Source organism: Agriterribacter humi (genome assembly GCF_009192765.1).
In the GTDB taxonomy this organism is placed as follows: domain Bacteria; phylum Bacteroidota; class Bacteroidia; order Chitinophagales; family Chitinophagaceae; genus Agriterribacter; species Agriterribacter humi.
This window is the reverse complement of the sequence record NZ_VOHQ01000021.1, coordinates 1-46,110: the sequence shown is the minus strand read 5'-3', so window position 1 is coordinate 46,110 and position 46,110 is coordinate 1. Positions and strand designations below refer to the sequence as shown.

42 protein-coding genes, 1 tRNA gene and 1 pseudogene are annotated in these 46,110 nt (G+C 39.6%); 9 read left to right on the top strand and 35 right to left on the bottom strand.

What is annotated here, in order from left to right:
- The first annotated feature begins 285 nt into the window (after positions 1-285).
- The 8 genes from FRX45_RS22545 to FRX45_RS22510 all read left to right on the top strand — a co-directional run bounded on the left by FRX45_RS22545 (position 286) and on the right by FRX45_RS22510 (position 6,368).
- Positions 286-362: transfer RNA gene (locus tag FRX45_RS22545), tRNA-Ala, on the top strand.
- 38 nt (positions 363-400) lie between these two features.
- Positions 401-652 carry a GIY-YIG nuclease family protein gene (locus FRX45_RS22540; protein ID WP_152270747.1) on the top strand — a complete coding sequence of 84 codons (252 nt, stop codon included), beginning with the start codon at positions 401-403 and terminating at the stop codon, positions 650-652.
- A gap of 541 nt (positions 653-1,193) precedes the next feature.
- Positions 1,194-1,964: a sulfite exporter TauE/SafE family protein gene (locus FRX45_RS22535; protein WP_226805529.1), complete on the top strand. Its 771-nt coding sequence runs from the start codon at positions 1,194-1,196 to the stop codon at positions 1,962-1,964.
- Between the two features lie 17 nt (positions 1,965-1,981).
- Positions 1,982-2,224: a MoaD/ThiS family protein gene (locus tag FRX45_RS22530; RefSeq protein WP_152270746.1), complete on the top strand. Its 243-nt coding sequence runs from the start codon at positions 1,982-1,984 to the stop codon at positions 2,222-2,224.
- A gap of 13 nt (positions 2,225-2,237) precedes the next feature.
- Positions 2,238-2,654, top strand: coding sequence for a molybdenum cofactor biosynthesis protein MoaE (locus FRX45_RS22525; RefSeq protein WP_152270745.1), 417 nt, complete (start codon positions 2,238-2,240; stop codon positions 2,652-2,654).
- 77 nt (positions 2,655-2,731) lie between these two features.
- A complete protein-coding gene (fdhD, locus tag FRX45_RS22520) occupies positions 2,732-3,601 on the top strand; it encodes a formate dehydrogenase accessory sulfurtransferase FdhD (RefSeq protein ID WP_152270744.1) in 870 nt (289 codons plus the stop codon).
- 26 nt (positions 3,602-3,627) lie between these two features.
- Positions 3,628-3,978 (top strand): DUF7009 family protein, encoded by a 351-nt coding sequence (locus FRX45_RS22515; protein WP_152270743.1) that lies wholly within the window; start codon positions 3,628-3,630, stop codon positions 3,976-3,978.
- A 17-nt stretch (positions 3,979-3,995) separates the two neighbouring features.
- Positions 3,996-6,368, top strand: coding sequence for an FdhF/YdeP family oxidoreductase (locus FRX45_RS22510; protein WP_152270742.1), 2,373 nt, complete (start codon positions 3,996-3,998; stop codon positions 6,366-6,368).
- 71 nt (positions 6,369-6,439) lie between these two features.
- On the opposite strand, the gene FRX45_RS22505 is transcribed toward FRX45_RS22510, so the two are convergent.
- The 28 genes and pseudogenes from FRX45_RS22505 to FRX45_RS22370 form a co-directional block, all read right to left on the bottom strand.
- Positions 6,440-7,480: a HesA/MoeB/ThiF family protein gene (locus tag FRX45_RS22505; RefSeq protein WP_152270741.1), complete on the bottom strand. Its 1,041-nt coding sequence runs from the start codon at positions 7,478-7,480 to the stop codon at positions 6,440-6,442.
- On the bottom strand, positions 7,473-8,099 hold the full coding sequence (locus FRX45_RS22500) for an NTP transferase domain-containing protein (protein WP_152270740.1): 627 nt from the start codon (positions 8,097-8,099) through the stop codon (positions 7,473-7,475). The genes FRX45_RS22505 and FRX45_RS22500 overlap by 8 nt, the downstream gene beginning before the upstream one ends.
- Positions 8,080-8,556 (bottom strand): cyclic pyranopterin monophosphate synthase MoaC, encoded by a 477-nt coding sequence (gene moaC, locus FRX45_RS22495; RefSeq protein WP_152270739.1) that lies wholly within the window; start codon positions 8,554-8,556, stop codon positions 8,080-8,082. The genes FRX45_RS22500 and moaC overlap by 20 nt, the downstream gene beginning before the upstream one ends.
- Before the next feature lie 15 nt (positions 8,557-8,571).
- Positions 8,572-9,780 (bottom strand): molybdopterin molybdotransferase MoeA, encoded by a 1,209-nt coding sequence (locus tag FRX45_RS22490; RefSeq protein WP_226805528.1) that lies wholly within the window; start codon positions 9,778-9,780, stop codon positions 8,572-8,574.
- 1 nt (position 9,781) lies between these two features.
- The gene (moaA, locus tag FRX45_RS22485; RefSeq protein WP_152270738.1) at positions 9,782-10,768 is read right to left on the bottom strand and encodes a GTP 3',8-cyclase MoaA; all 987 of its coding nucleotides are present in this window, start codon (positions 10,766-10,768) and stop codon (positions 9,782-9,784) included.
- A gap of 190 nt (positions 10,769-10,958) precedes the next feature.
- Positions 10,959-11,477 (bottom strand): sulfite exporter TauE/SafE family protein, encoded by a 519-nt coding sequence (locus FRX45_RS22480; protein WP_226805527.1) that lies wholly within the window; start codon positions 11,475-11,477, stop codon positions 10,959-10,961.
- 253 nt (positions 11,478-11,730) lie between these two features.
- Complete coding sequence (locus tag FRX45_RS22475) at positions 11,731-12,165, bottom strand: tetratricopeptide repeat protein (RefSeq protein ID WP_152270737.1); 435 nt, start codon at positions 12,163-12,165, stop codon at positions 11,731-11,733.
- 80 nt (positions 12,166-12,245) lie between these two features.
- A pseudogene (locus FRX45_RS23920) lies at positions 12,246-12,380 on the bottom strand (YdeI/OmpD-associated family protein); the annotation flags it as partial.
- 147 nt (positions 12,381-12,527) lie between these two features.
- The gene (locus FRX45_RS22465; RefSeq protein ID WP_152270736.1) at positions 12,528-12,956 is read right to left on the bottom strand and encodes an SRPBCC domain-containing protein; all 429 of its coding nucleotides are present in this window, start codon (positions 12,954-12,956) and stop codon (positions 12,528-12,530) included.
- Positions 12,957-12,963: 7 nt separating this feature from the next.
- On the bottom strand, positions 12,964-13,371 hold the full coding sequence (locus FRX45_RS22460) for an SRPBCC family protein (protein WP_152270735.1): 408 nt from the start codon (positions 13,369-13,371) through the stop codon (positions 12,964-12,966).
- Between the two features lie 25 nt (positions 13,372-13,396).
- Complete coding sequence (locus tag FRX45_RS22455; protein ID WP_152270734.1) at positions 13,397-13,972, bottom strand: dihydrofolate reductase family protein; 576 nt, start codon at positions 13,970-13,972, stop codon at positions 13,397-13,399.
- A 320-nt stretch (positions 13,973-14,292) separates the two neighbouring features.
- Complete coding sequence (locus tag FRX45_RS22450; protein WP_317163142.1) at positions 14,293-14,679, bottom strand: DUF6597 domain-containing transcriptional factor; 387 nt, start codon at positions 14,677-14,679, stop codon at positions 14,293-14,295.
- 143 nt (positions 14,680-14,822) lie between these two features.
- The gene (locus tag FRX45_RS22445; protein WP_317163143.1) at positions 14,823-15,242 is read right to left on the bottom strand and encodes a class I SAM-dependent methyltransferase; all 420 of its coding nucleotides are present in this window, start codon (positions 15,240-15,242) and stop codon (positions 14,823-14,825) included.
- Positions 15,243-15,366: 124 nt separating this feature from the next.
- Positions 15,367-15,906: a hypothetical protein gene (locus FRX45_RS22440; protein ID WP_152270732.1), complete on the bottom strand. Its 540-nt coding sequence runs from the start codon at positions 15,904-15,906 to the stop codon at positions 15,367-15,369.
- A gap of 259 nt (positions 15,907-16,165) precedes the next feature.
- Positions 16,166-17,002 (bottom strand): polysaccharide deacetylase family protein, encoded by an 837-nt coding sequence (locus tag FRX45_RS22435; protein ID WP_152270731.1) that lies wholly within the window; start codon positions 17,000-17,002, stop codon positions 16,166-16,168.
- A gap of 1,614 nt (positions 17,003-18,616) precedes the next feature.
- Positions 18,617-18,943 carry a helix-turn-helix domain-containing protein gene (locus FRX45_RS22430; RefSeq protein ID WP_152270730.1) on the bottom strand — a complete coding sequence of 109 codons (327 nt, stop codon included), beginning with the start codon at positions 18,941-18,943 and terminating at the stop codon, positions 18,617-18,619.
- Between the two features lie 4 nt (positions 18,944-18,947).
- Positions 18,948-19,289 (bottom strand): type II toxin-antitoxin system RelE/ParE family toxin, encoded by a 342-nt coding sequence (locus tag FRX45_RS22425; protein ID WP_152270729.1) that lies wholly within the window; start codon positions 19,287-19,289, stop codon positions 18,948-18,950.
- Positions 19,290-19,583: 294 nt separating this feature from the next.
- The gene (locus FRX45_RS22420) at positions 19,584-20,087 is read right to left on the bottom strand and encodes a hypothetical protein (RefSeq protein WP_152270728.1); all 504 of its coding nucleotides are present in this window, start codon (positions 20,085-20,087) and stop codon (positions 19,584-19,586) included.
- Between the two features lie 216 nt (positions 20,088-20,303).
- On the bottom strand, positions 20,304-20,801 hold the full coding sequence (locus tag FRX45_RS22415; protein WP_152270727.1) for a hypothetical protein: 498 nt from the start codon (positions 20,799-20,801) through the stop codon (positions 20,304-20,306).
- A gap of 282 nt (positions 20,802-21,083) precedes the next feature.
- Positions 21,084-21,677 carry a hypothetical protein gene (locus FRX45_RS22410; protein WP_152270726.1) on the bottom strand — a complete coding sequence of 198 codons (594 nt, stop codon included), beginning with the start codon at positions 21,675-21,677 and terminating at the stop codon, positions 21,084-21,086.
- Positions 21,678-21,915: 238 nt separating this feature from the next.
- The gene (locus FRX45_RS22405; protein ID WP_152270725.1) at positions 21,916-22,617 is read right to left on the bottom strand and encodes a hypothetical protein; all 702 of its coding nucleotides are present in this window, start codon (positions 22,615-22,617) and stop codon (positions 21,916-21,918) included.
- 235 nt (positions 22,618-22,852) lie between these two features.
- On the bottom strand, positions 22,853-23,320 hold the full coding sequence (locus FRX45_RS22400) for a hypothetical protein (RefSeq protein WP_152270724.1): 468 nt from the start codon (positions 23,318-23,320) through the stop codon (positions 22,853-22,855).
- A 1,038-nt stretch (positions 23,321-24,358) separates the two neighbouring features.
- On the bottom strand, positions 24,359-24,934 hold the full coding sequence (locus FRX45_RS22395; RefSeq protein WP_152270723.1) for a hypothetical protein: 576 nt from the start codon (positions 24,932-24,934) through the stop codon (positions 24,359-24,361).
- A 191-nt stretch (positions 24,935-25,125) separates the two neighbouring features.
- Positions 25,126-25,593, bottom strand: coding sequence for a GNAT family N-acetyltransferase (locus FRX45_RS22390; protein WP_152270722.1), 468 nt, complete (start codon positions 25,591-25,593; stop codon positions 25,126-25,128).
- Positions 25,594-26,621: 1,028 nt separating this feature from the next.
- A complete protein-coding gene (locus FRX45_RS22385; RefSeq protein WP_152270721.1) occupies positions 26,622-27,137 on the bottom strand; it encodes a hypothetical protein in 516 nt (171 codons plus the stop codon).
- Between the two features lie 2,302 nt (positions 27,138-29,439).
- A complete protein-coding gene (locus FRX45_RS22380) occupies positions 29,440-29,619 on the bottom strand; it encodes a hypothetical protein (RefSeq protein ID WP_152270720.1) in 180 nt (59 codons plus the stop codon).
- Positions 29,609-30,142, bottom strand: coding sequence for a hypothetical protein (locus tag FRX45_RS22375; protein WP_152270719.1), 534 nt, complete (start codon positions 30,140-30,142; stop codon positions 29,609-29,611). The genes FRX45_RS22380 and FRX45_RS22375 overlap by 11 nt, the downstream gene beginning before the upstream one ends.
- Positions 30,143-30,852: 710 nt before the next feature.
- Positions 30,853-31,353, bottom strand: coding sequence for a toxin-antitoxin system YwqK family antitoxin (locus tag FRX45_RS22370; RefSeq protein ID WP_152270718.1), 501 nt, complete (start codon positions 31,351-31,353; stop codon positions 30,853-30,855).
- 2,850 nt (positions 31,354-34,203) lie between these two features.
- Here FRX45_RS22370 and FRX45_RS22365 point away from each other — a divergent pair.
- Positions 34,204-34,440, top strand: a complete 237-nt coding sequence (locus FRX45_RS22365; protein ID WP_152270717.1) for a hypothetical protein — start codon at positions 34,204-34,206, stop codon at positions 34,438-34,440.
- Between the two features lie 1,042 nt (positions 34,441-35,482).
- Here FRX45_RS22365 and FRX45_RS22360 read toward each other — a convergent pair.
- The 7 genes from FRX45_RS22360 to FRX45_RS22330 form a co-directional block, all read right to left on the bottom strand.
- Positions 35,483-36,094 (bottom strand): FeoB-associated Cys-rich membrane protein, encoded by a 612-nt coding sequence (locus tag FRX45_RS22360; RefSeq protein ID WP_152270716.1) that lies wholly within the window; start codon positions 36,092-36,094, stop codon positions 35,483-35,485.
- Between the two features lie 246 nt (positions 36,095-36,340).
- A complete protein-coding gene (locus FRX45_RS22355) occupies positions 36,341-36,817 on the bottom strand; it encodes a hypothetical protein (protein WP_193311818.1) in 477 nt (158 codons plus the stop codon).
- A gap of 2,595 nt (positions 36,818-39,412) precedes the next feature.
- On the bottom strand, positions 39,413-39,910 hold the full coding sequence (locus FRX45_RS22350) for a hypothetical protein (RefSeq protein WP_152270714.1): 498 nt from the start codon (positions 39,908-39,910) through the stop codon (positions 39,413-39,415).
- A 968-nt stretch (positions 39,911-40,878) separates the two neighbouring features.
- The gene (locus tag FRX45_RS22345) at positions 40,879-41,544 is read right to left on the bottom strand and encodes a DUF4279 domain-containing protein (RefSeq protein WP_152270713.1); all 666 of its coding nucleotides are present in this window, start codon (positions 41,542-41,544) and stop codon (positions 40,879-40,881) included.
- 714 nt (positions 41,545-42,258) lie between these two features.
- Positions 42,259-43,449: a tyrosine-type recombinase/integrase gene (locus FRX45_RS22340; RefSeq protein WP_152270712.1), complete on the bottom strand. Its 1,191-nt coding sequence runs from the start codon at positions 43,447-43,449 to the stop codon at positions 42,259-42,261.
- 393 nt (positions 43,450-43,842) lie between these two features.
- Positions 43,843-44,415: an HD domain-containing protein gene (locus tag FRX45_RS22335; RefSeq protein WP_152270711.1), complete on the bottom strand. Its 573-nt coding sequence runs from the start codon at positions 44,413-44,415 to the stop codon at positions 43,843-43,845.
- A gap of 10 nt (positions 44,416-44,425) precedes the next feature.
- Positions 44,426-44,872 (bottom strand): hypothetical protein, encoded by a 447-nt coding sequence (locus FRX45_RS22330; protein WP_152270710.1) that lies wholly within the window; start codon positions 44,870-44,872, stop codon positions 44,426-44,428.
- Positions 44,873-46,110 lie beyond the last annotated feature (1,238 nt).

Sequence of the window (46,110 nt, the reverse complement as noted above, 5' to 3'; positions counted from 1 at the left end):
AAACATGGGGGTTTAGCTCAGCTGGCTAGAGCGTCCCCATGGAAATCGGGAAGGTCACTGGTTGTAGCAATCCGTCTAAAAGTTCTTATAAAAAAACATGGGGGTTTAGCTCAGCTGGCTAGAGCGTCCCAATGGAAATCGGGAAGGTCACTGGTTGTAGCAATCCGTCTAAAAGTTCTTATAAAAAAACATGGGGGTTTAGCTCAGCTGGCTAGAGCGTCCCCATGGAAATCGGGAAGGTCACTGGTTGTAGCAATCCGTCTAAAAGTTCTTATAAAAAAACATGGGGGTTTAGCTCAGCTGGCTAGAGCGTTTGCATGGCATGCAAAAGGTCACCGGTTCGACTCCGGTAACCTCCACCACCAAACAAGGCCCGTATCAAAGCGGGTCTTTTTCGTTTATGCCATTTGTAGTTTATATTCTATATTCTGCCACATTGGATCAATATTATACGGGTCAAACTGAAAACCTGGAAGACAGGTTGTTCCGGCATAACAATTCCGGAAGCAAATCAACCAAAAAAGTGGACGATTGGAGATTGGTTTATTCGGAGGTTTTTGAAACGCGCAGTGAGGCGGTTAAAAGAGAGAGTGAAATCAAGAAGAAAAAGAGCAGGAAATATATCGAATGGCTGATTAGCGCAGTTGGGTAGTGCGTCCCGCAGGCTTGCGGGAAGGTCACCGTCGACTCCGGTAACCTCCACCACCAATGCCAGTAAGGGTTTCATCAATTTCGGTGAAACCTTTTTTATTGGTTGGTTTAAACATGGTTTAAACATTCTACACAAAAGAAAGGAGCCTTTGAATAGCTCCTATATAAAATTTTTGGCTGTTGGCCGCAGGACAAAGTACGTTTTTTTTACAATAAAATTTATACTCGAACCACTCTTTACTCTAAGTCGTATATTGAGGAAGTACGAGTAATTGGGATTAGTAATAATTACTCGAAATAAGAATAATGGGAATACAGGTTTTATTGTTTCGGTAACTAAGTAGAATCTTTTTACTTATTCATAAATTTCTTCTACATAATATCCTTTTACCGAATACCCTCTTGGCGCAGGTGGGATATTTGAATTCCCTCTGCTGAAATACAATCAAAAATCAAAGATAAAGAGGTTGATATATCTTCAAAAAACTCCCCTTCAGGAAAATGTATCTTTGTTACGTTTCACGTTCGGTTTAATTTAGTTTATGATGGCCATGCAACATTCGGAATTACTGATTTTTTTCCTGGTCATCTCATTTGTGTATGCCTCTGTTGGATTTGGCGGTGGCTCCAGCTACCTGGCTGTTTTAGCCTTGTATGCGTTCCCTTTTAAAGAATTGCGTTTAATTGCTTTGATATGCAATATCATTGTGGTTACCGGTGGCGTTTATATTTATGTGAAGAGTGATCAGGTAAACTGGAAAAAGGTTATTCCTTTTGTATTATTAAGTATACCAATGGCTTATTTAGGAGCTGTTATGCGCATCAGCGAGGATACTTTTTTCATCATTCTTGGTTGCAGCCTGATCATAGCCGCTGTATTACTTTGGATTAAAACAAATGCTGCGCGCGCTTCCAATATACAGAAGGTGCAAAAAAATGTTTTCCTGAAAAACGGCATATTGGGTGGCTCCATAGGTTTCCTGTCGGGTATAGTGGGCATTGGCGGCGGTATTTTTCTTTCGCCTGTTTTGAATTTAATGAAATGGGATATTTCAAAAACAATAGCAGCTACCGCCAGTGTGTTTATATTGGTAAATTCGGTTTCCGGTATTGCCGGACAGCTTACTGCGCTTCCCGCTAACATTAATCATACAAGGATCATTTTATTGTGCCTGGCTGTTTTTATTGGCGGGCAGGCAGGTTCCAGGCTGGCGATAAAGTTCAATCCGGTTGTTATTCGCCGGGTAACAGCCGTGTTGGTATTTTGTGCAGGAGTGGAAGTGTTGTTTAAACATGTACCTTCATTTCTGTAAATGTATCTATTGAAAAAATGAAGACAACAATATTGACTTTTGGCATCGCAAAGGAAATTTTTAACGGCGCTTCCAAAGAAATGAATTTGAAGGATGGGATTACTGTTGCAGAACTAAAAAACAGTCTGGAAGCAGCATATCCTGAAATGAAAAAACTACATTCATACCTGATTGCCGTAAACAATGAATATGCCGAAGATGATCTGGTTCTTGATTCCGCAGATGAAATTGCCATTATCCCACCCGTAAGCGGCGGGTAAAAAATTATAGTATATGATTGACGTAAAAATATCTGCTGAACCATTAGATATTACTACCTGCATCATGAAAACGACAGACACTGAATGTGGTGGCATAGCCATTTTTATAGGTACGGTCAGAAACAAAACAAATGCGAAAAAAGTGATTCGGTTAGAGTATGAATGTTATCAGTCTATGGCATTAAAGGAAATGAAGAAAATAGCAGCGGATGCCGTTCGGTTGAGTGGTATTAAAAATATAACTATCCATCATCGTATGGGTATTTTACATATTGGAGACAGTGCGGTGGTGATTGCAGTGAGCGCTCCGCATCGCGAGGCAGCCTTCGATGCATGCCGTTATGCTATTGACACCTTAAAAAAAACGGTTCCGATTTGGAAGAAAGAAGTTTTTGAAGATGGTGAGGTATGGGTGTCTGCGCATGCGTGAGTTCTTCTGTTTCAGGTTCCTGTCGGATTATTTTTTATTAAATTTACAAAGCGGTTTTTTATTAAAATCATATGGAAATGAAGGAGGCGGAATTAGTATCCATTAAACAAAGGCTCATCAGGAAGGTGAACGGCTCGACAAGCTCACCTTTGTACGACATACTTTCCGTAGAAGAACCGCTTGAAATAAGAATAAGCTACAGCACAGGAGCAAACAGCATACAAAAGAATATTTCTGTTACCATGCGCACACCGGGTGATGATCCGGAACTTGCAGTTGGCTTTTTATTCACAGAAGGAATCATCACTTCCTGCGATGATGTAAAAAAGGTGCATCACACAGGTATGGATTGCGCATCACAAAAAGAGAATATTGTATTGGTGGAGCTTGCTGAAAATTTCATACCTCCTCTGCAGCAATCAGATCGGAATTTTTATACCACATCCAGTTGTGGAGTTTGCGGAAAAAGCTCTATCCAATCTATAAAAACAGTTAACGCTTTTTGCAACCTTGAGAAGCCTCAACTCAATCTTATTTTAGGTGTACTTTACGAATTACCGCAAAAATTAAGAGCTGCTCAAAACGACTTTTCAGCAACAGGTGGTATACACGCTTCCGCTCTTTTTACTATGGATGGCGAACTGCTTTTTTTAAGAGAAGATGTAGGAAGGCACAATGCGTTGGATAAATTAATTGGCGCTGCATTAAGTAATAGCATGCTGCCGTTAAATCAGCATATTTTGTTGCTGAGCGGAAGAGCCAGTTTTGAATTGATTCAAAAAGCTGCCATGGCGGGTATTGCCATTGTAGCTGCTATCGGCGCTCCATCCAGCCTTGCAGTTGATTTAGCCGAAGAATTTGACATGACACTTATTGGTTTTCTTAAAGAAGGCAGGTTCAATATTTATCATCAAAGTTGTAGCCACAGCTGCACGGATGGAAAATAAAATATTTAAGACAAAAATTTAGAAAGATGAAAATCAGGATCAAGGGAAACTCGCTGAGGTACAGGCTGACAAAACCTGAAGTGGCGAGATTATGGTCTGAAGGCTTTGTGGAGGAACGCACTGAATTTGCGGGGAAGCTACTGATATATGCGATAGAAACATCAAGCAATGATAAACTGTCGGCAGATTATATTGATGACAGAATAGTGCTGAACATGCCAAAGGCAATGATTGATGAGCTTTATAATACGGACAGGGTGGGTTTCGGTGACCGTACCGGTACTGTAAGCTTGTTGATTGAAAAGGACTTTGTTTGCATTGACAACACCGAAGAAGATCAAAACGACAATTACCCTAATCCACAACTTACCTGCTAATTATAAATACCGGAATCATGAAAGAAAACAACAGGAGAGAAGATAAAGCTGATGAGAACTATAAAGAGGAACCTTCTGCGCAGAACCCCTACAAGCTGCTGGACCTTAAATTAACTAAGGTGAAAAACTGGGCTGCCGGAGTACCTGCTGTTATGGCTTCCCTTAGCGACCTTATGGAGGAGAAAACACTGATCAGAGGGGGGAAGGCTTTGTTTAAGATGAACCAATTTGATGGTTTTGATTGTCCAAGCTGCGCTTGGCCTGATCCGGATGACGACCGGTCGGCTGTAGCCGAATACTGTGAAAATGGAGCAAAAGCACTGGCGGAGGAAGCTACTACGAAAAGAATTACGGCTGAGTTTTTTTTAAAAAACCCGGTTTACGATCTTGCCAGATTAAATGATTACGAAATAGGCAAAAAAGGAAGATTGACGGAACCGGTTTACCTGCCGAAAGGTGGTACGCACTATCAATCTATCAGTTGGGACGATGCTTTCAAAAAAATTGCCGCGCATTTGAACGCTTTGGAAACGCCGGATGAAGCCGCTTTCTATACTTCCGGAAGAACGAGCAACGAAGCGTCCTTCATGTATCAGCTTTTTGCAAAAGAATACGGCACCAATAATATGCCCGACTGTTCCAATATGTGCCACGAAACATCCGGTACGGCTTTATTGCCCACAATCGGGATTGGTAAAGGAACCGTGAAGCTGGAAGACTTTTACGACACGGATGTAATAGTGATTATCGGGCAAAACCCCGGAACCAATGCCCCCAGGATGCTGAGCGCACTGGAAAAAGGTAAAAAGAACGGGGCCAAAATTATTGCGGTCAATCCCTTACCCGAAGCAGGGTTAATGGGATTCCGTAATCCCCAGGCAATAAGTGGCATTTTGGGCAACGGTGGTAAGCTGGCAGATCTTTACCTGCCCGTAAAAATAAATGGTGATATGGCGCTGTTAAAAGCGCTTGGACTCCTGCTGCTCGATTTTGAAAGAAAATCTCCCGGGGAAGTATTTGATCATACATTCATAGCCGAAAAAACCACAGGCTACGATGCCTATATCAAGCAGTTTGATAAGTACAATCTGGAAGATCTTGCGGCAGCTTGTGGTGTACCAACGGCTGCCCTTTATGATGCAGCCCAAATGCTGGCATTTAAAAAGCGCATTATTATTTGTTGGGGGATGGGACTTACACAGCAACCCAACGGGGTGGATATGATCAGAGAGATCGTTAACTTACTGCTGTTGAAAGGAAGTATTGGTAAGCCAGGTGCAGGCGTTTGTCCGGTTCGCGGTCATAGCAACGTGCAGGGTAACCGAACCATGATGATTAATGAAGAACCTACCAACGAACAATTAAACCGCATACAGGAAGTTTTCGGTTTCAATCCGCCCCGCAAGCACGGCTACGACGTGGTTAGGGCTATTAAAGCGATGCATGAAGAAAAGGTAAAAGTTCTTTTTTGTATGGGCGGAAACTTTTTATCGGCAGCACCCGATACAACGTATACGGCCGAAGCAATAAGAAAACTGCACTTAACCGTATTTGTATCTACCAAACTTAACCGCGGACATTTAATTCACGGCAGGGAAGCCATTATTCTTCCAACACTATCACGAAGTGATATTGATATGGTGAATGGTGAGCACCAGTTTGTGAGCACAGAAAATTCAATGGGCGTGGTAGAATCATCAAAGGGTATGCTAAAACCAGTTTCTGATGACCTTATTAATGAAATGCAGATTGTATGCCGTATGGCAATGGCAACTTTAGGCAACCGGTCTGTTGTTAACTGGCAGCAATACCACGATAGTTACGATGCTGTAAGGGATAGCATTGAAAAGTGCATCTCCGGTTTTGAGAATTACAATAACAGGATACGGCAAAAAGGAGGATTTTATCTGCCGAATGCCGCACGGGATGGGAACTTCATCACGAAGGAATTCGGCGACCGTGCTCCATTTACATTAACCACCGTACCCGACAATACCCTTGCCCCTGATGAATATATGATGGCTACCACGCGTTCGCATGACCAGTTTAATACTACCATCTACGGACTTGACGACCGGTACCGGGGTATAAAGAATGGGCGGCGGGTTATATTTATGAATGAAAAAGACATTGAGAGCGCAGGATTTAAAGCAAATGATAAAGTAGATTTATTCAATTATGATGACGGCATTGAACGCATCGCACCTTTGTTCATTATTGTTTCCTACCAGATACCGGAGCGGAATACGGTTACCTATTTCCCTGAAACGAATGTGCTGGTTTCTGTAAACAATGTGGTGAAGGAAAGCAATATGCCCGCATCAAAATTTGTAAAAATTAAAATCAAAAAGCACGACCCGCAGATATACAAACGGATAAATCAATTGTAGCACTTGCGCAATGGCTGTTAAACCGGAATTTCAACCTAAAAGATTGTAAGCCTCAGGCATAGCAATTGATTTTACTCCGTTAGCCTTTTGATACCATTCTCCAGTGAATATACGATTGCCTCCGGAAATTTATTTTTAATCAGCCGGACAGCAGTGGCACTGCGGTTTCCCGAAGCACAATAACACACAACAGGCTTTGAAAAGGAAAGCATATCCACCTTATCGTTCAATTCATCAAGACAAATGTTTTTCCCGCCAATGTTGAAGGCCTGATGTTCTGCCTCTGTTCGCACATCAATCAATTCATAGTTTCTTTTTTCCTTTTCAAGCACATCAAGTTTAATCGTAGCAATGGTTTCAGCCAGCGCTGTAATTTTTGCGGCGGAAGTTTTCCTCAGTTTAATGATATGTGTTCTTCCATCACGCAGATTCATCATCCAAAGTTTTCCCATCAGTAAATCCTCAGCCCCGGTAAAATATTTTATGGCTTCATTGGCCTGCATACAGCCCACAATTCCCGCCAAAGTGGGGATCACCCCTCCTTCAGCACAATTGGGTACATCTGTGTTTTCTGCATAAGCAAAAACATCCCGGTAATTGGGAGAATAGGCGCCTTCTTTTTGTAAAACATTCCAAATGCTCACTTGTCCTTCATATTGATAGATCGCACCGTAAACCAGGGGCTTGCCCGACAGCACACAGGCATCATTCAATAAGTATTTCGTTTCAAAATTGTCCGTTCCTTCTATCACCAGGTCAAACCCCGAAATCAGATTCATTACATTGAATGATGTTACCCGTAGATTGTAGGAAATGACGTTGACAGAAGGGTTTTGTTTTTTCAGTTTTTCGGAAGCCACTATTACTTTCGGTAAACCTACATCTTCCGGTGAATACAGTATCTGCCGGTGCAGGTTGCTTAAAGAAATTACGTCATTATCTGCAATACCTATTGTTCCAACACCTGCTGCCACAAGGTATTGAGCAGCAGGGCATCCTAATCCGCCTGCCCCCACTAACAGTACACGGGCATTTTGTAACAGTTGTTGCGCTTCTTTACCAAAACCCGGTAATGCCATCTGGCAATGATAACGTTCAAAATTATCACTCATTACCACTAATTATTTTTCCCGCACTTAATATTTCTTTTGCCTTTGCTGCGTCCTCAGGCGTATTTACATTCATCAATGCATTGGGGTTCGGAGATTTTAAGATGAGTGGATCACTGTTCATCAAAACCTTCCGGGGGCAGGTAATGTCTTTCCCCAAATAGTTCAATAAAACCGGGTAGCTTTCCGGCTCCCATATCGTAATCAGTGGTTCGGGCAAGCCATCAAAAGGACTTTCATAAGTAGTGGCAATATTCTGGGAGGCTCTGTTCATAATCAGGAAGCGGATAGCTTCATCATCCAGCAATGGTAAATCACAGGCCACCACCAGCCAGGCTTTATCTCTTTGTGAGCGCAGGGCTGAAAGGATACCACCAAAAGGTCCCATGTTCAGAAAAGTATCAGGCAGGGTTTTATAAGCGGCATCAACATCATTTGCCTGTTCCGGGCGGTAGGAAATATAAACTTCCTCACAAAATTTATTGAGCATATCAGCCATATAATAGCGTTGCTCCCTGCCGTTCCATTTTATTAAGTCCTTATCTGTGCCCATGCGCCTGCTTTTGCCGCCGGCAAGTACCAGTCCGTTTAATGGGGGGATATTATTGTCTTTTGAAATCATTTTTGCCGCCGGTTTTCTCCATCAGTTTTATTTCTTTGATCACAATATCGTGGCTCAATGCTTTGCACATATCGTAAATCGTCAATGCAGCTACAGAAGCGCCGGTTAATGCTTCCATTTCCACACCGGTTTTGGCTTCGATACTTGCAGTACATTCAATCACAATTTCATTTTTGTCATTCAGTTCGATTTGCAAATTACAATTATCTAATCCAATCGGGTGACAAAGCGGAACCAGGTCGCTCGTTTTTTTTGCGCCCATTATTCCGGCAATGATGGCAATCTGAAAAACAGAACCTTTTTTAGTTTTGAAATCGTCTTTTTGCAACGCTTCTAAAACATTTTCCGGCAAAGCAATAATGGCTTGAGCTACCGCTTTTCTGCCGGTTATTCTTTTCTCGCTTATATCCACTATAACAGGCTGGGATTTTTTATTTAAATGTGAAAATTCAGGCATGATTAAAATTATAAATTAAAAATCGTATTGCCATACCTTATAGACATCACCTTTTTTGAACTCATTTTTATCCATCGGTAATTCCATAAACGCATGGGTATAAACCAAATTTGAAAAATCTCCCGAACCGTTACTTTCTATATATTCTGCCACCAATTGTCCCTGGTTATTAACGCCCAGCTTTACCTGTGCAAAGAACTGAAGCGGATGAGAAAAATGAATATCATTTTGTAAAATGGCGTATTGCGGCGACGAAGATTTTATATTTAAAGATTTTTCTAACCACGGAATAAAATAGCGATGCAGGCACATGAATACGGAAACCGGATTTCCCGGGAATGCAAAAATCAGCGTTTGATTTTCGTGTCTGCCAAACCAGAATGGTTTTCCCGGTCTTTGCTTTACTTTGTGAAATAATTTTTTTACAGAAAGATTTTCCAATACATCCGGCACATAATCAAATTTGCCCATAGAAACGCCGCCACTCATAAGGAGAACATCGTATTCTTCGAGGCAACGACCGAGTTTGTTCCTGATAACATTATAGTCATCATTCAAATGCAGTATATCCGCCCGGATGCCGTAAAGCTGCAAAACAGATTGTATGGTAACTCCATTGGAACGCCGCAACTGGTAAGGTGAAGGCACTGCATCTGCACTTACCATTTCATCTCCCGTAGTAATGACGACAACCCGGGGTAACTTTCTTACCAACAGATCTGTTTTCCCGATGGAAGCTGCAAGCCCTGTTAAAGCAGGAGTGATCAACCTGTTGGCATCTGCAACTGTATCACCTTGTTTTTTATCTTTTCCCTGGAAATGGATGTTTTGTCCCTTTTTAATTTCAATATTTTTTATCGTAGCAAACCCATTTGCAATTTCAATGTCTTCATAACGAATCACGGTATCTGCGCCATCATCTAATGCAGCGCCGGTCATTATTTCAATGCACTCATTTTTAGTTGCAATTGCAATCGGCGCTTCCCCCGCAGCTTGTGTGGCTTTTATTTTAAAGGAACGCAATCCACCATTGCTGGCACTATAATTAATTGCGATGCCGTCTACAACAGGCCGGTTGAAGGGTGGCATATCCCTGTCGGCGAAAAGATTTTCTGCCAAAACTCTTCCCAATGCTTTGTCATAAGGAATTGTTTCCATGCCATAATCCCGTGTTTGGGATTGAATGATCTCCTCTGCCTGTTCTACAGTAATATTACTCATCATCTTATCCTCCGATTGTTGCCATTGATTCGTGTTGGCGATGTTGAGCTACCAGCATATTTTGCGCCTGCCATCCGTTCTGTGTTTTTTTCCGGATAGCATTGGTTATCAAATCCTGCAGTTCTTCATTGGTCTTTCCTTCGCGCAAAGCGTCTTTGAGGTTTAATTTGCCGGCATCATATAAGCAGGTTCTTAAAATACCGGTTGGTGTAATACGAATGCGGTTGCATGAGCCGCAAAACGACCGGGTATAAGCTGCAATGATACCTATATTACCTTTATGACCTGGGATCGTATAATGATACGCCGTAGCGTGCGGTGGATCTGTAGCTTTAACGATTGAAGGAAAATACTCCCTGACGTGCTTCAATATGCGCAGATAATCCCAACTCAGCGAAACTTCGTGACTGCTTCCGTTAAATGGCATTTCCTCTATGAACCGAACACTTACCGGGAACTCTTTGGTTAACTGAACCAAAGGAATAATGTCAGCAATATTCTTGTTTTCCATCACAACGGTATTGATTTTTACTTTGATGCCAAATTCCAGGAGTTTATCCATTGTGGCCAGAACTTTATTTAGCCCGTTCCGGTGGGTTATTTGGATAAACCGGCCATTATCTAATGTATCCAGACTCAGGTTTACTGTTTTTATACCGGTCTTTTTTAATTCAGGAACTAAAGGAGCTGTCAGTATGCCGTTGGTGGTAAGCGTAAGTTCCTGAAGCCCGGTGATCCGGGAAATGTTTTTTAAAAACGACAATAGATCTTTTCTTACAAAGGGCTCACCTCCGGTAATGCGGATCTTTTGAACACCCATTTTTACAAATAGGGAACATATCCGCAACATTTCTTCATAAGTCATCAGTTCATTGCGGGGTAACCAGTCCAGGCCTTCTTCAGGCATACAATAGGTGCACCGGAGATTGCACCGGTCTGTAACGGCCAGCCGTAAATAACTTATCGTGCGTCCATAGCTATCTGTAATCATTCATTGTATTTTTGAGAGATGATAAAGGATTGCTCCATGAGCTGGCTAATATTACAAATGCATCATTGGTTTTTAAGATATTCTATGGAAACTTACAAAAGCTATTTCTTCATTCCTCCCAAAAGGCGTATTTAAAAGTAAACTTTAAAAATGATAATATTCCCTGATTTAAATAATGAGTACCAAATCCTCAATTACCCGCATATTTAAAGAATAAACCGTCCTTTTGATGATGGTTTAAATATCTATCTAAAAAAATTGCTGGAATAGTAGTAATCAGGGAAATGATAAAATAGGTGCTCACTTCAGAAGTAATAAGACCCTTGCTATAATATCCCAAGACGCTTATAAATATCCCAAGCATTGCATAAGAAATCAGCCACTTTGCACTATCAAAATGAATTTTCTTATGGTCCTGTATGACCACAACCAGTGTGATAATGATAGACAACATTACGGATAATGGTTCAGCAATTTCTACCGGCAAAAAAAGAAGGAACAATGGGACTGCTATTAATGATTCGCCGAAACCTAATGCTGACCGGAGCTTACCATTGGGATAATTACTGTATTTATTATTGAATGTCGCAGGTTTCCAACCGCCTTGCAGTGTCAATTTAGATATACTAAAACTTTCTCCAGGAAAAATTGGTTCAGTTCGCTGATCAATTTTGTCACTTTGTCCAAATAATTTTTTTAGGAAGTTCATGGTGATCGCAATATGCCTGCTAATGTTGATGGTTTGGCGATGTGGCGGTATTTGAAAATCGTCAGCCCGTAACCGCTGCTGAGTAAAGTTACAAAGGATGATGTTAAGAACTACAGCTCGGCTATATTCGTCAGCTGGAACTGAAGCCGATTAGCGAACAAAAAGCGGAGAATATATTCGTCGCCCCGCCATATTGGAACCGCCTGTTAGCGGTTCGTTGTTTTTGTCTACGGGTTTTACCAATTTAATTAGTTCACCCAAACTGTTTCGTCACTCTTTCTATTCCGTTCAATATGCCGCATTTAATCATTTTACCATATCCGTTGTCGGGTAATAAATTTGTAAACGAAAGTGCTAACTGATAATTCTTTTTTGCGTTATCAACGTCCTTTAAATCTTCGTAACATTTAGCGATGTTTAAATAAAGAGAAGGATAACTGCCTTTCATTTTGTCATCATTTATTTTCAGTGCTAAATTTAAAGCGGTCTCGTCCCAGTTTAATTTGTCCACCACCGTTTTTTGATGTCGAGCGACATAATGAGCTGCTGTAAATTTCTCGAAGTCGTTTGTCGCTTCGTCCCAGGCTTGGAGAAAGAGTTTACTTGCTTCTTCTAATTTACCTTTTCCTTCCAAGTCCATGCCCTGAGCACAGAGTTTAACTACATTGTTGTTTGAATCGAATTCCATGTTGAATACTGTCTAAATTTTTCTGTGGTTAAACTGTCACACATTGCGGCAATACCATGTTAGCGGTTCGTTGTTTTTCGTCAATAGCTTAATCTCTTTATTTTCCGCCCTGCTTCACTGTCAGTTATAAGTTCTTCAGGCCGTTTTATGCTTGTAGCTTCCTGCTTTGCAGTTATTACCCAATTGAGTGCAGATTTGTGATAAGAGGGTGGAAGAGATTGAAAAACTCCCGCGCCTTTTTGTTTGCTTTAAATTTTTTCTCAAAGTCGTCCGAAAGTTTTACTGCTTCCTTTTCGTAAGCATAAATTTTAGATTTATGTTCCTTCCTCAATTTAAAAAAAATGTTGGTTTAATTTCCAAATTCACTTCTCTAATAAATTTTTTATGTTGTTTAAAATCCCTTTCCAATTGCCAACTGAATGTTCACGGGATTGTTCGTCTTTAAATCCTTCTTGAGTTACTAATAAAATTGTTTGTTCTCCATTCTTTGAAAGCTTATAAGTAATAATACTGAAATCATCAGGGTTGTAATCTGTCCCCCAAAAGGAACTCCAATAACTATGTTTAAAAATCTTTTCTTTTTCAATCTTTAGAATAAATCCCTTGTCTTCGTAGCTTGTTCCTTTCCAAGTTCCAGAGAAACTAATCGGGCTTCCTTCCTTCCAGTCGGTGTTAGTTTCTGTTCCCCCGAAGTATTTCTTAATAGTTTCTTTGTCCGTCAATGCAAACCATACTTTTTCAATTGAAGCATTGACGCCAATTAATGTTGGTAATTTTAATTTTTTGTCCATTGTTATATTATTTCGCTTCAACCACATTTTTAATGTCAACGACACTTCCTTCCCAAACTTGACTGCATTGCTTAAAGAAATTCGTTCGTTTTGTCCAACCCTTGTGTGCAAAGTGAAGAATATTTTCGGCCCCTTTGCTTTCAATGATAAATGAAACAGAAGTGCCAATCCATTCAGGATGTCCAACAATGCAAGCCCATTTGACTTCTTTATTGGGTTCAAGTTTTGAAATTTTCATTTCATGGTGATTCTCACCGAAATAAAATAACAGAGTGTCGCCAAGGTTTTCTTTACCCTTTATTTTCCAACCGTCTCCCTTTGTTAACCATTTTTGGATACCTTCTTTGGTGGAGATTAGTTCATAAATTTTCTTAGCCGAAGCTTTAATTGCAATTTGATGATTGATGTCTGCCATAATAATGTTTCTTTAAAGGGAATATTTAATTATTGTTTAGCTGCCATTCATTTACTAACTGGTAGCATAGCAAAACAACACCTTTGTCAAGCGTTTGGGTTTTGACAAGTTTCATTCCCGAAGTTTTCATTTCGTTTTTAAAAAAACGCTTTCCACTCCCCATAATGATAGGATGAACTAAAAGCCGATACTCATCAATAAGATTTGCTTTCATCAATGATTGCACGAGAGTAGCACTGCCTGGAATTTGAATTTCACTTCCATTTTGCTGTTTCAACTTCTTAATTTCTTCAATGATATTTTTATTAATGATTGTTGAATTATTCCAGTCGGCTTTTTCCAGTTTAGAGGAAACAACAAACTTTTTCATGCTGTTTATTTTGCTTGCAGGTCCATTGTCATCATTTAACTGAAAAGGCCAGTAAGATGCCAACATTTCAAAAGTTGTCCGCCCCACAAGGAGAGCATCAGCTTCTAAAATGCTATCTCTTATGTATTCATCTTTTGCAATGCTATTAAAAGGGAAAAACCATTCCTGCATTGTGTCTGCATCAAAGATGCCATCCAGAGTTACCCACGCTGAAACTACTAATTTTCTCATTTTACTTCCTTTTATATTGTTTTTAAGAATACAAAAGTATGTGTACCGATAAACAGAAAATAGAACAGACCCGACATCTTTAAGGTTCGATTGGTATTGACTTCATGTTTTTCAAATAGTCACTTGGAGTGAGATTGGTAAACTTTTTAAATGCCTAATTCTTTCTGAATATTTTGTAATGAAACATGTCCGTTGTTATGCTTTATTTTCTTTGTTGCAAATTCAGTTTTTGTATTTGCTACAATCGCATTATCGGCTAATTTCTTAATGAAATTATTTAATAAATCCAAGCGAAAATATAACATTGGCGTATTTAAAAGTTACTCTTGCAAATTGTGTGCTTTAGCTTGTTTCAAAAAAACAAGTTCCGTACTTCCGTCTGTCAGTTTTTTTGCACCAATGTTGGAGAAAGAATTTAAAGCATTTGGATAGAGGAAATATGCAATTCGCGTGAAATCATTTTTAATGAATAGTTCTTTAGGTTTTGCAGTTTGTCCATAAAGTGTTAGGTTGTTGATGGTTTTGTTACTACTCGTTGCTTTAGCTGTATTAAAAACAAGTGTCGGGCTGCCGTTGGCAAATATTGGAAGGACAAAATTGTCCAGTTGGCTGTAATTTTCAATAACAAGTATGCTACTCACATATTTTGAAATTGTTCGGGGTTGGCGATATTCCGTGTTACGTAAGCCGGGACAGATGCTGATCAAAGATATGAAGATGAAAATATATTCTATAACTTGGATTTATTCGTCAGATATGTCGCTGAGCTGCGTTATATTGATCAGTATTTATTCGTAAAGCCGCCATATAGCCAAACCCCTTGTTAGCGGGTCGTTGTTCTTCTTCTCCGTCATTTTGTTTTTCCTTTTCTACATTTTATCAAGTAAAATGGATAGTTTTCTGTCACATCGATTATTTCAAAAAGTTCTGTGTTGCCAAATTCATCTGCTATGCTTTGCTTGTCGTAAAAGAAGATTTTAACTCCGCCAAACATTTCAAAACGGTCTTTGCTTAGTTGTGTTCCTTGTCCATATGTTTGAGCGTCCTTAGTTATTGCTGTAAAAACCATAAATCCGTCTTCGGTCAATTGGTTAAAACAGTCCTGGATAAGTTTTGCTCTTTCGTCTTTGTCTAACAAGTAAATTAAACCATAGCAAAATATTCTGTCAAACAACTTGTTGTCAAAAGGCATTTCTGTTACCGAACCGTGATAAATTTTAAAGTCGTTTCCAAAATGTTTTTGAGCCAAATCAATGGCTGTTTTTGAAATTTAAATATTTTTGCCGATTGCGTTCCGTCTGCCGGAACAAAAGCTAAAACAAAGAACCAAAAGTTGACGAACGTTTTCCGTCTGCCCGCATTTTTGCCAACCTGCCTGTTGGCTGCTGTACATGTCAAAAGAGTTTAAGTCCAATTGCTAAACTTAATGACCCGAAATCTTCATTAATAATCTTTGTCCGATTAAATACATTAATGTAAGAAACTTTCCCTGTCCACCTTTGTTTTTTAGAAAAGTAAAATCCAAACGAAGGTTTTATACCAAATAAAGTTTGTCCACTGATAAAGCTTGGCCCAGCTACAAATGATAAATAAATACCTTGGTTTGGATGGAATGATGAACCAACAAATAAATTTACCATTCCGCCAACATCATTGCTGTTTTCTGGAAAACTTCCATCGGGGTTTGAGCGTAAAACTTTGTCATCTTCTAAGTATACGTCACCTGTAAGTTCTAATGTCGGTTTGAATTTCGTTTTGTTATTAAAAAACGTTTGAAGCCCTAACCCTATTCCCCAAGGATTATTCCCTTTGGTATAGTCATAAAGGGTACTGTTATATTGTGTCAGCAAAAAAGTTGATACCTTTCTTTGGGTCTGTCCAAAGCTCTGTGTCACTAAGAAAAAGGTAAATAATACTACGAAAAATTTTCTCATAAGGAATTTATTAAGTCAGACAACTGTCTATAGATGAACGTTGCTTTTGTATATCAACCAACGACCACGCATTGGCGATGGCAGGGAATTCAATGTTCCTTTCGCCCAAACGTCAGCCGATAAAAGAACTAAAGTACAGAATAAGTACAAAAGTTCATCAAAGTATTTTCAGCCGGAACTGCTGTCCAATATTGAATAAAAAGTTGATGAAATGCACGTCAGCCCTGCTATTGCCAATGCAATTGTTGTGCGTTCTCCTTCATTTTTTGTTCTGTTGCTTTGTTGTAATGAAATCCATTGCCTCTGAAAAAGTAGTTACCCAGTATTCGTCCTGATGCTTTTTTAAATAGTCCAGAAATGCTTTGTGTGTTTCAATTGAAATGTGAAAAACTTGTCCACCAACACCATGAATCTGATAAACAGCCATTCCTCCGGCTTTTTTTGCCTTTTCTGCAAATGCAATTAGTTCTTGCAGGGTTGTTCCTGTCCACACATGCCAAGACGGGACTTTCATAATGTTTAGATTTTTAAAATCTGTAATGATGCTGTTGCTGTCACCACCTGCTCTGGCATATTTTACCAAACGCTGTTCCTTTATGATAACGGAATAGTCTGTATCACCGATTACGAAATTATTACAAGGATAGGCAAAACTTCTTTCCTTTCTGCTGGGGTCTAACAACGCAAGAATTGTATTCTCCGTTTTTATTTCTGTCACTATTTTATCAATGGTGTAAGTTTCAATTGCAATTGATTTATCCCAACCTAATTTTTCAGGGCAAGCATGGAACAATGTATGATTTGCAAGTTCATGTCCCTTTTTAGCAGCATTTGTCCAGCCAAGAACAGCCTCTGGAGTTTGTCCAATTACATCAGATTTTGCAGAACCCTGAATTGAGTTTAAGAAGAATGTAGCTTTTAAACCTGCTGAATCCAATTGAGGAATTACTGTTGAAAGTTGTGTTTCTAATCCATCATCATAGGTCAGGCAAATAATAGCTTTGTTTGAGCCGTCAGCCTTTTTTATTTGTGCAAAAGAAGATGAGAAAAAATGAGCAACTACTAAAGCAATTGTCAAACAAATTTTATAATTCATGTTTGAAATTTTGAACTGTCAAATAGGGTGACGCACAACGGTACGGCTTGGCGCAGGTGGGATATTTGAAATCTGTCTGCTGAAATACCGTAGGCCAATTTAAAGTAAAGAATACTGTATTCAGATAATTTCTGTTATGATGTCGTCAGCCGGTAACTGAAGCCCGGAATTGCAATTAGCCGATTGAACTATGTCTTGCCCCACTTGAGCCAAACCGCCTGTTATACGCCGTGACTTGTCCCTGGCAAAAAAAAATGGCAGCTTAATATTATTCCTTAGGGCAGGGGTCAACGGAAACTATATTGTGCGAACTGACTGAAATTTATATGCCTAAAGCAAAACATAATAAAAGTCTTTTGAGGCCAGGCCTGCTGAATTTATTTGAGCGCCGGGTCTAACCGTCAGAGATTTACTATTTGCCAATGTCGAACAAAACACAATCAATAAAAGGGCTATTGCGAACGGTCAAATAAACCTGCTCAAAAACAATTAGGAGCTTACCTATACAAACCACGTCTACGCAGCGCTGGCAAAGCCGAAAGAATTACTATAGTTCAATAACGCGCCATTTTTAAAAACGGTGTACTGAAAACTGCCCGCAAAATGTATTGTCTGCTATGAAAATTACTTCGCTAAAGTCCTGTGTCTACAGCTAAAGATATAAAGACTATAGGGCAGTTGTGCTATGTCTTTGTGCAAAAGGTCTGTCCAAGGCATGGCGGATAACGGTACGGCTTGGCGATGTGGTGGTATTTGAAAATCGTCAGCCCGTAACTGCTGCTTATTAAAGTTATAAATATTGATGATAAGAACTACAGCCCGGCGTTATTCGTCAGCCGAAACCGAAGCCGATTAACGAACCAATTGCTGAAAATATATTCGTCACCCCGCCATATTGCCAAACCGCCTGTTGCACGCCTGTGACTTGTCACGTATGATAAAAGGGGCAGACCACAATATCTTTGTGCGCAAGGTCAACCGAGATTATAGTTTAAAACTGACTGAAATTTATTTGTCTACAGCAAGACATAATATAAAGTCTTAGAAGCAAAGCCTGCCGAATTTAATTGCGCGTTGGGTCTAACTGCCGGAGACTTACTATTTTTCAATGTCAAACAAAACACATTCAATAAAACGGCTATTGAAAACCGTCAAAATAAACCTATGCAAAAATGGTTAACAACTTACCAATACAAACCATGCCTACGCAGCACTGGCAAAGTCGAAAAAATTGCTATAGTTGAACAACTGCCCCTTGAACTAATGTCTGCGGGAACTGCCCCTTACAGATTATTAAAAGAAACCGTCCAGCGAAATGCCCCAAGATATAGTTTGAAATGCAAATTTTTCCGGGCAGTTTACTACGCGAATTAGTGCAAAACATTTGTCCAAGGCATGGCGTGCAACGGTACAGGTTGGCGAAGTGCCGATAATAGCGATCCGTCCCGCCGGGCGTACCGAAGTTGATTATTTAGTTAAAGTACAAGTTATTGAATTTTGCCGATTGCTTTCCGTCAGCATAAACAAAAGCCAAAACAAAGAACCAAAAGTTGAAGAACGTTTTGCGTCTGCCCGCATTTTTGCCAACCTGCCTGTTGTGCGTTCGCCTTATCGTCACACAAGTTGTAAGTGTTTTTTTTCAAGCGTTACATTAAAATGAATGTCAGCTTTTAAAGCTTTAAAAACTTTGAGAATTGTATCAATTGTCGCACTATTTGCACTGCTTTCAAGTTTAGAAATTTGAGCTTTCTGTACACCTACAAGTTGTCCTAATTGTTCTTGTGTCAGGTTGCGTTCTTGTCTTGCGGTTTTTATCATTCTACCCAAAACGTCCATACGAAGTTCATATTCGTATTCGTCTCTGTCTGCTGTACCTTTTTTACCGATATATTTGTCTTTCATTTCGGCAAGCGAGTATGATTTTATTGCTGTCTTTGCCATAATGTTATTTTTTACGTTTGCTTTCAAAATATTTTGTCCTGATATTAATTGCTCTTTCAATTTCGTTTTTAGGGACTTTGTCTACCTTTTTAATAAAGCCGTGTGTTGCAAAGACTAATGTTTCAGCTTCCGTTTCTTTATCCCAAAATGCCAGCAATCTGATTTGTTGTCCGCCAAAGTTTGTTCTAAACTCCCAAATGTCATTTTGCAGTTTTTTGAAAAGTCTTGGGTCATTGCTTTGTTCAGCCAGGTCAATATTATAAAAAATCTTTCTTGCTGCTTTGGAATCAAGTCCGGCAATAAATTTGTCTGCCTCTTCTAAAAATCGTGTCTGAAAGTATTGCAATAGAAACCGTTTATACAAAGTTAAACAAAGTTTCTATATTTTGAAACTTATTTTTTTTCATCAAGCATGAAAGGGTCGGGAAAAGGTGACGCACAACGACCACAGCTTTGCGTTCGGCAGGGCATTTGGAAAACGTCAAGCCTGGAACTGCAGCCGATGTAAGTTACAAAAGTTGAAAATATGTTCTGTTGCTCATCTGTGTTCTGTCAGCCGGATATGTAGCTGATAGTAGCACTAAGATGAGGATTTTTTCGTCGCCCCCTGCTGACGCAAAACTGCCTGTTGGGCGTTCGTTTAGCGTATTGCAGTCCTTTTCCAATTTTTGTTAACGTCCTCTACGAACTTTACAGAATTTCCTTTAAAGTTAAACCATGTTGAATCCATTGTCAGTCCTTGTTTGGAATACATAAATCCCCATGAATTGTCAAGGAAGCCGTCAACTGTAAAAAGGATTGTGTCACCCGACTTAATAAAGTCACGAAGTTTTGTGTCTTCCAATTTAATCCTTAGTGCAGAAACTATTTTTGCGTCAAGCTTTAATGAATCTTCAACTACATATAAATATTGAGCATCTTGGTCGCCTTCTTTGTCGTCTATTTTAATTGAAATTTCATTTAGTCTTTTGTAATGTCGTGTGAAGTCATCCATCTCGTAGATGTCTTTTTGGTCAAGAATAAAATTTGCTAATTCATTAAACTCCTTGTCTTTATATTTGAGTGCATGTGGCTCAGGATAAATGTCAACACAAGAACAGAAGAGAAAACAAAGAAAAAATGTCAGAAGAATTTGTCTGTTCATGAATGTTGATTTAATGACGCCCAACGTTGGGGCTTGGCGATGGGCTGGTATTCAAGGAACGTCTGCCCGAACGTCAGCCGATTGAAAAACTATAGCCGAAGATAAATACAAAAAGCCGATATTTATTCTTCTGCTGGAACTATTGCTGATAGATAACTACAGCCGATGGTTATTCCTTCAGCCAGCCTATTGCCAAACCTTTTGTTGCAAGCAGTTTTATCCAACTATCAGTAACAAAATTTGACTATCATTTTGAACGCTCTTTAAATTGTCATGTAGCAGTTTAATGGCATCAAGTGTCAACCTCGCTGTTTCCTCGTCACCTTCTTCTGAAAATTCCTGATTAAACTTTTGTATCTCTGTCAATGTAAATAAGTCTGGGTCAAGTTGTGTCAAGAATGAATTCCTCTGGTTATTCGTAAACAAAAAATGTGAACTGCCTCTTTTGTCAACAAGTTCCTTTGAAATGTCGTCATATTGGTTTGTTAGCAGGTCAATATTTTTTTCTTCTTGAAGATAGACAAGTAGGTTAGCGTAAACATAACCTGAACCGTTAAGGCTTTTCAGTTCCGTCGCATTGTTGGCTAAATAATCCCAATAGTTGTCTATTACTTTTTTGTTGAACAAACTTTTCTTAACGATGATTTCAGCGTTATTCTTTAAGTCGTCAAGTTTGGATGTGTCCAACAGGTAAAAGGAAGCTGTTGCGGACATGAATTGTTTTTAGTTTTTGATGATGAATTTTAGAGTGTCACTAAAAATTGCTTGCAACGTTACAGGTTGGCGAAGTGCGGATAATAGCGTTCCGTCCCGCCTGGCTACCGAAGTTGATTTTTAGATATAGTACAAGTTATAGATTTTTGCCGATTGCGTTGAGTCTGCCGGAACTATAGCTAAAACAAAGACTCAAAAGTTGACGAACGTATTCCGTCTGCCCGCATTTTTGCCAACCTGCATGTTAGCGGCTGCCAAAGTTTTCAAACGAATGTTGTCCAATTAATTTGCTTTATAGACTGTGTCATAATAGTCGTGTGCTGATGCAAATACAGGAATGGTCGCCCAAAATAAATTTTTGCTTTTAGCTAATTCTGTCGCTGCTCTTACCAATTCTTGGAGTCGCAACACAATTAAAAGTTTTGCTACATCGCTTGCTCCTTGCATTTGACTGTCCTTATATTTTTGATTGTCCATATAGTCTTGATAAGTCGCTTGTAACTCTTCGTAACCTGTCAACGGAAAACTATTTATTGTTGAATTGCCTTCTTCCCAGTCAGCAAGCCAATCTGTATCATCAGTCCCGCCAACTTTGTCATAAGCGAATAAGTCAAGAAACCATAGGTCGCAATTGATTGTAAAACCGTTCATTTCTGCATAAATTGCTTTGATGTCAAGGTTACTATTCACAGTGTCATAAAAGTCCGAGAAGAAGTCAACCAATTTGTCTGTTTGGTGGAGCAAATTTTTACCTAAAAGTTTGTTGAAGTCGGTTGGAGCTTGCTCTTTTAATTTTACCTCCGCAAGTAATATTGCTTCATCAAGTTTATCGTCGGATAAAAGTCCGCTAATGTCCTCCGCTAATTCAAAATTCATAATATTGTTGATTTGAAAACGCTGTATTGGTTGCCGCCAACGTTGGACGGCTTTGTGCAGGTGGGGAAATAGCATTCCGTCTGCCCATAACCGAAGTACAATTTATAGATAAAAGTTCATTGTTTTTTCTGTTGCTCAATGTTATTCGTCACGCTGGAACCGAAGCCTATGTTTGCACTTAGCTGAAGTAACAACGTCGTGCCCCACTTGCACAAAACCGCATGTTGTGTGCAGTAATTCAATCATTCACTCTTTCAAACGTCAATTTATTGTCGTTTTTTGAAATAGTAATGATATCAAAATCTGGCTTATATCCCTGTTTTAATTTTTCATAGCTTTCTCTTCGGATAAAATCAATTCTTTCATAATCCTTAAACACTCTTTTTGATAAGCCCCTTTCCAATTCGTTTTGCAGATTATATTCTTGAATGGTAGTGTCAGTTGTGAAATATCCGGACTGTCGCAGTTGATTTACTAATCTATTTTTATCATTTTCAGTAATTTGAAGTTCAAATTTGTGATACATGTCACGCATACCACTTACCTCATTAGCTTTTATGGAAAATTTGTCAACAAGCACAATTTCATTGTCCTTTAAAAGTGATTTGGCGTCCGACTTAAAAAACAAGTAGTCCTCTAATACAAACGCTAAAATAGGAATTGACGCCAAAATTGTCAAAGTAACAGCGATGACTTTACCCGCTTTTTTAAACCCTAAATTTATTAGTGTCCAATAAGAAATAAAAATAACGGCAAAGAATAAAATTGGAAAACCAAGAAATAGAAAAAATATTCCTTCAATCGGAATAAAGATTAAACTCATAAATGTTGTCAACAAAATACCTACTGTAAAAGCCAATTGCTTTTTACCTTGTCGATAAGGTAGCCAAAAGGACAGAACCGCTATTACTAAAATTCCAAATATTATATAGCCTTGCATATTGTTAAGGGTCAAATCTTATTGCACACAACATTGGGCTTGCTGCTGCGCTGGCATTCAATGAACTTTTCGCCCGAACGTCAGCCCAGTAACGAACCCAAAGCCGAAGATAACTACAAAAGCCGAACAATGAACGTCACGCCCGGAACTGCAGATGAACAGCGAACCAAAAGCTGATTTTATTCCGTCAGCCAGCGTAGAAGCAAGCCCAATGTTATAGGCAGCCAATTCTCTGTCAGTTAATTTCTCCATACCAATTTACTTTCTTCGTTACTATTGTCGCTCCGTTTGTTTTTTTGCTTTTGAAAACATTTTTCAGTTTAGTTAGGATGTTATTCCTTTTAGGTTCTTGTAAATTTATTGTCGCCGAAAACGCAATTGTCGGCTCGTCCTTATGGTACTGAGATGCTCGTAATAATTTGCCGTCCTGCTCTTTATACTCAATAATAATGTTTCCATTGACGAAGTCTTTGATATAGTCAATTGCTGAAGCACAAGTAAACTGATTTCTCGTTTGCTTATTTTTTACTTCATCAAAGTGAAAGTTTCCAAAATGCCGGTGGTCAAAGTCCGAAAAGACCGTAATCTCTGTGTCATCAATGTCAAAATTTAGTTTGCCGAAAGCTTGCGATACAGATGTCACTGAGAAGCAAAAATTGTCTGGGTGAATAATACCTTTTTCAATTTCAATTCTGTCTGTCAAGTCGGGAAATGATTTTCTGAAAAGGCAGAAGAATTCCTTTTGCAGGTCGTTAAGTTTCGTTTCTATTTTGTCCTGATAACTCACTTTGTCGGTCTTGTAGTCATTTGATGTTACAGTTTGTTTTTTGTTCCAAAGTTTGAAGTTTGCACGGTCGTGTCTGGTTGCCTATAACGTTGCCGGCTTTGCGCAGGTGTGGAATTTGAAATCCCTCTGCCGAAATACCGTACTGCCAATTTAAAGTAAAAAATATTGTATTCAGATAATTTCTGTTTGAACATCGTCAGCCGATAACTGATGCCCAAATCTGCAATCAGCCTGGCAGGCTTCCGTCCAGCCACGCTTGCGCAAAACCGCTTGTTACAGGCTGCCTTCTCCATGTCCGATCAAGGATCATCTGTCGGGGGTGGCCGTGCATGCACCGTCGCTTAATAGAAGTATTGTCTCCTGCAAACGTTCGCTCCGATAGCGTTCTCCGTGCCCGATCAGGGATCGCCTGCCGGGGGCGGCCGTGCATGCACTGTCGCCTAATAGAAGCATTGTCTCCTGCAAACGTTCGCTTCGGTAACGTTCTCCATGCTCAATCAGGGATATCCTGTCTGGGGTGGCCGTGCATGCATTGTCGCTTAATAGTAGCATTGTCCTCTGCAAAACGTTCGCTCCGGTAACGACCTCCATGCTCAATCAGGGATATTCTGTCTGGGGTGGCCGTGCATGCACTGTCGCCTAATAGAAGCATTGTCTCCTGCAAAACGCTCGCTCCGGGAGCGTCAGGTTTGTCGCACCGCAACAGGTTTATAAATCATTTACGAATTTAGACTGTCGGTCATTGGTAGCCTGTAACGGCCAGGGCTTTCGGCTGTGCTGATATTCCGTGATTCGTCAGCCAGGAACCGAAGCTGAGTAAAGTTAATGTAGTTGATGTTATATTCTGTAGCTCGGCTTTATTCGTTCAGCCCGGACTGCAGATGATAAGCGAACGGGACGATCAGTAAATATTCTTCAGCCAGCATAGCAGAAAACCCATGTTGTATGTAGCTTTTATTTGTCGTCCTTTGTTCTGTCAACATACTCTAATGTCCCGCCCCAACAATTATTTTCTCCTGTCAAATAGCCTTTGTTAAAAAGAACGTGAGCAAAAGCTTTCATTTCGTCGTCAGAAAGTCGAATTGCAAACTCTTTATCATTTTTAATAATCTCAATTGCTTTGTCAAAATTATATTCAGTTTGAATTTTGTCAACAAGCTTTGTCTTGTAGTCGAAGAACGAAATGTTGTCAAGGGCTTCTTTATTTTTAAACTCAAAGTATCTGTCCTTTTTTGATTTTGCAAAGCCAAATACTTGCTGTTGTCCTATTGTGTCGTAGCCAATATTTAATTCCATGTGTAAAGCACCAGCAACAAAGTTTCCCTTTGTGCAGATTTCCTTTGTCACACCGGTATTAAGATTTTTTACTTTAATGACTGTGAAGTAGCTAAATGTTGAACCATTTTGAATGGCTGCAAGAAAGTTTAAATATTTTTCATTGTCAAGGTCATTACCCTTGTCAACCTTGTGATGATAGCTTAACAAAGGCAGCGTCAAAATAAATGTCAATATGGAAATGAATGCTCTCATAAAGTTACATACAACGGGCCGCGTATTGGCGATGGGCTGGATTTTTAGCACTGAAGTTCAATTGTAGAACGAAAGTTGACTTTTGCACTTCCGTTGATACGAAGCCGTTCAGCCCGCCTATTGCCAATACGATGTTAGCGGTAGGCATTCTTCTCGTCCAATTTTGTGTCAGTTGGTTTTGCATTGTCTAGTTACAATTCTTTTTTCATAACTACGATGTCTTTGCCGCCCAAAGCAAGTCGTTCCAATTGTTGCCAAGCAAGTCGTTTATATAAATTTTCTGCTGTATGAGTAAATAAGTAGATGTCTTTCAGTCCAAGGTCTTTTGAATGGTCTTGTATGTGGTTACAAATTAATGCACCAAAACCTTTCCCTCTGTTGTCGGGCTTTGTGTAAACTAATGCTAACCAGTTTTTATATATTTTAAGTCGTGGCTCTCTGTCCAGCAGTCCAACGTGGTTGTAAAGTCCACCCGTTGCGATTGGTTTGTTATGAAGTGTCATTAATACTTGAAACTCGTAATTGTCTGCCGATAAGTTTTTGGTTTTTTCAATTGTCGTTTGAATAGGTATGTTCCATTCACTTAAATACCAGTCGGCAATAAGTTCTATGTTTTCGTTGTCATCAGGTTGAATTATTTGATATTTTATGTCTGCCATACTTTTAAAATGTCTGTTGCATTTGGTCGTCTATGCTTACCGCTAACGGTACGGCTTGGCGCAGGTGGGATATTTGAAATCCGTCTGCTGAAATACCGTATGCCAATTTAAAGTAAAAAATACTGTATTCAGATAATTTCTGTTATGATGTCGTCAGCCGGTAACTGAAGCCCGGAATTGCAATTAGCCGATTGTACTATGTCTTGCCCCGCTTGAGCCAAACCGCCTGTTATATGCATACTTGATTGAATTAAGAATACTGTTTGTAACCGAAACAGCGAGAAATGTTTGAACAAATGGAACAGCGTTGTTGTCACAAGTTCTCTGTCTGCCGTGAAATGAAAGCGGCGTTGAAAATAGTTGCTGAATAGAATTGCTGTAGCCACTGTTTAGAAAATAATTTTAAGGTATCCCATTACCAAAGCCGAATAGAATTGTTGAAGACGCTGTTCTGAACAAGTTGCATATAACGTCACGGCTTTGCGCAGGTGGGATATTTGAAATCCGTCTGCTGAAATACCGGATGACAATTTAAAGTATAAAATACTGTATTTAGATAATTTCTATTGTTTGGACGTCAGCCGATATATAAAGCCTGGAGTTGCAATTAGCCGATTGAACTTCGTCATGCCCCACTTGTGCAAAACCGCATGTAAGCTGCATGTGCTTCCTTTGTCAACCGAAAAGATGAAAAATATAATACTGCAACTTTCCAAAACGCCCGTTTAGTAAAGAGCACTAAAGTATAAAAAGCTAAACACCTGAACCGCAAAAGGCAACTATGCACAAACAAGTTACTAATCTTAGGGTATACCCCGCATTGCAGCTTACGGTACAGGTTGGCGAAGTGCGGATAATAGCGTTTCGTCCCGCCTGGCTACTGAAGTAGAGTATTTAGTTAAAGTACAAGTTATAGAATTTTGCCGAGCGCGTTCCGTCTGCCGGAACAAAAGATAAGGAAAGAACCAAAGGTTGACGAACGTTTTCTGTCTGCCCGCATTTTTGCCAACCTGCCTGTAGTACGCAGTTTACTTATTTGTGTCAATACTTAATTCATTAACGCCATGGTCTTTTGCATTTAATTGAATTGCTTTTTGAATTTGTTTGTAGTCTATGTCTAAATACGTTATGTTTACCTTATACTCCTTTTCATCATTTCTTAATTTAAATATCAAGTCGCGAAACGTCCCTGCTTTGTTAGTATGTCTTTCTCGTAAATAGTAATACCAAAAGTTATCCCACATTATAAATCCTGTTGCTTTTGTCCATATTCCATTGGGATTGATTATCAACTTAATATTTTTGTCAAATACTTTGAACCAAAAAAAAATTGCATTGCCGTAAATTAGCAATAGCAAAATCGGCATTAAAATGTAGTCCTTTTTTAAAAGCATTATTAATCCCTCTATTGGATCAGTCAAAATTCCAATACACGGAATGGTCATAAATATCGCAAACCAAATAGCACGTCTATATGTCCCCTTCCCGACAATTTCACTTTTTAGATTAGTAATATACTGTTCTGCTTTTTCAGAATGTAGCATTTGGTTTATCCGAGTGTCGATGGTTTCGATAATTGCGTACTACGGTACGGCTTGGCGATGTGGTGGCATTTGAAAATCGTCTGCCCGTAACTGCTGCTAAATTTATATATAAATGTTCATTGTTTATTCTATTGACCGGCGTTACTCGTCATGCCCAAACTGAAGGTGCATAGCGAACAAATAGCTGAGCATATATTCGTCACCCTGCCATATTGCCAAACCGGTGTTGCGCGCCTGTGACTTGTCACGTATGATAAGGGGGCAGACCACCAATATTCCTTGTGCGTAAGGTCAACCGAAACTATATTTAAAGCCTGGTTGAAATTTATTTGTCTATAGCAAAACATATACAAAATGTTTTGAAGCCAAGCCTGCTGAATTTAATAGTGCGCTGGATCTAACTGCCAGTGTAGACTTACCATTTGTCAATGCAAACAAAACATAATCAAGAAAACAGCTTTTGAAAGCGGTCAAAATAAACCTGTATAAACCTGGCAAAAGTTTATCCATACAAACTACGTCTATGAAGCGCTGGCAAAACCGAAAAAATTGCCATAGTTGATTAACAGCCCCCTAAACTAATGTCTGCGGGAACTGCCCCTTACAGATTATCCAAAAAATCGTCTGGCGAAATGTCAAGGGTTGATGTTTTTATATACAAATCTTGTCGGGCAGTTTACTATACGAGTTAATGCAAAACATTTGTCCAAGGCATGGCGTGCAACGTTACAGGTTGGCGAAGTGCGGATAATGGCGTTTCGTCCCGCCCGGCGTACTGAAGTTGATTATTTATTTAAAGTACAAGTTATAATTTTTTACCGATAGCATTTCGTCTGCTGAAACTATGGCTGAACAAAGAACCAAAGGTTGACGAACGTTTTCCGTCTGCCCGCATTTTTGCCAACCTGGTGTTGCACGCCTGTGACTTGTCACATATCATAAAGGGGCAGACCAAAAATATTCCTTGTGCGCAAGGTCAACCGAAATTATAGGTTAAAAACTGACTGAAATTTATTTGTCTACAGCAAGACATAATACAAAGATATAAGAAACAAAGCCTGCTGAATCTAATTGGGCATTGGGTCTAACTGCCAGAGACTTACTATTTTTAAATGTCAAACAAAACACAATTAATAAACGGGCTATTGAAAACCGTCAAAATAAACCTATACAAAAACTTGCAACGACTTACCAAAACAAGCTACGTCTACGAAGCGCTGGCAAAGCCCAAAGAATTGCTATAGTTGATTAACTGCCCCGTCCCATTAATGTCTGTGGAAACTGCCTCTTACAAATTATTCAAAAAAAAAGTTGTGCTGCGAAATGTCAACGGTATATAGTTTAAAACATAAATTTTATCGGGCAGTTTACTACGCGAATTGGTGCAAAACATTTGTCCAAGGCATGGCGTGCAACGGTACGGCTTGGCGATGTGGTGGTATTTGAAAATCGTCAGCCCGTAACTGCTGCTTATTAAAGTTATAAATATTGATGATAAGAACTACGGCCCGGCGTTATTCGTCAGCCGAAACAGAAGCCGAATAACGAACCAATTGCTGAAAATATATTCGTCGCCCCGCCATATTGCCAAACCGCCTGTTGCACGCCTGTGACTTGTCACGGATAATAAAAGGGGCAGATCAGCAATATTCCTCGGACGTAAGGTCAACCGAAATTATAGCTTAAAAACTGACTGAAATTTATTTGTCTACTGCAAAACATAATACAAAGTCTTAGAAGCTAAGCCTGCTGAATTTAATTGGGCGTTGGGTCTAACTGCCAGAGGCTTACTATTTTTCAATGTCAAACAAAACACATTCAATAAACAGCTATTGAAAACCGTCAAAATAAACCTATACAAAAACTGGAGAGAACTTACCGATATAAACTATGTTTACGCAGCGCTGGCAAAGCCGAAAAAATTGCTATAGTTGATTAACTGCCCCCGTCCACTAATGTCTACGGGAACTGCCCGTTACAGATTATTCAATAAAAACCGTCCGGCAAAATGTCAAAGGTCTATAGTTTAAAGTGTAAATTTAGTTGGGCAGTTTACTATACGGAATTAATGCAAAACATTTGTCCAAGGCATGGCGTGCAACGGTACGGCTTGGCGCAGGTGGGATATTTGAAATCCGTCTGCTGAAATACCGTATGAAAATTTAAAGTATAAAATACTGTATTTAGATTAATTTCTGTTATGACGCCGTCAGCCGGTAACTGAAGCCGGGAATTGCAATTAGCTGATTGTACTATGTTCCGCCCCACTTGAGCCAAACCGCCTGTTGGTGGTTCGTGCCTTTTAAGCGGGCTGATGAGATTTTTGTGATGCCTTGATTTTTGTCCTGCGGATTACTTGTAACTTCCTTTTTGCTTTTTGTTTACGAATGAAGTCACTTATTGCCAATTCTTCCTCCTTTGTAATAGGCTGTTGTTGCCCGCCAATGAAATCTACGTCTAATTCTTTGGATTTATTTTTCATTTTGAAAATATTTATTTATAAGTTTTAGTGCAGCAATTGTGTCAATAATCATAATTCGTCCACCAACATGCATGGCTCCCAAAGTGTCAATATAATGTTGCACAAGTTGCGTCTTTGAAAAGAATGAAACATTACCCTCGTGTCCACGCTGAAAAGCAAGTTTGCAGGCAAAAGCAACTAAGTTGCCAGGAACTCCTGCGTAAACTTTTGTTTTCCCTTTGTTGAAAGGTGCACTTTCTACAAGATGCATGTAAACATGGTCTGATTTAATTTCTAAACTAATCAATCCTTGAATTACAGATTGATTATTTACAATTGTCAATTTGTAAACGTCACGCTGTGGTTGTTTAAGTTCGAACTTCCAATCAAATTGCCATTTATTCTTCTTAATTACGTTCTTTAGGTCGGCTGTGGTAACTATCGAAATGTCAGTTGCAAAACTGTCTCCAGTCACAACATTCTGAATTGAATTGGTAAGCTTGTCAATAATAAAATCGAGTCCTTTATTTTGCTGTCTTTTCACATAACGAATTTACGAAAAAAAAGGGGTATAGTCAAATACTGGTTAAAGTGTGCAGTGTGCCCAATGGCATGACCACCAACGGTACAGGTTGGCGAAGTGCGGATAATAGCGTTCCGTCCCGCCAGGCATACCGAAGTTGATTATTTATTTAAAAAGTACAAGTTATAGATTTTGCCGATTGTTTTCCGTCTGCCAGCACCATAGCTGAACAAAGAACCAAAAGTTGACGAACGTTTTACGTCTGCCCGCATTTTACGCCAACCTGCCTGTTATATGCACACTTGATTGAATTAATAGCAATGATCAGAACTGCAACACCGAAAAATGTTTGAATAGAATGCAACAGCTTTGCAATCACATGCTCTCTGTCTGCCATGAAATGAAAGCGGGTTTGAAAATAGTTGCTGAATAGAGTTTCTGAAGCCACTGTTTAGATAATAATTTTAAGGTATCCCTTTACCGAAGCGGAACAGAATTGTTGATGACGCTGGTTTGAACAAGTTGCATATAACGGTTCAGGTTGGCGAAGTGCGGATAATAGTGATCCGTCCCGCCCGGCTACCGAAGTTGATTATTTATTTAAAGTACAATTTATAGAATTTTGCCGATTGCGTTCTGTCAGCCGGAACAAAAGCAAAACAAATAACCAAAAGTTGACGAACGTTTTCCGCCTGCCCGCATTTTTGCCAACCTGCCTGTTGTGTGCTGTACTATTTTGGCTTGATTAATCGGTCGTCTTTATAAACTTTCTCACTAATCACTTTTCCGTCTTTTGATAATACTGTCCAGGTGCTGTCTCTTTTGCCGTTTTTCCAAAAGCTTACACTCCTGATAACTTTATTTTCATCGTCGTAGTACTCGGTTTTAATTTCAAGTTTGTTACCGTTAATTTCCCTATTCTTTTCTACATAAGAATAAGGTGTCTCAAAATAATATTGGTAAATAAACAATGTAGTTAACATTGAAAATAGAAATGCCAAAATAATAAACCACTTGTTTGATTTTAACCATGACTTGAAAATAAATGGCATAACAAGGCTAATTAGTGTCGCTCCAATTAATGTCAAAATAGTCATTGTAACAAGAGTTGTAAGTGGCTTTTGTTCGCCACCACTTGTTCCAATACTAGATGTATACATTAAAATCGGTGTTAGGACTATCATTAATATTGTCCAAACGATTATAAGTTTTATAGGATTTATTTTTGTCATTAATTCTTAGAAGTTAGAGGCGTCCATAAGTATAGCACACAACGGTACGGCTTGGCGCAGGTGGGATATTTGAAATCCGTCTGCTGAAATACCGGATGCCAATTTAAAGTAAAAAATATTGTATTTAGATAATTTCTGTTATGATGTCGTCAGCCTATAGCTGAAGTTTGGAATTGCAATTAGCCGATTGTACTATGTCTTGCCCCACTTGAGCCAAACCGCCTGTTATACGCCGTGACTTGTCCCTGGCAAAAAAAAAATGGCAGCTTAATATTATTCCTTAGGGCAGGGGTCGACGGAAACTATATTGTGCGAACTGACTGAAATTTATATGCCTAAAGCAAAACATAATAAAAGTCTTTTGAAGCCAAGCCTGCTGAATTTATTTGAGCGCCGGGTCTAACCGCCAGAGATTTACTATTTGCCAATGTCGAACAAAACACAATCAATAAAAGGGCTATTGCAAACGGTCAAAATAAACCTGCTCAAAAACAATTAGGGGCTTCCCTATACAAACCAAGTCTACCCAGCACGGGCATAGCCGAAAAATTACTATAGTTCAATAACCCGCCATTTTTTAAACGATCTACGGAAAACTGCCCGCAAAACATATTGCCTGTTATGAAAACCACTTTGCTAATGTCCTTTGTCTGCCGCTACAGATATAAAGATCATAGGGCAGTTGCGCAATGTCTTAGTGCAAAAGGTCTTCCAAGGCATGGCGTATAACGGTACGGCTTGGCGCAGGTGGGATATTTGAAATCCGTCTGCCGAAATACCGTATGCCAATTTAAAGTAAAGAATACTGTATTCAGATAATTTCTGTTATGATGTCGTCAGCCGGTAGCTGAAGCCCGGCACTGCAATTAGCCGATTGTACTATGTCTTGCCCCGCTTGAGCCAAACCGCCTGTTATATGCATACTTGATTGAAATTAAGAGTACTTTTTGTAACCGAAACAGCGAGAAATGTTTGAACAAATGGAACAGCGTTGTTGTCACAAGTTCTCTGTCTGCCGTGAAATGAAAGCGGCGTTGAAAATAGTTGCTGAATAGAATTGCTGTAGCCACTGTTTAGAAAATAATTTTAAGGTATCCCATTACCAAAGCCGAATAGAATTGTTGATGACGCTGTTCTGAACAAGTTGCATATAACGTTACAGGTTGGCGAAGTGCGGATAATAGCATTCCGTCCCGCCCGGCTACCGAAGTTGATTATTTATTTATAGTACAAGTTATAAATTTTTTCCGATTGCGTTCCGTCTGCCGGAACAAATGCTAAAACAAAGAACAAAAAGTTGAAGAACGTATTCCGTCTGCCCGCATTTTTGCCAACCTGCATGTTGTACGCTAGTTTTACCATTTATTCAAGTACACTCTTGAAACATCTTTAATGCTCCCACTATTAAAGCCTATATGTCCAGTTGTATACATGTCAAACACTCCATTGATCGTAACGTATTTGTCATTGAAGTTGTCAATTAATTTTCGATAATCGATATCACCAAAATCCACAAAGACTCCGTTTTTACCGATGCCATGCTTTGAATCCTCCTGAGACAAGTAGAGTGTAGATTCTTCTGTTGCTAAATGAAGAAACCCTGTTACATGAACTCTCTTACTGTGATATACTTCGGGAGTAGTAATTAAGCGAATGAGAGAAATATCATAACCATAATCAGACCTGCTTTTAAAATAATCGTCTGGACGAAATGAAGTGTCTTTAAACAAATATGTAGAGTCTGGGATCACAGCCTTGAAGTCAAGATTCCGTAATGTGTATTTTTGACTTTTTCCTTTATGCTTACACGAAGGGAAAATTAAATACAAAACCCATATGGCTATAATTATAGTGACTGCTCGCATAATTGCGTACAACGTTACAGGTTGGCGAAGTGCGGATAATAGCGATCCGTCCCGCCCGGCATACCGAAGTTGATTATTTAGTTAAAGTACAAGTTATAGAATTTTGCCGATTGCGTTCCGTCTGCCGGAACTATAGCCGAACAAAGAATGAAAAGTTGAAGAACATATTCCGTCCAGCCCGCATTTTTGCCAACCTGGTGTTGCACGCCTGTGACTTGTCACATATGATAAAGGGGCAGACCAAAAATATTCCTTGTGTGCAAGGTCAAACGAAATTATAGTTTAAGACTGACTGAAATTTATTTGTCTACAGCAAAACATAATACGAAGTATAAGAAGCAAAGCCTGCCGAATTTTGTCGCGCGTTGGGGCTAACTGCCAGAGACTTACTATTTTTCAATGTCAAACAAAACACATTCAATAAAACGGCTATTGAAAGCTGTCAAAATAAGCCTATACAAGAAACTGTCAAGAACTTACCAACACAAACCATGTCTACGAAGCGCTGGCAAAGCCGAAAATATGCTATAGCTGATTAACTGCCCCCTAAACTAATGTCTGCGGGAACTGCCCGTTACAGATTATTCAAAAAATTCGTCCGGCGAAATGTCAACGGACTATAGTTTGAAGCAAAAAATATTTGTCGGGCAGTTTACTATACGCATTAGTGCAAAACATTTGTCCAAGGCATGGCGTGCAACGGTACGGCTTGGCGCAGGTGGGATATTTGAAATCCGTCTGCTGAAATACCGTATGCCAATTTAAAGTAAAGAATACTGTATTTAGATAATTTCTGTTATGATGTCGCCAGCCGGTAACTGAAGCCCGGAATTGCAATTAGCCGATTGAACTACGTCCCGCCCCACTTGAGCCAAACCGCCTGTTGCGCGCCTGTGACTTGTCACATATGATAAAGGGGCAGATCAAAATATTCCTTGTGCACGGGGTCAACCGAAACTATAGTTAAAAGCTGATTGAATTTTATTTGTCTAAAGCAAAACATAATAAAAAGCTTTTTGAAGCCAAGCCTGCTGAATTTAATTGTGCGCTGGATCTAACTGCCAGGGACTTACTATTCTTCAATGTCAAACAAAACATAATCCATAAAAGGGCTATTGAAAGCCGTCAAAATAAACCTATACAAAAATTGTCAGAAACTTACCAATACAAACCACGTCTACGAAGGGCTGGCAAAGCCGAAAAAATTGCTATAGATGATTAACTGCCCCCGTCCACTAATGTCTGCGGGAACTGCCCGTTGCAGATTATTCAAAAAAATCGTCCGGCGAAACGCCCACGGCCTATGTTTTTGTATACAAATTTTATCGGGCAGTTTACTATACGAATTAGTGCAAAACATTTATCCAAGACATGGCGTGCAACGGTACGGCTTGGCGATGTGGTGGTATTTGAAAATCGTCAGCCCGTAACTGCTGCTAAATTTATATATAAATGTTCATTGTTTATTCAATTGCCCGGCGTTATTCGTCGGCCGAAACTGAAGCCGATTAACGTACCAATTGCTGAAAATATATTCGTCACCCCGCCATATTGCCAAACCGCATGTTGCACGCCTGTGACTTGTCACGTATGATAAAAGGGGGCAGACCACCAATATTCCTTATGCGTATGGTCAACCGAAACTATAGTTGAAAGCTGATTGAATTTTATTTGTTTATAACATAATAAAAAAAGTAGGAGAGGAGCCTGCTGAGTTTTAGTTGCGCCTGGGTCTAACTGCCAGAGGCTTACTATTTGTCAATGTCAAACAAAACATAATCAATAAAACGGCTATTGAAAACGGTCAAAATAAACCTATACAAAAACTTGCAACAGCTTACCAATACAAGCTACGTCTACGAAGCGCTGGCAAAGTCGAAAAAATTGCTATTTCTGAGGAACTGCCCCTTAAACTAATGTCTGCGGGAACTGCCCCTTACAGGTTATTAAAAGAAACCGTCCAGCGAAATGCCCCAAACTATAGTTTGAAATGCAAATTTTTCCCAGGCAGTTTATTATAAGTGTTAGTGCAAAACATTTGTCCAAGGCATGGCGTGCAACGTTCGAGGCTTGCCGCAGGGTTGGAATTGTTGCTGTGTCCGCCTGGCAACCGAAGCCGATTGAAAAACTGATGTTGAAGTTAACAACTAAAAGCCAAATAGAATTCGGTCAAGCCCGATATTAGCTGATAGTAGTATAACTGCCGATTGTTACTACGTCCGCCAGCCTTGCGGCAAACCTTTTGTTGGTGGCTGGGCTTATTCCTATCGTCTGTTTGCAATATTATCATGTACCCATTTTGCTTCGTCGTCTGGTGTTACTTTTTCTAATGTGCTACTTACTCTGCTAAACGTCGCTTGTGGAAAGTCATAAGGTTTGCTGTCGTCAAAATATGGTCCAACAACACCTAAAATCCAACCGTCTTTTGCTGCCCAATGAGGTTCGTTCACTCTATATTTAAAAACTTCATAGTGAACAAAGTTATTCAGTCCATCAAAATCAAAAGTCACTCGTTTAATATGTTCTATTTCGTCGGGGCAAGCATCAAGTTCAGTTGGAAATTCCAACCAATTAGCAAGGTTACTTTCTGCACCTTTTATCAGAGTATTATATTCTTTCGGAAAAAGATTTGTCTTGTCGTGGTCAGCTAAAAGTTGAAATGTTGTTTGTCTTGTCAATAAGTTTTGTGCAAAAGGTAAGACATCTTTCTCTGTCAATTCTTGTCCACTTTCAAGTTTTTCGTAGAGTTCTTTAACTCTGTCAAAACGTTCAGCGTTGAGTTTTTTGTTTTGACGTTTAACAGTTATAAATCTATAAACTGCAAAAAGCACAATAGCTAAAACTATCAGTCCAATTATTATAAAAACTATTTTCATTCTTTGTCTTATTTGATTTTGTCTGTCAGAGAGTGGTGTCTGTTAGCCTTGCCACCAACGTTACAGGTTGGCGAAGTGCGGATAATAGCGTTCCGTCCCGCCCGGCATACGAAAGTTGATTTTTTAATTAAAGTACAAGTTATAGAATTTTGCCGAGTGCGTTCCGTCTGCCGGAACTATAGCTGAACAAAGAACCAAAGGTTGAAGAACGTTTTCCGTCTGCCCGCATTTTTGCCAACCTGCATGTTACATGCAGGCTAGCCCCTTCATTCTCCCTAAATAACTATAACTGTGTTTTAATATCCATTTATCAGTTTGTAAATTATATTTTGCTCCAAAACGGTAAATACACTTTCTGTTCTCAAAATAATAATTTGTAAAAGAATAAACTCGTCCAAAATCACGGATATGTCCATTGGTAGCCATTATTAAATTCTCCTTTAAGAAATAATAAGTCCAATAATCTTCTTTTAGATCTCTTAAATGATGAGGATTAAAGACACCGATAGTGATTTTAACAAGTTTAAATTTTACTGTGTCCTGATAAAAATAAATAGTGTCTTTATTTGCCTCTATGCAAGTCTTTACTAATAAAAAATTCTTAGAACTCCGCACTGGAATATCAGAATAGTCCACTTCGCTTTCATCAATAATCTTATCAATATTCTGAACCTTAGTCTTAATATTCTGTGAAAAGCATATAGTCTGTAAGAGTAGCGACAAAATAAAAAGTAGCAGTTTCAATTAAATGTTAGATATTTTGAGGATTAATTTGCTTGCATGTAACGGAAACGGCTTTGCGCAGGTGGGATATTTGAAATCCGTCTGCCGAAATACCGGATGACAATTTAAAGTATAAAATATTACCTTTAGATTAATTTCTATTGTTTGGAAGTCAGCCGATATATAGAGCCTGGATTTGCAATTAGCCGATTGAACTTCGTCATGCCCCACTTGTGCAAAACCGCATGTAAGCTGCATGTGCTTCCTTTATCAACCGAAAAGATGAAAAATATAATACTGCTACTTTCCAAAACGCCTGTTTCATAAAAAGCACAAAAGTATAAAAAGCTAAACATCTGAATCGCAAACGGCAACTATACCAAAACAGGTTACCAATCTTAGGGTCTGCCACGCATTGCAGCTTACGGTACGGCTTGGCGATGTGGTGGCATTTGAAAATCGTCTGCCCGTAACTGGTGCTAAATTTATAATTAAAAGTTCATTGTTTATTCAATTGCCCGGCGGTATTCGTCAGCCGAAACTGAAGCCGAATAACGAACCAATTGCTGAAAATATATTCGTCACCCCGCCATATTGCCAAACCGCATGTTGCACGCCTGTGACTTGTCACGTATGATAAAAGGGGCAGATCACCAATATTCCTTGTGCATGAGGTCAACCGAAATTATAGTTTAAGACTGACTGAAATTTATTTGTCTACAGCAAAACACAATACAAAATTTAAGAAGCAAAGTCTGCCGAATTTAATTGCGCGTTGGGTCTAACTGCCGGAGATCTACTATTTTTCAATGTCAAACAAAACATATTCAATAAAAAGGCTAGTGAAAACCGTCAAAATAAACCTATACAAACCCTGGCAGCAACTTGCCAACACAAACCACGTCTACGCAGCGCTGACAAAGCCGAAAAAATTGCTATTGCTGAGCAACTGCCCCTTAAACTAATGTCTGCGGGAACTGCCCCCTACAAATTATTCAAAAAAATCGACCGGAGAAATGTCCACAGCCTATGTTTTTATATACAAACTTTGTCGGGCAGTTTACTACACGAGTTGGTGCAAAACATTTGTCCAAGGCATGGCGTGCAACGGTACGGCTTGGCGATGTGGTGGTATTTGAAAATCGTCAGCCCGTAACTGCTGCTAAATTTATATATAAATGTTCATTGTTTATTCAATTGCCCGGCGTTATTCGTCGGCCGAAACTGAAGCCGATTAACGTACCAATTGCTGAAAATATATTCGTCACCCCGCCATATTGCCAAACCGCATGTTGCACGCCTGTGACTTGTCACGTATGATAAAAGGGGGCAGACCACCAATATTCCTTATGCGTATGGTCAACCGAAACTATAGTTGAAAGCTGATTGAATTTTATTTGTTTATAACATAATAAAAAAAGTAGGAGAGGAGCCTGCTGAGTTTTAGTTGCGCCTGGGTCTAACTGCCAGAGGCTTACTATTTGTCAATGTCAAACAAAACATAATCAATAAAACGGCTATTGAAAACGGTCAAAATAAACCTATACAAAAACTTGCAACAGCTTACCAATACAAGCTACGTCTACGAAGCGCTGGCAAAGTCGAAAAAATTGCTATTTCTGAGGAACTGCCCCTTAAACTAATGTCTGCGGGAACTGCCCCTTACAGGTTATTAAAAGAAACCGTCCAGCGAAATGCCCCAAACTATAGTTTGAAATGCAAATTTTTCCCAGGCAGTTTATTATAAGTGTTAGTGCAAAACATTTGTCCAAGGCATGGCGTGCAACGTGCAGGTATTTGCGTAGTGACGCGAGAATCAACTTCGAATCTACAGTATGTTAAAAGCGGCATTGCGCAAATACCATGTTATTGGAAGTTGCATCAGTAATAATCATACCCTTTTATTTTTATCAGTCTCTATAGACTGCTTACGTCCTGATGCAACGTAGTTGATTGCAGCCTGCCCCTTCCCGTTCATGGAGCCGGTTGAAAGATGACCATTTCGTTAAATGGGTGATTTACGAAGTGGTCGTCTTTGTACCGCCCTGTTCTATTAGTCTGTAAAGCGGCGTTGTCTCATTGTCTAACTTTTATAATGTCCGGCTATTTTTTTACCGTCTTTAGCCGACCTTAAACGCTTATAAACGGATATTTAATTTTTAATCCTCTAACTTCGGTCAACCGTTCGTCCCCGTCTGTCCTGAAGGCGGCTTCAACCAGCCGGCTCCGAACGGTTGACCTGACTGAATCTTTCAACATCGTCCCAAAAAATAGTCCGGCATTCTTCCTGGATTCCCAATTGAGCCAACGCCGCTTCTTGATAGTCCACCCCCAGGGCGGGCAACCGGCTCCTGAACACTTGAAGGGCTGCAAGCAATTTCCAATAACGTTACAGGTTGGCGAAGTGCGGATAATAGCATTCCGTCCCGCCGGGCATACCGAAGTTGAATATTTAATTAAAGTACAAGTTATAGATTTTTGCTGATTGCGTTCGGTCAGCCGGAACAGAAGCTAAAGCAAAGAACCCAAAGTTGAAGAACATTTTCCGTCTGCCCGCATTTTTGCCAACCTGATGTTGCCTGCGCACCCTTCTTGTCAACGATTATAGTTTTCTGTTTTTTTAATAGTTCCGTCTCTATTGTAATACGTCCAAATACTGTCCTTTAACCAAACGTCACTTGTTGGGAAAGGTTCGGTTTCCGTTACAGTGTCTTGACTTACATAAAATTCAATCCGTTGCGGTTGTCCTATGGAATACTCATAGCGGATTTTCCGATACCTGTGTCCATTTTTGTTATACTCCGAACTTGATGTTATTAGCCCTGCCAATGTTAAGCGAGAAAAGACAAAAACTAACAATAATGGAATTGGTGTCGAGAAAAATAAAAGCAATTTGTCCCATAAAGTTTTTAGGGTTGCTTTCTTAAACCAAAATAAAAGTCCTAATGCAATTGCTGCAATAATCCAAAAGACAGGAAAAATAAAAACATATCCGAGAGAAGAACTTTGGTCACGGTTAATGTCCGAAATGAAGTAAAGCGTTATACCGTTGTACAAAAGGAAAAAACCGATTAATGTTCTACTTGTCTTCATAAGCTTTTTGAGGTGTCAGAACGGGTTGCAGGCAACGTTACAGGTTGGCGAAGTGCGGATAATAGCGATCCGTCCCGCCCGGCTACCGAAGTTGATTATTTATTAAAAGTACAAGTTATAGCTTTTTGCCTATTGCATTCCGTCGGCCGGAACAAAAGCTAAAACAAAGAACAAAAAGTTGAAGAACGTTTTTTGTCTGCCCGCATTTTTGCCAACCTGATTGTTAGCTGCTGCTATGTCTTAGATCAAGGTCGTTTAAAATAGTCTTTGAGTATTCATTCAATGCGCTTCGATGATATAAGAGTCCTAATAGTGAACTTCCTAATCCAATTATCCAAATAAAGAAAATGAATAAAGCTATTTGAAAATAATTATTCCTTACATTAAAAAGTATCAGGGTTGTCAAAAAAGTCAAAAGAATTAACGCAAATATGATGATCAATAGGCCTGCGTATATGAATGGTACACATTTACATTTTATAATCGTCCCATCATTCGTTTCCTCTAAATTAAAATAAATCGTTCCCAGTCCTCGAAATGGTTTAAGCATGTGCGGCCATCTTTCTATTTCTATTACATTATTACTAATCTTAAACGATTTATAGTCTATAGGTTCAGCTGAAATAATGCTTTTACTCCTTTTTTGAATTTCTATTTTTTTAGCCAGGTCTGCAAAGATTTCTGTTTTAGATTTCTCTGTTTGGATCTCGAAATATTTGCTCAATCGGTTTTGAATCATGTCGGTTGAGTTGCAGCTAACGTTACAGGTTGGCGAAGTGCGGATAATAGCGTTCCGTCCCGCCCGGCGTACCGAAGTTGATTTTTATTTACAGTTTAAGATATAATATTTTGCCGATTGCGTTTCGTCTGCCAGAACAAAAGCTAAAACAAAGAACCAAAAGTTGAAGAACGTATTCCGTCCTGCCCGCATTTTACGCCAACCTGCCTGTTGGTAGCAGTAGTTTTAGTTATGTGAAAAGATGTCCGCCCGCATTAATGTCAAAGTCAATTTCAAGGTTTAGCTTACTCATTCGTCTTATGTGGTCTTTGTCGATGTGATGTCCACCAATTAGAGTGTTGCCATTATGAAAAGATGAATAGACCTGAATATGTCCATTGGCATTGTTTACGAGCTTTTCAACTCCTTCTCTGTCTTGTTCTAAATAGTTAAGCAATTTAGTGAGTTTATCCTCAAACTCGTCAGCCTCTGGGTTTGGTTCAAAAAATATTGAGCTCCATTTCCACAAAACATTTTGACCTCGCTTGTCTCCTTTATTATGTCCGCCCGTTGCCTTTAATTTTGTCATTCCTGAAAGTTTGTCAAAACTATGGACTTCAGATATTGCTTTAAAATAAACAGAGTGATAGGCTTCAATATTGACGTGTCGCACCGAAATTTCTGGCTCTGTGTCAATATATATAGCTAAATAAAACTTCTCATCTTTAACAGGTAAATATACAATTGCTGTTCCGTCGCCACTTTCTTTGTCAACCCTTGCAACTTTAATCTTATTGTCATCATAAACAATTTCATGAATTTTTAAAAATTGTTCTGTCACACCAAATGTTTTGATCTCAATTTCTTCAATCGCTTTTTCAATTATTGGAGTGTCTGTCATAACTATTGCTACCAACGTGCAGGTATTTGCGTAGTGACGCGAGAATCAACTTCGAATCTACAGTATGTTAAAAGCGGCATTGCGCAAATACCATGTTATTGGAAGTTGCATCAGTAATAATCATACCCTTTTATTTTTATCAGTCTCTATAGACTGCTTACGTCCTGATGCAACGTAGTTGATTGCAGCCTGCCCCTTCCCGTTCATGGAGCCGGTTGAAAGATGACCATTTCGTTAAATGGGTGATTTACGAAGTGGTCGTCTTTGTACCGCCCTGTTCTATTAGTCTGTAAAGCGGCGTTGTCTCATTGTCTAACTTTTATAATGTCCGGCTATTTTTTTACCGTCTTTAGCCGACCTTAAACGCTTATAAACGGATATTTAATTTTTAATCCTCTAACTTCGGTCAACCGTTCGTCCCCGTCTGTCCTGAAGGCGGCTTCAACCAGCCGGCTCCGAACGGTTGACCTGACTGAATCTTTCAACATCGTCCCAAAAAATAGTCCGGCATTCTTCCTGGATTCCCAATTGAGCCAACGCCGCTTCTTGATAGTCCACCCCCAGGGCGGGCAACCGGCTCCTGAACACTTGAAGGGCTGCAAGCAATTTCCAATAACAGTTGTATTTGTATATAAGACGCACTACTTAATTTTTGCTTCGCATTGATTATCAAAGATAATCAATGCGTTTTTTGAAATTGCTGAGTGCGCCAATGACGATTGAATATTTTTATAATATGTCGTCCGCGGCCTTCTCCCATAAACTGTCTAACGGACTTAATATATTGATCAACTGCTCCTTTTTTACATGCAGGTACCGCTCCGTTGTCTTTATGCTGAAATGCCCCAGCAAATCTTTTATATACCGCACATCTACACCCTTTTCTAATAAATGCGTGGCAAAACTATGCCTTAATCCATGAAAACTGATATGCTTCTTTATGCCCGCCTTTTCTTTGGCTAACTGAAATACCTTTTGCGCACTCTTTACGCTATAGGGCGTTCCGGCTTCCACACCTTCAAATAAATAAACCCTGGGCCTGGGCTTGCTTTCTTTTATATATGCCCGAAGTATATCCAATACCAGCGGACTCAACATCACATACCTGTCCTTTTTTCCTTTTGCACGCTCTACAAAAATTTGCATCCGGTCACTGTCAATATCCGATAACTTTAAACCTACCACCTCGCTCACCCTCAGCCCGGCTCCGTAAGCAGTAAATAATATGGCCTTATGCTTCTTATTGCCAACGCTCGCAAATAAGCGCCTTAACTCCTGTTCGCCCATCACCTTCGGAAGCTGCAATGGTTTCTTTGGCCTGGGAATCTCCCAAAAAAACTTTTCTTTTCCCAGCACCTGCTCAAAATAAAACTTCAGCGCATTAATCCGGCTATGCGCGGTATTCTCGCCAATCCCTTCCTTATTCATAGCATAATGCATATACCTTTTTACGTCTTCTACCGACAGATCAGTTACAGGTTTATTTTTTAATAATTTCAGCAACTGCATAAACTCGTTACGGTATGTACGTATAGTGGATTCACTGTATGATTTCAGCGCTAACTTCTGAATGAGCTTCTTTAGTTCCCCCAGGTTCTCTTCACTCAGCCTCCAAACCGCCGAATTGGGCGGTGCACTGTTTACTGTTGACATTACTTTCACCGGCCGGGACTCATTTTTCCTCTCCTTCAGGTATTTTCGTATTGCCGTGGTATCTAAAGTGGCCTTGCCGCTTACAGATTGTTGAAACGCTTTATAGTCCGCTTCCTGCAAAGGAATATACCAGCACTTATGGGTTTTACTCCATGCAGCGCATGGCAATGCTTTTAAAATTTTATTAATGGTAATATCTAATGCAAAATGCAACGCTATGCATGCGTTGCCTCGATGCGTGAGTGGTGTTAGCCTGATGTTTTCCATAACCTGCCGTTAATGCATACGCCTTCCTCGGCCACAGGGTTAGGGGTGAGAAAGGGTTGTATAAATACGCACAACAAGTTAATAAATAACTAAGATGAGTACAAATTATTTTGCGGCCAATGGCTTATTGAACAATTTTTTTCCATCAGTAATAGTTTACATGTATTTGCGGCGCGGAAAACTGGGCATGCAATAACTGTACTCCGTTTTTAATTATGGGTTGATGGATAAACCGGAAAAGGCATTTTGAAATTAATCCCTATTGTCCGGAGAAAAATTTTAAGAAATAGATGAAACCCAATTCGGGAGGATACTTTAGCCCGCTCCGGGCGGAGAGGGGTTGCCTGCTGTAGGCAGGGGGGGCGGTAAAACCAGAGCCTACTTTGCAACCATTTAAACCTTATTCACAGTGTTTTGTATGTGTTGCAGGGATTGCGCTACTGTTTTGATTGCCTCCCTGTAAAGTATGCTGTTTCCCTTATTCAGCACTTCAAGTAACGACATATATTCCGACATGTATTTTACGGAAAACCCGTATTCAATATTGGCGATGTCGGTGCTGTTATCAATAATATCGGCATACTTGACCGTTTGCGCATCGGCACTAATGTCTTTTAGCCTGTCGTTCTCCATCCTTTTTCTTTTCCGCCTGTTCCATGATGGAAAAGCTGAGGGTGTGTACACATCTGTTAATTCCCTTACCAACTCAATCACACGCGTGGTATCGGGCTGTTCAAAAATTTCGTTGAGAGATGACCTTAAATCTTCTTCCTGTACTTCTGTATCCTCAAGAACGTCATGCAGCAGTGCAGCACACAGCAACACTTCATCATTACTTACTTTATTGCAGGTTTGCATTACACGCACCACGTGGTTAATATATGGTTCGTCTGCAAATTTTCTCCTTTGCCCCTCATGCGCTTTGGCAGCAAAAGACTGTACTTTTTCTATCAGTTTAGTATGCATTGGATAACTATTATTTGGTATACCTCCGAATGGCTTTTATTGTTAGTGCGGTAGCCAGTCCACCCAGCAGGTATAAGCCCACCGTTAATATTTTTGTCTTTGTTGTCCTGGTAACGGGTTCATCATTAAGCCCCATAGGACTGGGTAACGAAAGTGCTCCTATGCCTGCCAGCAGTCCATATCCGGCTCCTCTGAGTAGCAGGTCTTTATCATTTGCACCCCCGATCATGGCATAGTAGCCCGTGTTTGCTCCCAGGTCGCCCGCTAATGTGAGTCCTGTTAAAGTATTGCCCATTGGCGGTTTCGCATCAGCATTTTGAAACGCCCTGGTTACGGCTTCCTCGCCTATGATATCCATTCTGGGCGCATCCTTATCAAAATGTGCGATGGTCTGGTGTACGATGTTTAACACTGCTGCGCCTGCAAGGCCACCCAAAATGTTTTCTGCAATTTTCATAGCATCTGTTTTTTAAATTATTACCATTGGTTCTCACAATCTTTAAATACTGGTGCTTTCAGAAGGGCGGTTTGTATTTATGAATTGCAATTTATATGCCCGTTGAAATTCAGTTTACCTGCATAGGAAATTGAGGAAATTGTTGCCCATTGACTGGGTTTTCCAAAAATTTGCCGGTTTAGATGCCTTTTTGGGGTTATCCCTTAAGCGCTGCTTAAGCATGTTGAAATTGAAGATTTGCAGTCAGCTACAATTAACTTACCGGTAGCATTTGATAGGTGTAGTAACAAAGAGGAAATAGCATAGCCTGCAATTTGCATCCTGACTGACAAAGAGTAATCTCACTAAAATGTCATTGCAGAGCCCCCTGATGCAGGCTTCCCTCACGTAGTATTACCATTGTGTGCAGAAAGTATCCATATAACTCAATTGTACAACAAGTGAAAATAACTGTATTATATACATTTATGTATCGGGTTCTTAACAAATACAACTTGCTAAGAGGAAAGCCTTACTGCACCTGCATCGTAAATTTCCCGCAGTGTAGAAGAAGAATGACCGATCATTCATATTAAGCACTATTTTTTAACAGCACAAACCTGTGTTTCTTTGTGTAACAAATCCAATGATCCGTATCCAGTATCCAAATCCAATAATCCAGTTAGTCCGGTATCCATGACAAACATCCTGATCCTGTGAAAACCTTGCCGAACCAGAACAACACCCGATCCAATACCCTAAGGAAGAACAGCAATGTATTTTAACCGTCCGTATAAATCATTGCAACGGTAAAACAGCAGAAAATGGTGCAGCGCTTTGCGCTACTGATTAAACTGATCCCCTTCATAACCTTAATCTATTTCCATTTTCTGTTGTTTTTGTATTTACTGCCCGTGTCATCGTTCCCCATTTTTCAAAGCTTTACATTGTTGTTAAGTAATAGCAATTGGGAACTATGTCTCCTGGTGAAGCAACAATAGTTTAGGCTCTTTGCATATTTATCAGGGATAAACAGATGAAACCACAGTGCCACCAAAGCTAAATCAGGGCGTGTGCACGGATGTGTTGTATCCTCATCCGTGCTTGTCCCGATAGCTATCGGGATTGTTACTTTTCTTTCAAGTGTACAGCAGTTGCAACTCCAAACCGGAAAAAGTAACTTGCCGAAGCAGTGCTATCACAAGCCGTTTTTTGTCTTGGTGCCTCAAGCCCGAGTTCAAGTCTGGCAAAGTTCTTTG

Bases quoted from the DNA above. Each gene is read 5' to 3' on its own strand.
- FRX45_RS22540 (WP_152270747.1), top strand. From the start codon at position 401: ATGCCATTTGTAGTTTATATTCTATATTCTGCCACATTGGATCAATAT.
- FRX45_RS22535 (WP_226805529.1), top strand. From the start codon at position 1,194: ATGATGGCCATGCAACATTCGGAATTACTGATTTTTTTCCTGGTCATC.
- FRX45_RS22530 (WP_152270746.1), top strand. From the start codon at position 1,982: ATGAAGACAACAATATTGACTTTTGGCATCGCAAAGGAAATTTTTAAC.
- FRX45_RS22525 (WP_152270745.1), top strand. From the start codon at position 2,238: ATGATTGACGTAAAAATATCTGCTGAACCATTAGATATTACTACCTGC.
- fdhD (WP_152270744.1), top strand. From the start codon at position 2,732: ATGAAGGAGGCGGAATTAGTATCCATTAAACAAAGGCTCATCAGGAAG.
- FRX45_RS22515 (WP_152270743.1), top strand. From the start codon at position 3,628: ATGAAAATCAGGATCAAGGGAAACTCGCTGAGGTACAGGCTGACAAAA.
- FRX45_RS22510 (WP_152270742.1), top strand. From the start codon at position 3,996: ATGAAAGAAAACAACAGGAGAGAAGATAAAGCTGATGAGAACTATAAA.
- FRX45_RS22505 (WP_152270741.1), bottom strand. From the start codon at position 7,480: ATGAGTGATAATTTTGAACGTTATCATTGCCAGATGGCATTACCGGGT.
- FRX45_RS22500 (WP_152270740.1), bottom strand. From the start codon at position 8,099: ATGATTTCAAAAGACAATAATATCCCCCCATTAAACGGACTGGTACTT.
- moaC (WP_152270739.1), bottom strand. From the start codon at position 8,556: ATGCCTGAATTTTCACATTTAAATAAAAAATCCCAGCCTGTTATAGTG.
- FRX45_RS22490 (WP_226805528.1), bottom strand. From the start codon at position 9,780: ATGATGAGTAATATTACTGTAGAACAGGCAGAGGAGATCATTCAATCC.
- moaA (WP_152270738.1), bottom strand. From the start codon at position 10,768: ATGATTACAGATAGCTATGGACGCACGATAAGTTATTTACGGCTGGCC.
- FRX45_RS22480 (WP_226805527.1), bottom strand. From the start codon at position 11,477: ATGAACTTCCTAAAAAAATTATTTGGACAAAGTGACAAAATTGATCAG.
- FRX45_RS22475 (WP_152270737.1), bottom strand. From the start codon at position 12,165: ATGGAATTCGATTCAAACAACAATGTAGTTAAACTCTGTGCTCAGGGC.
- FRX45_RS22465 (WP_152270736.1), bottom strand. From the start codon at position 12,956: ATGGACAAAAAATTAAAATTACCAACATTAATTGGCGTCAATGCTTCA.
- FRX45_RS22460 (WP_152270735.1), bottom strand. From the start codon at position 13,371: ATGGCAGACATCAATCATCAAATTGCAATTAAAGCTTCGGCTAAGAAA.
- FRX45_RS22455 (WP_152270734.1), bottom strand. From the start codon at position 13,972: ATGAGAAAATTAGTAGTTTCAGCGTGGGTAACTCTGGATGGCATCTTT.
- FRX45_RS22440 (WP_152270732.1), bottom strand. From the start codon at position 15,906: ATGAGAAAATTTTTCGTAGTATTATTTACCTTTTTCTTAGTGACACAG.
- FRX45_RS22435 (WP_152270731.1), bottom strand. From the start codon at position 17,002: ATGAATTATAAAATTTGTTTGACAATTGCTTTAGTAGTTGCTCATTTT.
- FRX45_RS22430 (WP_152270730.1), bottom strand. From the start codon at position 18,943: ATGGCAAAGACAGCAATAAAATCATACTCGCTTGCCGAAATGAAAGAC.
- FRX45_RS22420 (WP_152270728.1), bottom strand. From the start codon at position 20,087: ATGAACAGACAAATTCTTCTGACATTTTTTCTTTGTTTTCTCTTCTGT.
- FRX45_RS22415 (WP_152270727.1), bottom strand. From the start codon at position 20,801: ATGTCCGCAACAGCTTCCTTTTACCTGTTGGACACATCCAAACTTGAC.
- FRX45_RS22410 (WP_152270726.1), bottom strand. From the start codon at position 21,677: ATGAATTTTGAATTAGCGGAGGACATTAGCGGACTTTTATCCGACGAT.
- FRX45_RS22405 (WP_152270725.1), bottom strand. From the start codon at position 22,617: ATGCAAGGCTATATAATATTTGGAATTTTAGTAATAGCGGTTCTGTCC.
- FRX45_RS22395 (WP_152270723.1), bottom strand. From the start codon at position 24,934: ATGAGAGCATTCATTTCCATATTGACATTTATTTTGACGCTGCCTTTG.
- FRX45_RS22390 (WP_152270722.1), bottom strand. From the start codon at position 25,593: ATGGCAGACATAAAATATCAAATAATTCAACCTGATGACAACGAAAAC.
- FRX45_RS22385 (WP_152270721.1), bottom strand. From the start codon at position 27,137: ATGCTACATTCTGAAAAAGCAGAACAGTATATTACTAATCTAAAAAGT.
- FRX45_RS22380 (WP_152270720.1), bottom strand. From the start codon at position 29,619: ATGAAAAATAAATCCAAAGAATTAGACGTAGATTTCATTGGCGGGCAA.
- FRX45_RS22370 (WP_152270718.1), bottom strand. From the start codon at position 31,353: ATGACAAAAATAAATCCTATAAAACTTATAATCGTTTGGACAATATTA.
- FRX45_RS22360 (WP_152270716.1), bottom strand. From the start codon at position 36,094: ATGAAAATAGTTTTTATAATAATTGGACTGATAGTTTTAGCTATTGTG.
- FRX45_RS22350 (WP_152270714.1), bottom strand. From the start codon at position 39,910: ATGAAGACAAGTAGAACATTAATCGGTTTTTTCCTTTTGTACAACGGT.
- FRX45_RS22340 (WP_152270712.1), bottom strand. From the start codon at position 43,449: ATGGAAAACATCAGGCTAACACCACTCACGCATCGAGGCAACGCATGC.
- FRX45_RS22335 (WP_152270711.1), bottom strand. From the start codon at position 44,415: ATGCATACTAAACTGATAGAAAAAGTACAGTCTTTTGCTGCCAAAGCG.
- FRX45_RS22330 (WP_152270710.1), bottom strand. From the start codon at position 44,872: ATGAAAATTGCAGAAAACATTTTGGGTGGCCTTGCAGGCGCAGCAGTG.